The organism is Microbacterium oxydans, assembly GCF_900095745.1.
Lineage (GTDB): Bacteria > Actinomycetota > Actinomycetes > Actinomycetales > Microbacteriaceae > Microbacterium > Microbacterium oxydans_B.
The window spans coordinates 452,190-509,305 of record NZ_FMIR01000017.1; the positions used below are offsets into that span (position 1 = coordinate 452,190).

Sequence of the window (57,116 nt, forward strand, 5' to 3'; positions counted from 1 at the left end):
GCCGTGACCTTCCCGGAGTTCCGCGAGCGAATGGCCGCCACCGGCAACCGCCTCGAGGTCATGCTCGGATACTCGGACTCATCGAAGGATGTCGGCCCCGTCGCCGCGAACCTCGCCCTGTACGAGGCGCAGGAGAAGATCGCGCGCTGGGCGCAGGAGTCCGAGATCGAGCTGACGCTCTTCCACGGTCGCGGTGGCGCCCTCGGGCGTGGTGGCGGGCCCGCCAACTCCGCGATCCTCGCGCAGCCGCCGCACTCGGTCGACGGCCGCTTCAAGCTCACCGAGCAGGGCGAGGTCATCTTCGCGCGCTACGGCGAGCCGGCCATCGCGATGCGGCACATCGACCAGGTCGCCGCCGCCACACTGCTCGCGTCGTCTCCCACCGAGGAGGAACGCACCAGCCGCGCGGCCGAGCGCTACGCCGAGGTCGCCTCGGTGATGGATGCCGCCTCCCGCGAACGCTTCTTCTCGCTCGTGAAGGCCGAGGGGTTCGCGCCCTGGTTCGCCACGGTCACTCCGATGGAGGAGATCGGTCTGCTCGCGCTCGGCTCGCGGCCCGCGCGTCGCGGACTGTCCGTCGAGTCCCTCGAGGATCTGCGGGCCATCCCGTGGGTGTTCGCGTGGACGCAGGCGCGCATCAACCTCGCCGGCTGGTTCGGTCTCGGCACCGCCCTGGACGCCGTCGGCGATGAGGAGCTGCTCATCGAGGCGTACCGCGAGTGGCCGCTGCTTCGCACCATGATCGACAACGTCGCGATGAGCCTCGCCAAGACCGACGAGCGCATCGCCCGGCAGTACCTCGCCCTGGGCGACCGCGATGACCTGGCACAGCTCGTGCTCGACGAACTCGCGGTCACGCGGCGCTGGGTGATCCGCCTCACCGGCGGCGAGCGCCTGCTCGAGAACAAGCCTGTTCTCCAGCGCGCCGTGCAGCTGCGCAGCCCCTACGTCGACGCTCTCTCGCTGCTGCAGCTGCGTGCCCTGCGCGCGCTGCGCTCGGCCGAGGGGCCCACCGGGTCCGGCGCCGATGCCGAACAACAGCGCCTGCTTCTGCTCTCGGTCAGCGGCGTCGCCGCCGGCCTTCAGAACACCGGGTGACCGATATACCGTCTGGCCGGGTGCGCGATCCGCATTCGGCCGGCCGCTAGAGTGAAACCTCCGCCGACACCGGCGATGCCTCACGCGACACGATCGCCTGCACCACAATCCCCCATCAGAAAGCCTCTTCCGCGTGACCGCAACGACTCCCGCCGACTTCCATCCGCTCGCCGCCTCCGTGCAGCCCGTGTTCGACACGGTACTGTCCCGCAGCCCGTACGAGCCGGAGTTCCACCAGGCCGTCCACGAGGTGCTGCACTCGATCGCCCCCGTCCTGGAGCGACGCCCGGAGTACGTCGACGGCGGCATCCTCGAGCGGCTCGTCGAACCCGAGCGGCAGATCCTCTTCCGCGTGCCGTGGATCGACGACGCCGGCAAGCTGCAGGTCAACCGCGGCTACCGCATCCAGTTCTCGTCGGTGCTCGGCCCGTACAAGGGCGGACTGCGCTTCCACCCCTCGGTGAACCTCTCGATCATCAAGTTCCTCGGCTTCGAGCAGATCTTCAAGAACGCGCTCACCGGTCAGGGCATCGGCGGCGGCAAGGGCGGGTCCGACTTCGACCCGCACGGCAAGTCCGACGCCGAGGTCATGCGCTTCTGCCAGTCGTTCATGAACGAGCTGTACCGCCACCTCGGCGAGCACACCGACGTCCCCGCGGGCGACATCGGCGTCGGCGGCCGCGAGATCGGCTACCTCTTCGGCCAGTACCGCAAGGTCACCAACCGTCACGAGTCGGGCATGTTCACCGGCAAGGGCACGGGCTGGGGCGGTGCCGAGGTGCGCACCGAGGCGACCGGCTACGGCGCGGTGTTCTTCGCGCAGGAGATGCTCGCCGTGCACAACGACTCCCTCACCGGCAAGCGCGTCGGCATCTCGGGCTCGGGCAACGTCGCCATCTACGCGATCCAGAAGGCCACCCAGCTCGGCGCGACCGCCGTCACGGCATCCGACTCGTCCGGCTACGTCGTCGACGACGCCGGTATCGACGTCGACCTGCTCCGTCAGCTGAAGGAGGTCGAGCGCGCCCGGATCGTCGAGTACGCCAACCGTCGGCCCAGCGCCCGCTTCGTCGAGGGCGGCAGCGTCTGGGAGGTCCCGGTCGACATCGCCGTCCCCTCCGCCACGCAGAACGAGGTCAGCCTCGCCGATGCCGAGGCACTGATCGCCAACGGCGTGCGCGCCGTCTCCGAGGGCGCGAACATGCCGTGCGTGCCCGACGCCGTCGAGGCCTTCCAGAAGGCCGGCGTGCTGTTCGCTCCCGGCAAGGCTGCGAACGCCGGCGGTGTCGCGACCTCGGCCCTCGAGATGAGCCAGAACGCCTCGCGTCAGCGCTGGACCTTCTCCGACAGCGAGAACAAGCTGCGCGAGATCATGGCCGACATCCACGACGCCGCTTTCGACGCGGCAGAGCGTCACGACGTCGGCGGCGACTACGTGGCCGGAGCCAACATCGCCGGCTTCGAGCGCGTCGCCGCCGCGATGCTCGCCCAGGGCGTCATCTGATCCGAGTTCGCACCTCGCGCGCGGCGAGACTTCGCAGAACGACACGAACGTCGCAGGAATCCCGGGATTCCTGCGACGTTCGTGCTGTTCTGCGAGTTTCGGACCGCGGAGTCAGACCTCGCGGTCGTGGGCGTGGCGGGCCAGCGAACTGCCGTAGCGCTCGGTGAGCTGCACCATCAGGTCGGGGGTGTCTCGGTCGACACCGAACACATGACCGGGGAAGTCGAGCTCGGGCTGCGCCGCGGCGATCTCCTCATCCCGGTCCGGCGAGAGCAGCTGCACCGGATCACCGACGGCCACCCACCCGATCGGGACCACTGTGCCCTCGGGAAGCACGGCGCGGCGGTGCACGATCGCGTTGACCCGCACCTCGCAGCGCGCCCCCACGAGTGCGCCGTTGAAGACGCGGGCGCCGGATGCGAAGAAGACCTCCTCGCCCACCGTCGCGCCGGCGATGCTCGCCAGCGTCCCGATCAGCGTGTGCGCACCGATGTGGACCGCATTGGCCGCGGTGGCGCGGATCAGCGCGTTCTCCATCACGATCACGTTCTCGCCGAGGGTGATCGGCCCGCCCTCGGCCGTGATGACGGCGCCATGCAGCACCTGGCAGCCCGGCCCCACCTCCACGTCGCCGGAGACGACGGCGGTGGGGGCGATGACGGCGGTGTCATGGATGCGGGGGCGAGCCCCGAGGTGCTCGTACAACATGCGGCCAGACTAGTCCCGCCGCAGCCGTGAAAGCAGCCGCCGCACGTTACTCGGCTTTGGCGGGCTCCGGGAAGATGGCAGTGAACAGCTGCTCGACCCATTCGAGGAGCTGAGTGTCGGGCAACGGCTCGAGCCCCACACCTACAGCGGCGGGAACCGTGGGCATCGGGACGACCAGCGCCTCTCCCCCGGCCACGAGCTTCGCCTTCGGGTACAGCCGCTGCAGCCGCACCTTGATCGAGTCCTCGAGCCGCGCCGGCGCGATGCGCAGGTTCGAACCCATCACGACCACATCCGTCAATCCGGCGCGCGCAGCCCGACGACGCAGCCGCGAGATCGCCAGAAGCCCCTCGACCTCTTCGGGAGGCGTGCCGTAGCGGTCGACGAGTTCTTCGATCACGAGGTCGATGGCGCCGTCCTTCGCCGTGGCCGCCGAGGCCGCCGACAGCTTCTGATACGCCTCGAGGCGCAGTCGCTCGCTGTCGATGTAGTACTCGGGGATCCGGGCATCGAGCGGCAGTTCGAGCCGCAGCTCCTGCCCCGTCTCGACCTCGTCGCCGCGGAACGTCGCCACCGCCTCGCCGATCATGCGCAGATACAGGTCGAAGCCGACGCCGGCGATGTGTCCGGCCTGCTCGGCGCCGAGCATGTTGCCCGCGCCGCGGAGCTCGAGGTCCTTCAGCGCGACCTGCATGCCCGAGCCGAGCTCGTTGTTGACCGCGATGGTCTGCAGGCGGTCGGCGGCGGTCTCGGAGAGCGGCTTCATCTCGTCGTAGAGGAAGTACGCGTACGCCCGCTCGCGCCCTCGCCCGACGCGGCCGCGGAGCTGGTGCAGCTGGCTGAGGCCGTATTTGTCGGCGCGGTCGATGATGATCGTGTTCGCGTTCGAGATGTCGAGGCCGGTCTCGATGATGGTGGTCGAGACGAGCACGTCGAACTTGCGCTCCCAGAAGTCGTCGACGACCTGTTCGAGCTGGTGTTCGCCCAGCTGCCCGTGGGCGACGGCGATGCGCGCCTCGGGAACGAGTTCCGCCAGCTGCGCCGCGACGCGCTGGATGGACTGCACGCGGTTGTGCACGAAGAAGATCTGGCCCTCGCGCAGGATCTCGCGCCGGATGGCCGCGGCGATCTGCTTGTCGCTGCGGGGTCCGACGAACGAGAGGATCGGATGCCGGTCCTCCGGAGGTGTCGCGAGCGTGGACATCTCCCGGATGCCCGTGACCGCCATCTCCAGCGTGCGCGGGATCGGGGTGGCGCTCATGGCGAGGATGTCGACGTTGGTCTTCAGCTTCTTCAGCGCGTCTTTGTGCTCGACGCCGAACCGCTGCTCCTCGTCGATGATCATCAGACCGAGGTCCTTGAAGATGACCCCCTCCGTCAGGATGCGGTGGGTGCCGATGATCATGTCGACGGAGCCCTCCAGCAGCCCCTGGAGAGTGAGCCTGACCTCCTTGTCGGTCTGGAAGCGCGACAGCGCGCGCACCTTCACCGGGAAACCGGCGAAGCGCTCGGTGAACGTCTCCATGTGCTGCTTGACCAGGAGCGTCGTCGGCACGAGCATCGCGACCTGCTTGCCGTCTTGGATCGCCTTGAACGCCGCGCGCACGGCGACCTCGGTCTTGCCGAAGCCGACGTCGCCCGAGAGCAGCCGGTCCATCGGGATCGGCCGCTCCATGTCGGCTTTGATCTCGTCGATCGTCTGCAGCTGGTCCAGCGTCTCGGCGAACGGGAAGGCCTCTTCGAGTTCGCGCTGCCAGGGCGTGTCCGGGCCGAAAGCATGGCCCTTGGCGCTCATGCGTGCGGAGTACAGCTTCACGAGCTCGACCGCGATGTCGCGCACGGCCTTGCGAGCCTTGCCCTTGGCCTGCGACCAGTCGCTGCCGCCCATCTTCGAGAGGGTCGGGGCCTCACCGCCGACGTACTTCGAGAGGGAGTCGAGCTGATCCGTGGGGACGTACAGCTTGTCGCCGGGGTAGCCGCGCTTGGAGGGGGCGTATTCGAGGATGAGATAGTCGCGCACGGACTTGGTCGCGTTGCGACCACCGGTGGACACCTCGCGCTGCGTCATCTCGACGAACCGCCCGATGCCGTGGGTGGCGTGCACCACGAAGTCGCCCTGCTTCAGCTGCAGCGGGTCGACGACGTTCTTGCGACGGGAGGCGAGCTTCTTGACGACCCGCTGGTCGCCACCGATCGTGCGTCCGTAGAACTCGTTGTCGGTGAGGACGGCGAGCTTCGCCTCCGGCACCTGGAATCCGGCTTCGACCGACCCCGTGACCAGCGTCGCGACACCGGCCTCCGGCGCATCCGTGAGACTCTCGACGACGCGAGCCGCGAGGCCGCGGTCGGACAGCACATCACGTGCACGATCGACCAGACCACTGCCGGCCGCGATCACCACCACGCGCCAGCCGTCGGTGACCTTGGCCTCGACGAACGAGATGGCCCCGTCGACGTTGCCGTGGAACGACGGGATGATGGCGGCGCCGAGGGTGGCGGCATCCGCATCGGAGGCCGCATCGCCGTCGCCGACGCTGATGCCGAAGGGGCTCAGCTGCCACCAGACGCCACCCCGGTCGCGCACGCCCTCGCGCAGTTCGGCGATCGTGAGGAAGTCGCCGGCACCGAGATCGATGGGCGCCGACGCACCGGACGTGGCCGCGCTCCAGGCGGCATCGAGGAACTCGCGGTTCGTGTCGCCCAGAGTGATCGCGCGCGCGGTGGAGCGGTCGGGATCGACGACGGCGGTCGCCGCCCCCGCCGGCAGATACTCGGCCAGAGACTTCAGCGGTCCCGCGACCGCGGGCAGGAGCGATTCCATGCCCTCGACCGGGATGCCCTCGGCCATCTTCTCGAGCATCCCCCGGATCGCCGGGAAGCCCTCGATCAGGCCACGCGCGCGATCGCGGACGTCGGCGGTCAGCAGCAGCTCGCGGCTGGGCGGAAGGTCGACGCCGGGAACGTCACCCGGGAGCGAGCGCTGATCGGCGACGGAGAAGGCGCGGATCTGGTCGATCTCGTCGCCGAAGAACTCGACGCGGAACGGGTGCTCCGAGACCGGAGGGAAGACGTCGAGGATGCCCCCGCGCACGGCGAACTCGCCGCGACGCGACACCATGTCGACGCGGGAGTATGCCCGCTCCACGAGCTGCTCGACGACGCGGTCGAGATCGTTGCCCCTGCTGCCGACGGCGAGCTCGAGCGGCGCGATCTCCCCGAGGTTGCCCGCGATCGGCTGGAGCGCAGCCCGCACGGACGCGACGACCACGAGCGGATGGTCACCGGTCCACTCGGCGATGCGGCGCAGCGTCTGCAGGCGCTGGCCGACCGTGTCGACGCTGGGGCTCAGGCGCTCGTGCGGCAGCGTCTCCCAGGCCGGGAACGTCAGGATGTCGGCTGTGGGCAGGTAGGCGTGCATCGCCAGCGCCAGGCTCTCGGCACGCCGCCCGGTGGGGACGACGGCGAGGAGCGCAGGGGGGTGCCCCGTCGCAGCGCGCTTCTCCAGCAGACCGGCGAGCGCCGGCGCATCGAGCCCGTCGACCAGGCCGAGGTCGGCATCGGTGTGCGCCCACTGCAGGGCGTCACGGTACAGAGACGCCTCTTCCAAGGCGCGCAGAATCCCCGGAACAGTCACCGGATAAGACTAGTCGCGCCCACGGACACTCCGGCCCGCCCGCTCGTCCAGAGGGCGCCGACCTCAATAGGCTGTCGGGATGGAATCCGTCGCCCTGACCACCGAACGTCTCGTCCTGCATGCACCGACGGAGGCGGACATCGATGCGATCACGCAGGCGTGCCAGGATCCGGAGATCGCGCGCTGGACGACGGTTCCGAGCCCCTACAACCGCGAGGATGCGGAGCACTTCGTGCGTCTCGTCGCGGGGTCGTGGGTCGACGGCTCGGAGGCGGTCTGGGGTATGTACGCCGACGACGAGCTCGTGGGCATGATCGGTCTGCACGGTATCGCCGATCACTTTACGGGCGGGAGCGCAGAACTCGGGTACTGGGTGACCCCGGCCGCCCGGGGCAAGGGCCATCTCGCGGAAGCTGCCCGCGCCGTGATCGATTGGGGTTTCACCGAGCTCGGGCTCGTCCGCCTCCGCTGGCAGGCCGTGGCCGGGAACGTCCCTTCCGCCCGCGCCGCCCGCGCGCTCGGCTTCCGCTACGAGGGTCTGCAGCGGCAGGCGCTCACGAGTCCGCGCGGTCGTGACGACGGGTGGATCGCCGGCCTGCTGCCTGATGACGACCGCACGCCGGTGGACTGGCCGATCCTCTGAGACGCACGCCCACCGGGTGACAGTGTCGGCGGCCGATGACAGGATGAACGCATGCCGGAGATGCCGGAAGTCCAAGGCCTGACCACGTTCCTCGCCGACCGCGCCGTGGGGCGCACGATCACGCGCGCCAGCGTCGCGGCGATCGCCGCGCTGAAGACCTACGATCCGCCCATCACCGCGTTGCAGGGCGCGACGATCACGGCCGCCGTCCGGCTCGGAAAGTTCGTGGTGCTGTCGTGCGGCGACGAGCTGCATCTCGTGTTCCACCTCGCGAAGGCCGGGTGGCTGCGCTGGTATGAGACGCTGCCGACGACGCTCATCAAACCCGGCAAGTCGCCGATCGCTCTGCGCGTCGCGCTCGATGACGACAGCGGTTTCGACCTGACCGAGGCCGGAACGAAGAAGTCGCTCGCGGTGTACGTGGTCCGTGATCCGCAGGAGGTGCCGGGCATCGCGCGGCTCGGCCCCGACCCGCTCGACCCCGCCTTCGACCGCGGCACGTTCGCTGCGCTGCTGGAAGACCGGCGGATGCAGATCAAGGGACTGCTGCGCGACCAGGCGGTGATCGCGGGGATCGGCAACGCGTACTCCGACGAGATCCTGCACGCCGCCCGGATGTCGCCGTACGCGATCGCGGGAAAGCTCGACGATGCCGAGATCGACCGCCTGTACGAAGCGATGCGCGAGACGCTCACCGAGGCGGTCGCCGAGGCATCGGGCAAACCGCCCGCCGACCTCAAAGACGCCAAGCGACGGGGGATGCAGGTGCATGCGCGTCGCGGCGAGGCATGCCCCGTCTGCGGTGACACCGTCCGCAGCGTGTTCTTCGCCGACCGCTCCCTCGAGTACTGCCCCACGTGCCAGACCGGCGGCAAGGTGCTCGCCGACCGTCGTCTCTCTCGACTGTTGAAGTGACCTCGCCCTTCCGGGCCCTCCCGGTCCATGTCTCGGAATGAAATGCGCGCAGATGCGTTGAGTACACTCAGAACAACAACGTGCTCCGGGGTCGGTGGGAATCCGAACCGGCGGTGACAGTCCGCGAGCGTCTCGAGAGATCGGGATGCCGATCCGGTGAAATTCCGGGACCGACGGTGATGCGAGGGAGACCTCGCTAGTCCGGAAGGGAGGCAGCACGAGACGCATCCGTGCGTCCGTTCCGCCATCCCTGTCTGACCCCGGAGCCTCAGAGGAGGACGACGGATGGCAGTGAACGCGGCAGAGCGCAGCGCGATGGATCGCGCGCTCCAGCTCGCCACGCGCGGACCGCGCGGGGCGAACCCGCAGGTCGGCGCGGTCATCCTCTCCCCCGATGGCACGGTCCTCGCCGAGGGCTGGCATCAGGGAGCCGGGACACCGCACGCCGAGGTCGACGCGCTCTCGAAGCTCGCACCCGGCGACGCCCGCGGCGCCACTGCCGTCGTGACGCTCGAGCCCTGCAATCACACCGGACGCACCGGGCCCTGCGCCGTCGCGCTGATCGAGGCAGGGGTCGCCAGAGTCGTGTACGCCCTCGACGATCCCGGCGCCGAATCAGGAGGCGGAGCGGAGCGCCTGCGCGCCGCCGGCGTCGACGTCGACTCGGGTGAGCAGGCGGATGCCGCGCATGCCCTGATCGACGGCTGGCTGACGGCACAACGCCTGGGACGCCCGCACATCACGGTCAAGTGGGCGCAGAGCCTCGACGGTCGCGCCGCTGCCGCCGACGGCTCGAGCCAGTGGATCACGGGACCGGCCGCTCGGGCCGACGTGCACCACCGCCGCGCGGAGGCCGACGCGATCGTCGTCGGCACCGGCACCGTGCTCGCCGACGACCCGGCTCTCACCGCCCGCGACGGCGACGCTCTGCTGCCGCACCAGCCCGTCCCGGTCGTCATCGGTTCGCGCCCGACGCCGACGGACGCCGCCGTGCACCGTCATCCGCACTCCCCACTCTTCTACGACACCCACGATCTGCACGCGGTGACCGCCGATCTGCACGCGCGTGGCATCCAGCGCGTCTTCGTCGAGGGTGGGCCGACCCTGGCCAGCGCCTTCATCCAGGCGGGCCTAGCCGACCGGGTGCTCGCCTACATCGCGCCGGTGCTGCTCGGCGGCGACAAGCTCGCCCTCGGCGACATCGGCGTCGCATCGATCGACCATGCGCGCCGCCTCACGATCGACGAATGGGTCCCCCTCGGACCCGATCTGCTCGCCGTCGCACGCCCCGCAGCACCGACAGACCCTCAGAACCAGAACGAAGGAGCCGCCTGATGTTCACCGGAATCATCGAGGAGATGGGCGAGATCACCGCGATCGCGCCCGCGGGCGACGGCTGGCGCCTGACCGTGCGCGCCCCCCGCGCGGCAGCGGATGCCGTGCACGGCGAGTCCATCGCCGTCTCGGGCGTGTGCCTCACGGTCGTCGGCTCGACTGCCGACACCTTCGACACCGACGTGATGAAGCAGACGCTCGACGTCGCCGCGATCGGCTCGGCGACGGTCGGCACCCGCGTCAACATCGAGAAGGCCATGCCTGTCGGTGCACGACTGGGCGGACACATCGTGCAGGGTCATGTCGACGGAGTCGGCGACGTGCTCGAGGTGCGACCCGGTGCCCAGTGGAGCGTGCTGCGCATCAGCCTGCCGACTGACCTCGCCCCGCTCGTGGTCGACAAGGGCTCCATCTCGGTCGACGGAACGTCACTGACCGTGAGTGCCGTCAGCGAGCCCGCCGACCCCTCCCCGTGGTTCGAGGTCTCGCTGATCCCGGAGACCCTCGCCGCGACCACCCTCGGCAGCCGAGCGGTCGGCGACCGTGTGAACCTCGAGACCGACATCCTCGCCCGTCACGTCGAGCGCCTGCTCGCGTTCCGCGCCGCACCGGAAGGAGGCTCGCGATGAGCCTTTCCACCATCGCCGAGGCCCTGGAGGCGCTGCGCGCCGGGCGCCCCGTGCTCGTCGCTGACGACGAGAATCGCGAGAACGAGGGCGACGTGATCCTGTCGGCTGAGCTGGCCACGCCCGAATGGGTGGCGTGGACGGTGCGCTGGTCGTCCGGCTTCATCTGCGCGCCGATGCCGACCGACCTCGCCGACCATCTGAACCTGCCGCCGATGGTGGCCGCCAGCGAAGACGCCCGCTCCACCGCCTACACGGTGAGTGTGGACGCGGCCGAGGGCGTCACCACCGGCATCAGCGCCCACGACCGCGCGCACACGCTGAACGTGCTGGCGAACCCGGGATCGACGGCGACCAGCATCATCCGTCCGGGCCACGTCCTGCCGCTGCGCGCCGTCGACGGCGGCGTGCGCGAGCGCAGCGGTCACACCGAGGCCGCCGTCGAGCTGATGAAGCTCGCGGGCCTGCGGCCGGTCGGTGCGATCGCCGAGGTGGTCGCCGAAGACGGCAGCATGATGCGTCTCCCCGGCCTGATCGACCTCGGAGCGCGCGACGGCGTGCCGGTCATCACGATCGAGCAGCTCATCGCGCACCTCAACGAGATCGATCCCGAAGGCGCCACTCCCTCGGCGCATCGCGGGCGCCGCGTGAGCCTGCGCGCTGACGCCACGGTGCCGACGACCCACGGGGTCTTCCGGTTCCTCGCCTACAAGGACCGGGTGACGGGGACCGACCACATCGCCGTCGTCTCGGGCGAGCTCGGCGAGACGGCCCTCGTGCGCGTGCACTCGGAGTGCCTGACCGGCGAGGCGTTCGGCTCGCTGAAGTGCGAGTGCGGACCGCAACTGGACTCGGCGCTCGATGCGATCGAGAAGCAGGGCGGCGTCGTCATCTACATGCGCGGGCACGAGGGACGCGGCATCGGCCTCATCAACAAGCTGCGGGCCTACAGCCTGCAGGAAGAGGGCCTCGACACGGTCGACGCGAACCTCGCCCTCGGGCTGCCGGCTGACGCACGCGACTACGCCGCGGCAGCGGGCATCCTCGCCGATCTGGGCGTGTCGAAGGTGCGGCTGCTGACGAACAACACCGACAAGGTGGAACAGCTGCGCGAGCTGGGACTCGACGTCATCGAGCAGGTCCCCCTGATCGTGGGCGTCGGACCGAACAACCATCAGTACCTGGAGACCAAGCGTGACCGGATGGGTCACATCATCGGCGAAGCGGAACTCGCAGAGGCGCTCGCCCACGGGAAGGACGAGAAATGAGCGGCGCAGGAGCACCCGAGACCGGCGACATCGATGGACGCGGTCTGAACGTCGTGATCGTCGCCGGCACCTGGCACGAGACCATCTCGAACGGCCTGATCGCCGGCGCGGAGCGCGTGCTGAATGAGGCGCAGGCCTCGCACCGCCTCGTGCGGGTGCCCGGCTCGTTCGAGCTCGCTCTCGCCGCGCAGGCCGCCTTCGCCGGCGGCGCCGACGCGGTCGTCGCACTCGGCGTCATCATCCGCGGCGGCACCCCGCACTTCGAGTACGTGTCGGCGGCGACCACCGACGGCCTCACCCGCGTCGCGCTCGATGCCGGCAAGCCGGTCGGGTTCGGCGTGCTGACCCTCGATGACGAGCAGCAGGGCCTCGACCGCGCGGGCCTCGAAGGCTCCAAGGAGGACAAGGGTGCCGAGGCGGCGGACGCCGCACTGCGCACCGCACTTGTCGTCCGGGAGCTGCGCGGCTGAGTCGGGCCCGACTGCGCAGGTCAGCCTGACCTTGCTAGCGCAGACCGACCTCCACCTCCTACGGTGAGGGCATGGAGACCCTGCGCCACATCGTGCTGTTCGTCCACCTCATCGGCTTCGCCGTGCTCTTCGGGGCGTGGGCGGTCCAGGCGTTCGGCGGCAAGCGCGAGTTCACTCGTCTGATGAACATCGGCATGGCGATCGCCGCGGTCGCCGGCCTCGCTCTCGCCGCCCCCTGGGGAATCTCGTACGAGCTCAACTACGTCAAGATCGGCGTCAAGCTCGTGATCCTGCTCGTCATCGGTGCGCTGCTCGGAATCGGCCTGGGCCGTCAGCGCCGCGGAGCAGCCATCCCGCCGGCGGTGTTCTGGCTCGTCGGCATCCTCACCGCCGCCAACGCCGCCATCGCCGCGATCTGGCGCTGAGCGCTCAGCGCCTCCGCGGCGCCGCCGTGCTCTCGCGCACGATCAGCTCGGTGCTCACGAGCGGCGTCTGCTGACGTCCGGTGCCGTCGAGCTCGGCGAGCAGTGCGTCCACCGCGAGGGCCCCGACCCGCTCCGGATACTGCTGCACGGTCGTCAGCGGCGGCCACAGCTGCGCGGCATCCGGCAATCCGTCGAATCCGACGAGGCTCACATCTCCCGGCACCTCGCGTCCGGCCTCCCGGAACGCGCGGAGCACGCCGATCGCCATCTGGTCGTTCGCCGCGAACACCGCGGTGACGCCGTCGATCTCACGGAGCCGGAGACCCGCCACGTACCCCGAGGCGGCCGACCAGTCGCCCTGCAACGGTTCCGGCACCGGGCGTCGGTGCTTCTCGAGCGTCTCCCGCCAGGCATCGCGACGCCGTTCCGCGGAGTACGAGCGCGCGGGACCGGTGACGTGCCACACCGTGTCGTGTCCGAGTTCGAGCAGATGCTCGGTCGCCAGCCGCGCACCCTGCGCCTGGTCGGTGTCGACGAACGGAAGCGTCTCGCCGCGATTGGAGTCGACGAACACCACGGGCAGGGCATCGGGGATCTCGATGTCGGCCTCGTCGAGCTGGTGTGCCTCGATCACGATGATGATGCCGTCGACCGCGTGCTCCTCCAGGCGCCGGAACGCACCGGCCACGGTCTCGCCGGCACTCGACTCCACGGGGATGAGGGTGAGCGCGTAGCCGAGCTGGGCGGCGCGCACCGCGATCGCGTCGAGCGTGCGCTGGTTGCCGTAGGAGCTGAACGAGAACATCACGACGCCGATGGTGCGGAATCGCCCTGATCGCAGCGCGCGGGCGGCACTGTTGGGTCGGTAGCCGAGGCTCTGCATGGCGGCCTCGACGCGCTCGCGGGTGGTGGCGCCGACGTATCCCCTGGCGTTCACGACGCGAGAGACCGTCTGTCCGGAGACGCCCGCCTCACGGGCGACGTCTTCCATCGAAGGCTCACGACGACGTGCCGACGTCTCTGTCGGTTGCTCTGGGGTCACGATCACCCATCCCCTCATATGTTGACGTTGACACACTAGCAGCGCATCGCATATGTTGACGTTGACACACGGCGCACGGTGCGCCCGGAACGTAAGAAGGAATCGTCGATGACGACTGAAACCCCCGTCGCCCTGGGTGCCCCCGGCATCCGGCGCCGCGACAAGCGCGACTGGAAGGGCTGGGCCTTCGTCGGCCCGTTCATGGTCGTGTTCGCCCTGGTGTTCCTGACACCGCTCGCCTACGCGCTGTACCTGAGCTTCTTCCAGGAGAAGCTCATCGGCGGCACCGCCTTCGTCGGGCTGGACAACTACGTCCGCGCGCTCACCGACCCGCAGTTCTGGGAGGCGTTCGGTCGCGTGCTGATCTTCCTCGTCGTGCAGGTGCCGATCATGCTGGTCCTCGCCCTCGGCGCCGCCCTCGCCATCGACAGCGCACGCCTGCGCGGAGCATCGTTCTTCCGCATCCTCATCTTCCTGCCCTACGCGGTACCCGCCGTCGTGGCGGTGCTGATGTGGGGCTACATCTACGGCGACCAGTTCGGGCTCACGAGCAACATCAACGACTTCCTCGGAGTCGACGCGATCACGCCGTTCGCCAAGGAATGGATGCTGGTCTCGATCGGCAACATCGTCACGTGGGAGTTCGTCGGCTACAACATGCTGATCTTCTACTCATCGCTCAAGAGCATCCCGACCGACATGTACGAGGCCGCCTCCCTCGACGGCGCGGGGGCATGGCGCACGATCTTCTCGATCAAGATCCCCTCCGTGCGCGGCGCGCTCGTGATCGCGACGATCTTCTCGATCATCGGCAGCTTCCAGCTCTTCAACGAGCCGAACATCCTGCGGCCCCTGGCTCCGAACGTGATCACCACGTTCTTCACGCCGAACATGTACGCCTACAACCTGTCGTTCGCCGGACAGCAGTTCAACTACGCCGCCACGATCGCCATCATCATGGGCATCATCACCGCGGTCATCGCCTACGTCGTGCAGCTGCGCGGCTCGAAGTCGGAGGTGCGCTGACATGGCACTCCCCCTCGCCCGCCCCTCTCGCCGTCGCCACGATCCGCTGAACCCGCGCAAGTCCAACACGCTGCTGATCGTCATGATCGTCTACGCGCTGTACACGCTCGTGCCCCTGGTCTGGCTGCTGTTCAGCTCCACCAAGACGCAGGCGGGACTCTTCAGCTCGTTCGGCCTCTGGTTCTCCGATGACTTCGCGTTCTTCGACAACCTCGTCGCCACGTTCTCGTACCGCGACGGCATCTTCCTGCGCTGGCTCGGCAACACGCTCCTGTACGTCGTCGTCGGTGCAGGCGGGGCGACACTGCTCGCCACGTTGGCCGGCTACGGCCTCGCGAAGTTCCGTTTCCCCGGCCGGCGCGCGGTCTTCGCCGTCGTCCTCGGAGCGGTCGCCGTTCCCGGCACCGCGCTCGCCGTCCCGACGTTCCTGCTGTTCAGCGAGCTGGGCCTGACCAACACCCCCTGGGCCGTGATCATCCCGTCTCTCATCAGCCCCTTCGGGCTGTATCTGATCTGGGTGTTCGCCTCCGAGTCCGTGCCGACCGAGCTGCTGGAGGCCGCGCGCATCGACGGCGCCGGAGAGTTCCGGACCTTCTTCACGATCTCGATGCGCCTGCTCGCGCCCGGCATCGTGACGGTCGCGCTGTTCACGGTCGTGGCGACCTGGAACAACTACTTCCTGCCGCTGATCATGCTGTCGGATCCCGCCTGGTATCCGCTCACGGTCGGTCTGAACCAATGGAGCGCCCAGGCCATCGGCGCCGGCTCCCAGCCGATCTACAACCTCGTGATCATGGGCTCGCTGCTCACGATCATCCCGATCGTCATCGCCTTCCTGCTGCTGCAGCGCTTCTGGCAGTCAGGTCTCACCGCGGGCAGCGTCAAGCAGTAGCCCCGCACTCCTTCCTCACCCCCTCGCGATCCGATGCTGGACCGCACCCCCGAAAGGACACAGCAATGAAGCACCTTCCCTCACCGACACGGCGCACCCTCGCGGTGCTCGCCGCAGGAACCGTGGCAGCACTGGCGCTGGCCGGCTGCAGCACCGGCGGCGACGCGGGCAGCGGATCCGGTTCCGGATCCGGCTCCTTCGACTCCGTCGAGGCTGCACTCGAGAAGGGCGGCGAGATCACGTACTGGTCGTGGACGCCGTCTGCCGAGGCCCAGGTCGAGGCGTTCCAGAAGGAATACCCGAACGTCAAGGTCAACCTCGTCAACGCCGGCACCAACAACGAGGAGTACACGAAGCTGCAGAACGCGATCAAGGCGGGCTCCGGAGCCCCCGACGTCGTGCAGGTCGAGTACTACGCCTTGCCGCAGTTCGCCCTGACCGACGCCTTCGCCGACCTGTCGAAGTACGGGTTCGCCGACTTCGAGGACGACTACACCGCATCCACCTGGAACTCGGTCACCAGCGGCGACGCCATCTACGGCCTGCCGCAGGACTCCGGCCCCATGGCGCTGTTCTACAACAAGACCGTGTTCGACGCCGCGGGCGTCGAAGTGCCGACCACCTGGGACGAGTACTACGAGGCGGCGAAGAAGATCCACGCCGCGAACCCCGACGCCTACATCACCAACGACACCGGCGACGCCGGCTTCGCGACCTCCATGATCTGGCAGGCCGGCGGCAAGCCGTTCGAGACCTCGGGCACCGACGTCACGATCGACCTGCAGGACGAGGGATCGAAGAAGTGGACCGAGAACTGGAACCGCCTCGTCGAGGAAGACCTGGTCGCGCCGTACGGCAGCTGGAGCGACGAGTGGTTCCGCGGCCTCGGTGACGGCAGCCTCGCCACCCTCGTGATCGGCGCGTGGATGCCCGGCAACCTCATCACCGGCGCCCCCGACGGCGCCGGCGACTGGCGCGTCGCCCCGATGCCGACCTACGACGGCACCCCGGCGAGCGCCGAGAACGGCGGTGGCGGCCAGGCCGTCACGACGCAGAGCAAGAACCCGGAGTTGGCGGCCGGCTTCCTGTGGTGGCTGAACAACTCGGAGGAGAGCATCTCGATCTTCCTCGAGTCAGGCGGCTTCCCGTCGACGACCGCCGAGCTCTCCAGCGAGGAATTCCTCGCCGATGCTCCGGAGTACTTCGGCGGCCAGAAGATCAACGAGGTCCTCGCGGCCGCAGCCGACGACGTGGTCGAGGACTGGAGCTACCTGCCCTACCAGGTGTACGCGAACAGCATCTTCGGCGACACCGTGGGCCAGTCGTACCAGAACGGCACCGACCTGAACGAGGGCCTGACGGCCTGGCAGGACGCACTGGTCGAGTACGGCAACGCCCAGGGCTTCACCGTCAACAAGTAACACCCGCGGCTGAGCCGGCCCCGTGCGGGGCCGGCTCAGCTCCTCGATCGAAAGCACTCCGACACGTGACCACGTTCTCTCTCGGCGACACCGACTTCCTCCGCGACGGTCAGCCGCATCAGGTGATCTCCGGCGCCATCCACTACTTCCGCGTGCACCCGGACCTGTGGCAGGACCGCATCCGCAAGGCACGGCTGATGGGCCTGAACACGATCGAGACGTATGTCGCCTGGAACGCGCACGCACCGCGGCGCGGCGAGTGGGACACGACCGGGTGGAACGATCTCGGACGCTTCCTCGACCTCGTTCATGCCGAGGGTCTGGATGCGATCGTGCGCCCTGGTCCCTACATCTGCGCCGAGTGGCACAACGGCGGTCTGCCGGTGTGGCTGACCGGGAGCATGGAGAACCTGCGATCGTCGGCTCCTGACTTCCTCGTCGAGGTGAGCGCCTACCTGCGACGCGTGTACGACATCGTCGCGCCGCGCCAGATCGACCGGGGCGGGCCCGTCGTGCTCGTGCAGATCGAGAACGAGTACGGCGCTTACGGCGCGGACAAGGCCTACCTCGAGGCCCTGGTCGCCGTCACGCGCGATGCCGGAATCACGGTGCCGCTGACGACCGTGGATCAACCCGTGGATCAGATGCTGAGCGACGGCAGCCTTCCCGGCCTGCACAAGACCGGCTCCTTCGGATCCCGCAGCGCGGAACGCCTCGCCACCCTGCGGCGGCACCAGCCGACGGGCCCCCTGATGTGCTCGGAGTTCTGGGACGGCTGGTTCGACTGGTGGGGCGGAGTGCATCACACGACGGATGTCGCCGCTGCCGCAGCCGATCTCGATGCCCTTCTCGCCGCCGGAGCGTCGGTCAACATCTACATGTTCCACGGCGGCACGAACTTCGGGCTCACCAACGGCGCGAACGACAAGGGCCGCTACCTGCCGCTCGTGACCTCCTACGACTACGACGCGCCGCTCGACGAGGCTGGCAACCCCACGGAGAAGTTCTTCGCCTTCCGAGAGGTGATCGCGAAGTACGCTCCGGTGCCGGAAGAGATGCCGGCAGTCACGATCGCTGCCCCCGCGTTCGACGTCTCCCTCTCCCCCGTCGGAACCTGGACGGGCGGCGACGGGGCCGGCACGGTCACCGCGCAGCCGCAGAGCTTCGACGCTCTCGGACACCTGAGTGCGCTGGTGCGCTACGACGTCGACCTCCCGGACGGGAGCGGCGGTCTCCTCGTCACCGACGAGGTGCGCGACCTCGCCTGGGTCAGCGTCGACGGGGTCGCTGTCGGCACGCTCTCCCGCACGCGACACGACCGTGCGATCCGCATCCCGAAGGGCCGTACCCTCAGCATCCTGGTCGAGGACCAGGGTCGCGTGAACTACGACCACCGACTCGGCGAGGAGAAGGGCCTGATCGGCGCGGTCACGCTCGATGGCACGCCCATAACCGGGTGGCGCTCGACACCCCTCGACGTCGCCGCCGTCGCCGCGGAGATCGATGCGGGTCAGCCGACGGATGCTGCGGGAGAACGCCCGCTCGCGTGGACGGCCGAGTTCACCCTGGATGCCCCTGCCGACCTGTTCCTCGACACCGCACCATGGAGCAAGGGATACGCGTTCGTCAACGGATTCTTCCTCGGCCGCTATTGGCGCAACGGACCGCAGCGCACGCTCTACGTGCCGGCCCCGGCAACGCGCGAGGGCCGCAACCGGCTCGTCGTTCTCGAACTCGAGCAGATTCTGGCACCCGTCGCCCGGTTCGTCGAGGCACCGGCACTCGGCGTCACGGAGGAGTGACGCCGGAGCGCAGGGGAGCGCGGGAGACGGGCGGATGAATCACGACAACGGCAGCAGCGTCGCCTCGATCCGGCGTCCGTCCACCTCGACCCACATCATCGTGCACACCGGCTGCCGGCGCCGATCCGTGGGCGATCCGGGGTTGAGCAGCCGGAGGCCCGCGGGCGACACGGTGTCCCAGGGAATGTGCGAGTGCCCGAATACGAGGAGATCGATGCCCGGGTACGCCTCGTCCATCCGCTCCTCACGCTTGCGGGACTCCCCCGTCTCGTGCACGACGGCGACATCGACGCCCTCGACCGTGAACCGGGCGACCTCCGGAAGGCGTGACCGCAGCTCGGACCCGTCGTTGTTGCCGTACACGCCGTGCAGTACCCGAGACCGCGACTCGAGCAGATCGAGTGTGGCTTCGTCGACCCAGTCGCCCGCGTGCACCACGATCTCGGCATCGTCGACCGCCTGCAGCACCGCATCCGGCAGCCTTCTCGCCCGCTTCGGCACGTGGGTGTCGGCCAGGAGCAGCATCCTCGTGGTCATCGTTCCTCCCGCCCTTCGCCGCCCTCGACTCTACGCATCCGGGTCGCGCACCGGATGACACGCGAAACGCGTACACAGCCAACACTCAGGAAGGCGTAAACTCGCCGAGTCCCCGGTATACCAAGGGGCTGAACGGAGGAGCCTCATGAGTACTGCCACTGCGCCTGCGAACCCACGCTCGCGCGTCATCACCGCGAGTCTGGTCGGCACGACCATCGAGTTCTACGACTTCTACGCGTATGCGACGGCGGCCGTTCTCGTGTTCCCCGTGCTGTTCTTCCCGACCGGAGACGACACCACCTCGCTCCTGTCGTCGTTCGCCGTCTTCGGTGCAGCGATGGTCGCGCGCCCCATCGGCGCCGTGGTCTTCGGCCACTTCGGCGACAAGTTCGGCCGCAAGGCCACCCTCGTCGCATCGCTGCTGACGATGGGCATCGCGACCTTCGTGATCGGCTTGCTCCCCACGTACCAGGACATCGGCTGGTGGGCAGCGCTCCTGCTGCTGATCCTGCGTCTCGCTCAGGGCTTCGCGCTCGGTGGTGAGTGGTCGGGCGCGGCTCTGGTCGCCACCGAGAACGCCCCGAAGGGCAAGCGCGCCTGGTACGGCACCTTCCCGCAGCTGGGCGCACCGCTCGGCTTCATCATCGCCAACTTCCTCTTCCTCGCGATCAACTGGCTGCTGCCGCACTCCGAGAACCCGGTCCTCAAGTCCGAGGCGTTCCTCTCCTGGGGCTGGCGCATCCCGTTCCTGTTCTCCGCCGTCATGGTGATCATCGGCCTGTGGGTGCGACTGAAGCTCGTCGAGTCCGACACCTTCAAGAAGGCAGAGACCAAGGGCGCCATCCGCAAGCTCCCGCTCGCGACCGTCTTCCGCCACCACTGGAAGCAGCTGATCCTCGGCACGTTCATCATGCTGGCGACGTACGTGCTGTTCTACCTGATGACGAACTTCACCCTCGCCTACGGCACCAAGCCCGCGTCGCTGGAGACTGCTTCGGCCGCCGCGAAGGCTGCCGCCGAAGCGACGGGCGCCCCCTTCGACCCGACCAAGTTCGCGGCGCAGTTCTACCCCGGCCTTGGCTTCGGCTACACCGACTTCGTGCTGATGCAGATCATCGGCGTGGTGTTCTTCGGCATCTTCACGCTGCTGTCCGGGCCGATCGCCGACGCGATCGGTCGACGCAAGCTGCTGCTCTGGGTCACGGGCGCGATCATCGTGTTCGGCTTCACGTTCAACACGTTCCTGCTGCCCGCCGTCGACCCGAAGTTCACGGGTGCCCTCACGCAGGCGTTCCTCGTCTTCGGCTTCATGTTGATGGGGGCCACGTTCGGCCCGATGGGTGCGCTGCTGCCCGAACTGTTCCCGACGAACGTGCGGTACACGGGGTCGGCGATCGCCTACAACGTGTCGTCGATCCTCGGCGCCGCCGTGGCACCGTTGATCGCCCTGAAGCTGTGGGAGGCAGCGGGCGGTGCCCCGTGGCTGGTCGGCCTGTACCTGTCGGCGATGGGAGTGCTGACCTTCGTCGCGCTGATCTTCACGCCCGAGACCAAGGACCACGACTACGACGACGACCTCGGGGTCGCCGCCGCCGTCGAACTCTGACCACTGAGAGGCGGCCTCCCCACCCAGGAGGCCGCTTCTCTGCATCGGGACGTCCGTCAGAGGACGATGACCTCGCAGTAGCGCGCTGCCGTTTTCGCGAGCGTGCGGTCGAGCGTCAGAAGCGGGATACCGAGGGCCTCGGCATAACCCGCGGCGTCAACAAAAATTGACTTCCGTGACGAAGTCAACAAGTATTGACGCAGGAGGTCCATCATGACAAAGCCGACCGCGATCGCACAGGACGACGGCAGCGAGCCCCTGGCCGCACTGCACAGGCTCGCCGAGACACGCAAGGAGATCGCTCGCGCCGAAGAGGCGAATGTGCGCCGCGCCCGCAACCTCGGATACTCGTGGCAGGCGATCGCGAGCGCGCTGGGAGTGAGCAAGCAAGCCGCGCACCGGCGGTTCGGTCGCTCCTGACGCTCGACCCCGACGACGCCCACCCATACAGCCCGCCCATAGGATTCGACCGCGAACGAAGTACGGTCGAAGTACCATCTCCAGATCGAGGTCCCGCATGTCCGGTTCGGCGACAGCACGCCGCCGCGGACGTGGCGCACAGCCCGAAGGCCCGCGCGCCACCTTCCGCCAGCTCCTCCCCTTCCTCTTCGAACACAAGCGCACCCTGATCGTGGTCGCCGTGCTCAGCGTCGTCGGCGCCGCCACGTCTCTCGTGCAGCCTCTGCTCGTCGGCCAGGTCATCGAGGCGGTGCAGTCCGACACCGGCATCGGGATCCTCGTCTGGCTGCTGGTCGGCTTCGTGATCGTGTCGTCCGTCATCTCCGGCTTCCAGCACTACCTGCTCCAGCGCACCGGCACCGCGGTCGTGCACTCGAGCCGCCGCAAGCTGATCGCCCGCATCCTGCACCTGCCGACCTCGGAGTTCGATGCCCGCCGTACCGGGGACCTCGTCTCACGCGTCGGCACCGACACGACCCTCCTCTACGCCGTGCTCACGCAGGGCCTCGCGGATGCCGTCGGCAGCGCCGTGCTGTTCCTCGGCGCGCTGATCGCGATGCTCGTGATCGACCCGATCCTGCTGCTGCTCATCGTCGTCGTGATCGGCATCTCCGTCACGGTCGTCGTGCTGCTCAGCGGCCGCATCCGCACCGCCTCGACCGCCCAGCAGGAGAAGGTCGGCGAGCTCGCCTCCGGCGTGGAGCGTGCGGTCGGCTCGATCCGCACCATCCGCGCCTCGGGCGCCACCGAGCGCGAGACGGCCGCGGTGTCGGAGCTCGCCACCGACGCGTACGGCATCGGTGTGCGCATCGCCAAGATCTCGTCGATGGTCGTGCCCGTCTCCGGCATCGCGCTGCAGTTGTCGCTGCTGGTGGTCCTCGGCGTCGGCGGGTTCCGGGTGGCCGCCGGCGCGATCACCATCGCGTCGCTGATCTCGTTCATCATGTTCCTGTTCCTCCTGGTGATGCCGCTCGCCACGACCTTCGGCGCGATCACTTCGGTGAACCAGGCACTCGGCGCACTCGGTCGCATCCAGGAGGTGCTCGACCTGCCGACGGAGTCGCAGGACGACGAAGCCATCGCCGCCGCCCTCCCTCACGAGGACGCAGCCCCCGGCGCTCCGGCCATCGAGTTCCGCGATGTGCGCTTCCACTACCCCGCGAACGTGGTGGCAGCGCGTCAGGCCGCGGCGAAGGCAGCGCGGACCCTTCTCGCTGATGCGCATCTGGAATCGGTCGAAGATGCGGCACCGGCCGCGCAGGACCACGAAGTGCTCCGCGGAGTGTCGTTCGCCGTGCCTCACGGCGCCAGGGTCGCCCTCGTCGGCCCCAGCGGTGCGGGCAAGAGCACGATCCTGTCGTTGATCGAGCGGTTCTATGACCCGACCGGCGGGTCCATCCGCCTACACGGCCACGACGCGCGCACCTACCCGCGCGACGACCTGCGCGCCAACTTCGGCTACGTCGAGCAGGATGCGCCCACCCTCGCCGGCACGCTTGCCGAGAACCTGCGTCTCGCCTCGCCCGATGCGACCGATGCCGACTGCGAACGCGTGCTGCGCGCCGTGAACCTCGGCGACGTGCTCGAGCGCAACCCGCTGGGCATCGAGGCCCCCGTCGGCGAAGACGGCGTGATGCTGTCCGGCGGCGAGCGTCAGCGCCTCGCGATCGCCCGCGCCCTGCTCACCGACGCCCCGATCCTGCTGCTCGACGAGTCGACGTCATCACTCGACGGCGTGAACGAGCAGCGGATGCGCGAAGCCATCGATGCCGTCTCGACCGACCGCACGCTCATCGTGATCGCGCACCGCCTGTCGACCGTGGTCGACAGCGACCTGATCGTGGTGCTGCAGGACGGCGTCGTGGTCGGCCAGGGCACGCACGAGGAACTCGTCGAGACGACGCCGCTGTACCGCGACCTCGCCCGGCACCAGCTGCTCACCTGATTCACGTCCGTTCCCGGACAACACGAAGGCGGGACGTCGGAGACCACTCAGCCATGGGTTCGTCTCTGATGTCCCGCCTTCGCGGGTGTGAGGGTGCCGGCTCCCCCGAACCGGCACCGGTCTGGGGGCTAGGCCTTGGCGAGGCGGTAGCGCAGCGAGGCCAGCTCGGCGCGCAGCGCCGCCGGAACCTTGTCGCCGAAGGTGTCGTAGAACTCCTCGGTCAGGTCGGCCTCGGTCTGCCACGCCGCGGCGTCGACGGCGAACAGCTCGTCGAGGTCGGCGGCGGGGATGTCGAGCCCGTCGAGGTTGAGGTCTTCCACACGCGGCAGGCGTCCGATGGGGCTGTCGACCGCGGGCACGTCGCCCGCGATGCGGCGGATGATCCAGTCGACGACACGGGAGTTGTCGCCGAAGCCGGGCCACAGGAACCGGCCGTCGTCACCGCGACGGAACCAGTTCACCTGGAAGATGCGCGGTGCGCGGTCGAAGCGCAGACCACGACCGACCTTCAGCCAGTGGCCGAAGTAGTCGGCCATGTTGTATCCGCAGAAGGGCAGCATCGCGAACGGGTCGCGGCGCAGCTCTCCGACCGTGCCCTCGGCCGCAGCCGTGCGCTCCGACGAGATGTTCGAGCCGAGGAAGACACCGTGCGTCCAGTCGGTGGCCTCGACCACGAGCGGGACGTTGCTGGCGCGGCGTCCGCCGAAGAGGATGACGTCGAGCGGCACGGCCTCTTCCCAGTCGTCGGAGATCTGCGGGCACTGCGCCGCCGACACCGTGAAGCGGGAGTTGGGGTGCGCCGCCGGTCGACCGGACTCGGGCGTCCACTCGTTGCCCTCCCAGTCGATCAGGTTCGCGGGCGCCTCGTCGGTCAGGCCCTCCCACCACACGTCGCCGTCGGGACGGAGCGCGACGTTGGTGAAGATCGTGTTGCCCCACAGCGTCTCGACCGCCGTGACGTTGGTCGACTCGCCGGTGCCCGGCGCGACGCCGAAGAAGCCGGCCTCGGGGTTGATCGCCCACAGGCGACCGTCTTCGCCCGGACGGATCCAGGCGATGTCGTCGCCGAGGGTCTCGACCTTCCACCCCGGGATCGTGGGGCGGAGCATGGCGAGGTTCGTCTTGCCGCACGCCGAGGGGAAAGCGGCCGCGACGTGGTACGCCTTGCCCTGCGGGTCGATCACGCGGATCAGCAGCATGTGCTCGGCGAGCCAGCCCTCGTCGCGGGCGATCACCGAGGCGATACGCAGCGCGAAGCACTTCTTGGCGAGGATCGCGTTGCCGCCGTAGCCCGAACCGTACGAGTAGACCTCGAGCGACTCGGGGAAGTGCACGATGTACTTGTCGTCGTTGCAGGGCCACTCGACGTCGTGCTCACCCGGGGCGAGCGGTGCTCCGACCGTGTGCACGGTCTTGACCCACGGCGCTCCCTCGGCGATCTGACGCGTGACGGCATCGCCGACGCGGGTCATGATGCCGATCGACGCGACCGCGTAGGCGCTGTCGGTGATCTGCACGCCGATGTGCGAGAGCGGGCCGCCGACGCGTCCCATCGAGAACGGCACGACGTACATCGTGCGGCCGCGCATCGAGCCCTCGAAGATCTCGTCCATCTTGGTGTGCATCTCGGCGGGGTCCGCCCAGTTGTTCGTGGGGCCGGCATCCTCTTCGCGCTCGGAGGCGATGAACGTGCGCCCCTCGGTGCGGGCGACGTCGCTGGGGTGCGAACGGGCGAGGTAGGAGCCGGGACGCCACTCGGGGTTGAGCTTGATGAGCTTGCCCTCGTCGACGAGCCCGTGCAGCAGCCAGTCGTTCTCGGCGCGCGAGCCGTCGACCCAGTGCACGGAGTCGGGCTGGGTGAGAGCACGGATCTCCTCGACCCACGCGGCTAGCTCGGCCATGGCGGGGGTGTCATACGTCGGAGCCGCGCCGAACGTACGCGTCGGTGCGACGGGAGACGTGCGGGGGGTGAAGACTTCGGCGAAGGCCATGACGTGTGCTCCTTTGAACTGTGGGGCGTTGCACCTATCTTCTTCCGGTTCCGACCGGACTTTCGGACGAATCGAGCGATAAGAACGGCGATTCTTTCGCTACACTCAAGGAATGGCGTCCTCCGGCATCCACCTCACGACTCTCGGTCATCGCATCCGTCACCACAGGCTGGAGAAAGGATTCACGCTCGACGAGCTCGGCGCGCTCGTCGGCGTCGCCGGGTCGCAGCTGAGCCTGATCGAGAACGGCAAGCGCGAACCCAAGCTGTCGCTGCTGCAGGCGATCGCGCACGCCACGAGCACCGAGGTGACCGACCTCATCTCGGGCGAGCCGCCGAACCGTCGCGCCGCCCTCGAGATCGAACTCGAACGCGCCCAGGAGAGCCCCGTCTTCCGGCAGCTCGGCGTCGCGCCCGTGCGCGTGACCAAGGGCATGAGCGATGAGACGATCGAGTCGGTGCTCGGACTGCACCGCGAACTGCAGCGCCGCGAGCGCGAAGCTATCGCCACCCCGGAGGAGGCACGGCGTGCGAACACCGAGATGCGGCTGCGCATGCGCGCGCAGAACAACTACCTCCCCGAGATCGAGAAGCTCGCCGAGAAGCATCTGAAGGCCGCGGGGCACGTGCAGGGCGCTCTCACCCACCGCACGGTGAGCATCATGGCCGAGAAGCTCGGCTTCGAGCTGATCTACGTCAACGACCTGCCACATTCCACGCGATCGGTCACCGACCTCGAGAACGGGCGGATCTACCTGCCGCCGGCGTCGATCCCCGGCGGTCACGGTCTGCGCTCGATGGCCCTGCAGGCCATGGCGCACCGCTACCTGGGGCACACGCCTCCGACCGACTACGCCGACTTCCTGCAGCAGCGGCTGGAGATCAACTACTTCGCCGCGTGCTGCCTGATGCCGGAGACGGCCGCCGTCGCTTTCCTGCAGCAGGCCAAGAAGGATCGCAACCTCGCGGTCGAAGACTTCCGCGACGCGTTCGGCGTGACGCACGAGGGCGCCGGCATGCGCATGACGAACCTGCTCACCCAGCACCTCGGGATGTCGCTGCACTTCCTCCGCGTGGATGCCACGGGCGCGATCACCCGCGTCTACGAGAACGACGACCTGCCGCTGCCCATGGACGTGACCGGCGCGGTGGAGGGACAGCGGGTATGCCGCAAGTTCCAGGCGCGCGCCGCGTTCACGCAGCAGAACCGCACCACGGAGCACCACCAGTACACCGACACACCGTCGGGAACGTTCTGGTGCTCGACGCAGACCGGGGCATCGACCGATGGAGAGTTCTCCATCACGGTCGGGGTGCCCTTCGACGACGCACGCTGGTGGCGCGGACGCGAGACCAGCGACCGCGCCGTGTCGACCTGCCCCGACGAATCCTGCTGCCGGCGGCCGTCCGCCGAGCTCACCGAGCGCTGGAACGGCAGGGCCTGGCCGAGCGCGCGCGTGCACACGCACATGTTCTCCCCGCTCCCCCGCGGCGCGTTCCCCGGCGTCGACGACAACGAGGTCTACAACTTCCTCGGTCGTCACGCGAGTGAATGATTAAGATATATTCAATTCACTCATTCATTTTCCCGAGGGAGACCTGTGACCGAGCCGACCCCCGCAGACGCACCTGACACGGAGACCTTCACCTCACGCCGCCACCGCATCACCGCGGGCGGCCGCTCGCTCGACTACAGCGCCGGAGCGGGCACCGTGATCGTCCGCGACGACGAGCACCGCCCGCTCGCGAGCGTGTTCTACACCTCGTACGTCGCCGACCGCGAGGAGGGCGCCCCGGTGCGCCCCGTGACGTTCCTGTTCAACGGCGGCCCCGGTTCGGCGAGCCTCTGGCTCAACATCGGCGGCTTCGGACCGAAGCGCACGCCCACGAACACTCCCCTCGCGACGCCGCCCGCCCCCTACGCGAGCGGCGACAACCCGCACACGCTGCTCACCGCCTCCGACCTCGTGTTCATCGACGCGCCCGGCACCGGATACTCGCGTCTCCTCGGTGATGCGACACCGGCCGAGCTGTGGGGCGTCGACCAGGACGTGGCCGCGTTCGCGAAGGCGATCACGCGCTGGCTCACGATCACGAACAACTGGAACGCGCCACGCTTCCTGTTCGGCGAGTCGTACGGCACCACACGTGCCGCGTCGCTCGTACACCGGCTGCAGAACCAGGGCCTCGACTTCAACGGTGTCGTGCTCCTGTCGACCGTGCTCAACTGGGGCGAGAGCAACCTCGGCGGACCCCGCGAGTACATCAATCTGCTCCCCTCGTACGCGGCGACCGCCTGGTACCACGGCAAAGTCCGCACCGCGCACACCGCGCTCGAGCCGCTCCTCGTCGATGCACGCGAGTTCGCCCAGGGTCCGTTCGCCGAAGCGCTGCTGCGTGGCGATCTGCTGCCCACCGATCTCGAGGACGCCGTCGCCGAACGCATGAGCGCCCTCGTCGGGCTCGACGCCGACTACCTGAAGAAGCACCACTTCCGCATCGGGATGGAGCAGTACCGCTACGCCCTGCTCGCCGACGAAGGGCGCGTGATCGGCCGCTTCGACACCCGCTTCACCGCCGAGCACCAGTACGTCGTCGGCAACGGCTCGCACGACCCGGCCACCGACGACGCCGCCACCGCCGGGGTCAACAGCGCACACCTCTCGACGTACCGCGCCCACCTCGCGCACGACATCGGCTTCACCAGCGAGCTGCATTACCGCCACTTGCACAACATGCCCATCTCCCGCGCATGGGATTGGACGCACAAGGCACCGGGCGTGGATACCCCGCAGCTGGTGCCCGACGTCTCCATCGACCTGTCGGCCGCCGTGCGCCGCAACCCGAACCTGAAGGTGTTCGTGATGGGCGGCTTCTACGACCTGGCCACTCCGTTCTTCGGACCCGAGGTCGACGTGGCGCAGCTGTATCTGGCGCCGAGCCTGCGCGAGAACATCCGCTTCACGTTCTACGAGTCCGGTCACATGACCTTCGTGGACGAACGGGCGGTGGAGCGCATGAAGAGCGATCTCGACGACTTCTACCGCGTCGCGACGACGCACGGATGATCGGGCTCGAGGCCGCGGAGCGGGTCGGCGACCTGGCCTACATCGTCCGCCTCGAAGAGCTCCCGCTGCGGCGTTCGGACGGCTCATCGCAAGGGACGATCTCGGCGTTCAGCTACATCGTCGACGGCACGGATCGCCCGGTGCTGTTCCTGACCAACGGCGGTCCGGGAGTGTCGACGCTCTATCTGCACCTGAGCGGGATCGGGCCGATGCGCGCCCAGGTCCCCGTCGACCTCGCCGACGCCGGGCACCCTCCCTACGGCGTGGAGGAGAGCCCATCGACGATCCTCGACGTCGCCGACCTGGTGTTCCTCGACGCACCCGGCACCGGATTCGGCGACTTCGCTGACGATGCCGATGCGTCGGACTTCCGTTCCGTGGAGGGAGACGCCGACGCCATCGCCGCCGCCATCTCGGACTGGGTCGACCGGCACGGGCGCTGGAACTCCCGGAAGTTCTTCCTCGGAGAGAGCTACGGAACCCTGCGCGCGGCTTTCCTCGCGACGTCATCGCACAGCATGGACACCGCGCCGCTGGACGGCATCGTGCTGCTGGGGCAGGCCGTCAACATCCAGGAGACGCTGGATCGTCCGGGCAACGTGGTCGGAGCGCTCGCGAACCTGCCGTTCAAGGCGGCGACGGCCTGGCATCACGGCGTCGGCTCCCGCGAACACGAGACGGTCGAGGATGCGATCACCGCGGCATTGGACTTCGCTCGCGGCGACCTCGCCCTCGCGATGCTGCAGGGCGACCAGCTGCCGGTCGACGAGCGCGCCGCCGTCTCGGAGCGCCTCTCGCGGATGATCGGGCTCCCCGCGGGCGAGCTCGCCGACGATCGGCTCTGGGTCAGCAAGCAGGACTTCCGCTCGCGTCTGCTCCCCGGACGCGTGCTCGGGGTGACCGACAGCCGGTACTCCGCACCGGCGGCCGACCGCCGCTCCGGTGAGCTCGAGTACGACGCCTCCGATGTGGCGCTCTCCCCGCGGTACGTGGCGGGGCTGCAGCAGTTGCTGCGACACGTCTTCGGCACCGCCCCCACGCAGCCGTATCGCGTGGTCGACCCGGAGGCGGGCCGGGACTGGGACTGGGACGAGCAGGGCGGCGCGGAGTTCGTCGCCTACGGACGGCCCTCCCCGTTCCGCACGTACCCGTACCCGGCACGGTTGTCACGCTGGATGAAGCAGACTCCGCGCGGACGACTGTTCATCGGCACCGGCGTGTACGACTCGCTGACGACCGTCGGCGCGGCCGACCACCTGCTGCGGCAGTGGGGGTTGCCGCGCGAGCGCACCGAGACCCACTGGTACCGCGCCGGCCACATGATGTACAGCGACCCCGAGGTCGCGGTGCGCCTGAACGCCGACCTCCGCGCCTTCCTCACCCGCTGAGGAGCCCGACGAGGCTGCGGATCACGCGGTGAGCGTCTCCAGCGCGAACGCCGCGAGCGCCGCGGCCTGATCGGCGAGGACCGCATCGTCGAACACGACCGTCGGAGAGTGGTTCGGAGACGCCGTCTCGAGATCGACCTCCGCCGGCGTCGCCCGCAGGAACAGGAACGCCCCCGGAACCTGTTCGAGCACGAAGGAGAAGTCCTCCGATCCCATCACGGGGTGCGCGGTCTCCCACACGCGCTCGTCGCCGAACAGGCCCTGCAGCGTGGCTCGCACCCGCTCCACCGCGCGGGCATCGTTCACGGTGGGCGCGCACAGCACGCTCACATCGACCTGGGCCGTGCAGTCATGGGCGGCCGCGATCTCGCGGACGAGCACGGGGAGCTCCGCCTGCACGCGCGCACTCGACTCGTGCGACAGCACCCGCACCGAGGCGACGAGCGTGGCGGTGTCGGAGATGATGTTCCGGGCCGGTCCCCCGGCATGCAGTTGTGTGACGCTGAGGACGACCGGATCGAACACGTCGAAACGGCGGGTGACGAAGGTCTGCAGCGCGGTGACGAGTTCGGCGGCGACGGGCACGGGATCGCGGGTCAGATGCGGCGCCGAGGCGTGTCCCCCGGCTCCCGTGACGGTGATCTCGACCTCGATCGCGCCGGCCATGAGCGCGCCGGGACGGGTCGAGAACACGCCGTACTCGCCGGGCACGACATGGATGCCGAAGGCCGCGACCGGCCGGGACCCGGTGGTCTCGAGGAGCCCCTCGGCCAGCATCCGCTTCGCGCCGTCGCCGAGCTCCTCGCCCGGCTGGAACATCAGCAGGACGTCGCCGTGGAGCTCCTCACGGCGCCCCGCCAGCAGGTGGGCGGCACCGACGAGACCGGCGACGTGCAGGTCGTGCCCGCAGGCGTGCATCCGCTCCCCGGATGCCGCGTAGTCGAGCCCCGTGTCCTCGACCAGGGGAAGCGCATCCATGTCGGCACGCAGCAGCACGGTCGGTCCGGGATGCGCGCCGCGCACGACCGCGGCGATCGAGCTCAGGCCCTCGCCGAGGACCACCTCGAGTCCGAGGGGCTCCAGCGCGTCGAGCACCCGCCGCTGCGTGCGCGGCAGCTCGAGACCCAGCTCGGGGTCGGCGTGGATGGCGCGGCGCAGGGCCACGAGCTCGGGCAGCAGGACCTGAGCGTCGTCGAGCAGGGTCATTCAGGATCCGATCGAGTGGAGGAGGCTGTCGGTGCCGGCGTTCTGGATGCGCGGGATGGCCGCCACGAGCGCCTGTGTGTAGGGATGCTGCGGGTTCGTGACGATCGCGTCGGCATCGCCGTGCTCGACGATCTCGCCGTTGCGCATCACGGCCGTGGTGTCGGCGATGTAGCGCACCGCGGCGAGGTTGTGAGTGATGAACAGCACCGAGAGCTCCAGCTCGCGCTGCAGGTCGCGCATCAGGTTGAGCACCGCTCCCTGCACCGAGGCGTCGAGGGCGGACGTGATCTCGTCCGCGATGATCAGGCGCGGCTTCACCGCGAGGCAGCGGGCGATCGCGACGCGCTGCCGCATGCCGCCGGACAGGCTCGACGGATGCAACTCCGACACACCGGGCTTCAGCCGCACGAGTTCGAGCAGCTCCTTGACGCCGGCCGCACGAGCCTTGGCGTTGCCGGAGCCGTGGGTGGCCAGCGCCTCGTCCAGGGTCTCGCCCACCGACATGCGCGGGTTCAGCGACGAGTACGGGTCCTGGAAGATCATCTGCACGTCTCGGGCGTGGGCCCTGCGATCACGGCGTCCGACCGCGAGGTCTTTGCCGTCGAGCAGGATCCGGCCCGACGTCGGCTTCTGAAGCCCCGCGACCGTGCGCGCCACCGTGGACTTGCCCGATCCGGATTCGCCCACCAGCCCCACCGTCGTGCCGTGCGGCACCGTGAGCGACACGTCGTCCACCGCATTCACGGCATGGGGGGCGCGACCGAATGTGACCACGAGGTTCTCGATGACGAGATCGGCCATCATGCACCCGCCTTCGCGAATTCGTCTTCGTGCACTCCGACGTCCTGCGGGTGCCAGCACGCCACGCGGCCGGAGCCGTGCGCGACGAGCTGAGGGGTCTCGGTGCGGCAGAGCTCGGTGGCGAACGCACAGCGCGGCGCGAACGCGCAGCCGACCACCGGCTGCGCGAGGTCCGGCGGCTCGCCGGGGATCGTCGCGAGTGGTGCTGTGCGGTCGGTGTCGAGATCCGGCAGCGACTCCGCCAGCGCGCGGGTGTAGGGGTGCGCCAGCCGTTCGGGTTCCGCGAGGTGGCGGACGTCGACGTCTTCGACGATGCGGCCGCCGTACATGACCAGGATGCGCTGGCAGAGCTCGGCCAGCACCGCGATGTCGTGCGAGACGACGATCGCCGCCGCCCCGGTCTCCTCGCACTCGCGGCGGAGCAGGGCGAGCACCCGCTGCTGCACCGTGACGTCGAGCGCCGTGGTGGGCTCGTCGGCGATGATCAGCCGCGGCTTCCCGATCTGCGACATCGCGATGAGCGCACGCTGCCGCATGCCACCGGAGAACTCGTGCGGGAACTGCTTGGCCCGGCGCGCCGGATCGGTAATCGACACGGCCGCCAGCGCGTCGACGGCCGCGGCATCCGCTTCCCGCCGCGTCGCCTTCTGGTGCACGCGCGGCACCTCGGCGAGCTGCGTACCCACGCGGAGTGCCGGGTTCAGCGCGGTGAGCGAGTCCTGGAACACGACACCGACCCTCGTGCCGAGCTTCTTCGCCGCGCGCTCGCTCGACAGCCCGGACAGCTCCTCGCCCGCGAAGGTGAGGCGCTGCGCGCTGACGGCGGCGCCGGCCGGAGCCAGCTGCGCGATCGCCATCATCGTGACGCTCTTGCCGCTGCCGGACTCGCCGACCACGCCGACGATCTCGCCGGGGGCGATGCGGAACGAGACGTCCTGCACGGGGCGTACCCAGCCGTGCTCGCCGGGGAACGAGACGCTGAGGCCGACGACGTCGAGCAGCGGTTCGACATCGTCCGCCCGCTCGTCGACCGCTTCGGTCGAGGCGACGCGGGCAGGGTCGCCGAGCTCGCGGGCGCTGAGCGTACGGGTGCGCCCACGGCCGCGCATGTGCGAGGCCAGCGCCTCGCCGAACATGCCGAACATGATGCCGGCGAGAACGACCATCACACCGGGGCCGACGATCGCGGACGGCTGGCTGTAGACCTGTTCGAAGCCCTCGCTGAGCAGGCGGCCCCAGTCGTACTCGGGCGGCTGCACGCCGACGCCGAGGAAGCTGAGGCTGGACAGGGCGAGGAGTCCGCCGCCGATCGAGATCGTGACGTTCACGATCACCGGCTCGGCGATGTTGGGAAGGATATAACGGGTGAACTGACGCGTCTTCGACACCCCGAGCAGGCGGGCCGCGGCCAGGTACTCCGAACCGCCGACGCGCGAGGAGAGCGTCTGTGCGAGGCGGGCGAACGAGGGGGTCATGGTCAGCGCGAGCGCGATCACGGCCGTCGTGGAGCCGGTGCCGAGCAGGATCACGGTGAGCATCGCCACCAGCAGCACCGGGAAGGCGAGCCAGGTGTTGATGACCGAGCCGAACAGGCGCTGCACGCGCGGACCGGCGACGACCGGCAGCGCGCCGAGGATCAGCCCGGCCACCGCGCCGATCGCGGTCGCGGTCAGCGCCATCACGAGCGACAGCCGCGTGGCCACGAGCGTGCGCAGCAGCAGGTCCCGCCCGAGTGCGTCGGTGCCGAGAGGGTGCTCGGCACTCGGCGGCTGGAGGAGGTCAGCGGGCGACGGGGTCTCGGCCTGCGTACCCCACAGCATCGGGGCGAACACGGCGAGGAGGGCGAAGATCGCGATGAAGGTCAGCGAGATCAGCGCCATCGGTGACTGCAGCAGCCAGGAGCGCCGCCGGTGCGAGGAGGTCATGCGGTCTCCAGAATGGTCGTACGACGGTCGAGGATGGCGAGCACCACATCCACCAGCAGGTTCACGACGAGGATGATCGCCGCGTAGACGATCGCGAGCCCCTGCACGATGCCGTAGTCCTTGGTGATGATCGCCTGCACGAAGGCACTGCCCATGCCCGGCCAGTTGAAGACCCGCTCGACCAGGACGCTGCCGGCGATCATCGTCGCGAGCAGGGCGCCGCCGAGGGTCAGGGTGGCGGTGAGCATGTTCGGCAGGGCGTGCCGGAAGTACACCATCGCGGCCGGGAGCCGCTTGGAGCGCGCGGTGCGGATGTAGTCGTCGCTGAGCACGTTGAGCGCCTCGACACGGGCGATGCGCGACAGCGACGCCGACGCGCCGAGTGCGAGCGCGAGGACGGGCAGGATGTACGACTGCGGGCCGCTGATGCCGGCGACCGGGAGGAGCGGGATCGTGATGGCGAACAGCGTCAGCAGTGCGACACCGATCAGGTACTCCGGCACGGCGGCGAAGAAGCCCGTCACCGAGGTGAAGGCGACCTCGACGGGACGACGGCGGTTGCCAGCGGTGAGGATCGCGATGGCGAGCCCGAGGGGGATCGCAATGAGGAGGATCACGATGAACGCGATGCCGGCGAGCTGCACGGTGGCGGGGAGCCGGTACTCCACCAGCTCGTTCACCGATCGTCCGGTGATCAGGGAGACGCCGAGATCACCGCGGAACACGATGCCCGTCAGATAGTTCCAGAACTGCACGATGAGCGGATCATCGAGCCCGAGCTGCGCCCGGCGCTCCGCCACCACGGATGCCGGTGCGGTCGGTCCGAGAGCCGCACGGACCGGGTCTCCCCCGGCGGCGCGGAGGACGACGAATGCCGCCGTCACGATCACGAACATCGCGATGAGCATCCGGCCGATGCGCCGGAGGAGGAAGGGGATCCAGCGGCCGCCGCCGTGGCGACCACCCCGAGGGGTGGCCACCACGACGGTCTTCGGCCGCGTCACGATCTGCGACGTCATCCTGTCACTCTGTCACGCGGATCGTGGTCGGAGCGAGGATGCTCTTCGACATGCCGAACTCCACACCGACACCGTAGAAAGTCGACGTCGACGAGTAGACGGGCAGCACCTCGAGGTTGCGGAACAGGGAGTCCTGCGCAGCCTGCCAGGCGTCACACGAGTCGGCTCCGGCCAGCGCCTGCGCCTCGCCCACCAGGTCGAAGTACTCCTGGTTGCTGTTGTAGGTCCAGTTGCCGCCGTTGGGCGGGAACTCGCCGCCCAGGATGCCGGCCCAGTCGCTCGGGAGACTCGTGAAGATCGGGGCCCACACGATGTCCCAGTCGCCGCCGGAGAAGATCACGTCGGTGTAGGACGCGGACGGGGTGGGCACAGCATCCACACCGATCTTCTTGAACTCGGTCTGCAGCAGTTCGATCGCGGCGGTGACGCCCTGGCTCTCGGATGCCGGGTAGAGCATCAGGATGGACAACGGCTTGCCGTCCTTCGCGCGGATGCCGTCGGCGCCCTCGACCCAGCCCGCGGCGTCGAGTGCGGCAGCAGCAGCATCCACGTCGTAGTCGGGGATGGCGCCGGAGCTGTCCATCGCGGTGCACGCGGCGCCGAACTCGGACACGAGTGTCGTGATCTGCTCGCCGCGACCCGCGGAGGCGACAGGTCCGACGGCTTCGCGGTCCACAGCCTGGGCGAGAGCTTCACGGACGGCGAGATCGTGGCCGACCCGGCCTTCCGCCTGGTTGAAGAAGATCAGCCCCGGGCGCAGCGGCACCTCGAGTTCTTTCGCGAACTCGGTCTTGTCGAGCCGGTCGCGCTCGCTGCCGCCGACCTCTGCGACGTTGGCCTCGCCGGTCTGGAGCATGTTGGCGGCGGTCGAGTCGCTCTCGATGATCGAGATCTCCACCGTGCCGGGCAGCCCTGCTGTCTCGCTGGTCGTGTCGTCGGGACCCCAGGTGTAGTCGTCACGCAGCGTGAACGTGTACGACTGCCCCGGGGAGGACGCCTTCAACGCGTAGGCGCCGGTGCCGTGGAACTCGGTGTCGAGAACGGCCGGGTCGGCGAGACCGGACGCGCACACGATCGGCAGGGCGCCGATCGTCTCGGCGAGGAAGCTCTGGGCGTTCGCGCTGGTGAAGGTGACCGTGCGGGCATCGTCGTCCGCCTCGATCGTGAGGCCCTCGGCGGGGAAGTACACGCCCTTGTAGGGCGAGCCCGTCTCGTCGGCCGCGGCGTACTCGAAAGTGGACTTGACATCGGTCGCGGTCAACGGCGTGCCGTCGGCGCAGAGGATGCCGTCCTTGAGTGTGAACTCCACGCCGGTCGTGGTCGACTCCCACGAATCCGCGAGCAGCCCTCGGGGCTCCTCCCCGGTCGGGTAGAAGAGCAGCGACTCGTACCCGAACGTCGATACGGACTCACTCGCGTTCGTCGCATTCGTGATCGGGTTGAGCGTTCCGGGATCCGACTGCACGGCGATCTTGATCGTCTGTGCCTCTCCTCCCCCGGGCTCTGCCTTACCGGCGCAGCCGGACAGGGCGAGGGCCGTCACGCCGACGGCGGCCGCGGCGACAATGCTGCGTCTCATGGTGTCCTCTCTCACGGGTTCCGCACGGTGCGGGTCAACCCAATTGAATGTTATGAATTACTCTTTATTGGCTCGTGTCGCCGGTGTTTCGGGTATGTAACTTCACGAGCGATCGTCGATGAGGGCAGCGGCGCCCATCACCGACTTGAGCTCGAGGAACTCCTCGAACCCGTGGACACCGCACTCCCGGCCGACGCCCGACTGCTTGTATCCGCCGAAGGGTGCACCGACATCGAGGCCTGCGCCGTTGATGCCGACGGTCCCGGTGCGCATGCGCAGAGCGATGTCGAGGGCGCGTCGAGGGTCGCTCGACCACACGCCGCCCGACAGTCCGTAGACGCTGTCGTTGGCCAGGTCGACAGCCTCATCGACCGTGCCGTAGGGGGTGATCGTGAGCACCGGACCGAAGACCTCCTCGTGGAAGATCCGCATGTCCGGCGTCACATCGGTGAAAATCGTGGGCTGCACGTAGGCGCCGCCTGCCGTCGGTTCGACGATATCGAGACCGCCGGTCAGCACCTGCGCACCCTCGTCGATCGCCGTGGCGATGTGCGCCCGGACGCGATCGCGCTGCAGAGCGGAGGCCAGGGGTCCGGTCGCCGTCCCCTCCTTGCGCGGATCACCGGGGGCCCAGCCCGCGGCAACCTCGAGCGCGACGTTCTGCCAGGCGTCACGCATGCTCTCCGGCACCAGGACGCGGGTCTGCGCGGCGCAGGTCTGGCCGGCGTTCGCGAAGCACGAGGCGAGCACTCCGCGCACCGACTCCTCGAGCGGTGCGTCGTCGAGCACGATCGCGGCGGACTTGCCGCCCAGCTCGAGGGCGACCTTCTTGATGGTCGCCGCCGCGGCGCGAGCCACCTGCTCCCCCACCTGGCGTGAGCCGGTGAAGGTGACCATGTCGACGCCCGGGTGGGCGACGAGGGGCGAGCCGACTCCTGCGCCGTCGCCGTGCACGATGTTCACGACACCGGCCGGCAATCCGATCTCGCGGAGGATGTCCCCGATGATCGCGGCATTGAGAGGGGCGACCTCGCTGGGCTTGAGCACCACCGTGCAGCCCGCGAGAAGGGCGGCGCCGACCTTGAGCACGATCTGGTGCAGCGGGAAGTTCCACGGGGTGATCGCGGCGACGACGCCGACCGGCTCCGAGACGACGAGGGAGTTCGACACCGCCTCCCGCTCGACGTGCGCGCGGGCAGCATCGGCGAGCATGTTCAGGTCGGCGATCGCTACCCCGACCTGAGCGGAACGCGCGAACGCGATCGGCGAGCCCATCTCGGCGCTGAGGGTCGCGGCGAGAAGCTCACGGTGGCGCGCCAACCCCTCGGCGAGCGCCTCTACGTAAGCGATCCGCTGCGCCATCGGCGTCGTGGACCAGCTGCCGAACGCGTCCGCGGCCGCAGCCACCGCGCGATCGACGTCCGCGGGGCCGCCTGCGACGACGGTACCGATCACGGTGCCGTCGGCCGGGCTGACGACATCGATCGCCCTGAGGCCATCGACATCTTCCCTGATGCCTGCGATGTCGTGCCCGATGGTCATGTCAGACCCCTGCCCGCTGCACGAGGTGCGCGTCGGGCGCGAGCGGAACGGGACGCGGGACGCCCTCATGGATGAGGTGCCACGGCGAGGGGAACTCCCCCACCGGCACGTCGATGAGGATCGGCTCGTTCGCGGGGACCGCATCGGCGAGCACACCCGCCAGTTCCTGCGGCGTGTACGCCCGCGCGGAGCGGATGCCGTACGCGTCGGCGAGCTTGCCGTAGTCGGGGTTCGTCAGGTCGCTGGCGAAGTAGCGCGCGCCGTAGCGGTTCTTCTGGATGCGGCGCACGTTGCCGTAGAAGCCGTCGTGGAAGACGATCGTCACCAGCCCGAGGCCGTAGCGCTTCGCCGTCGACAGCTCCTGCAGCGTCCAGGAGAATCCGCCGTCGCCGTTGACCGAGACCACGGAGCGGCTCGGATCCGCGGCCTTCACGCCCAGAGCCGTCGCGAAGCCGTAGCCCAGCGTGCCCTGGTAGCCGGGGCCGATGTAGGTCCGCGGCTGATACGCGGGGTAGCAGGCACTGGCCGCGTAGCCGACCTGGGTGAACTCGCTCACGAAGACGCCGTCCTCGGGCAGCGCACCGCGGATCGCGGCGAGGTACTCGCGCTGCGGGGCGATGTCGTCGAACTGCTCGGCGAGCCAGGAGCGGACGCGGACGAACTCGCTCTCGCGGGAATCGCGCTGCGGGGAGCCCACCTCGGCGGCGAGCGCGGCGAGCGCCAGCCGGGCGTCGGCGTGGAGGGTCTGCACGGCGGCGCGCGGGCCGCCGAGGTCCGCCTCTTCCGCGTTCACGAGAATCACCGGCGCACCATGGGTGTCGACCTGGGTTCCGAAGGTGGAGACGAAGCGGGTTCCGACCGCCAGTACGAGATCGGCGTCTTCACGGAAGGCACGGAGCGCGAGCGCGTCGAAGGCGAGGCGGTGCCGGGCGTCGAGCGCTCCCCGGCCGTTCTCGGTCATCAGCACGGGAATCTCCAGTGCCTCGGCGAGCGCCTGCAGCGCGACGGACGCGTTCGAGGCGAGCACTCCGCCGCCGACGACGATCATCGGCCGCCGGGCGGCGAGGAGCCGGGCCGCCGCGTCGCGGATCTGCTGCTCGTCGGGAACGAGCGGGGCGTCGGCGACCATCTCGGCCGCCGCCATGCGCGAGGTGGCGGCGAGCACGTCCGGCGGCACCTCGATCGCGACGGGACGCGGGCGGCCGCTGCGCAGCTGCACGAAGGCCTCGCGCACGAGTCCGGGGATCTCGTCGGCGGAGCGGGCGATGCCGGTCCACTTGGTGAGCCGTTCGAGGATGCCCGTCTGGTCGGGGATCTCATGCAGGGCGCCGAGTCCGCGGCCGATGGCCTTCGAATCGATCTGTCCGGCGATGAGCAGCATCGGCGAGTTCGCGGAGTAGCCCGTCGCCACACCGGAGAGGGCGTTGAGCACTCCCGGGCCGGGAACGACCATGGCGACACCGACGTCTCCGGTGCTGCGCGCATACCCGTCGGCCATGTAGGTCGTCGCCTGCTCGTTGCGGGCGCAGATGAAGTCGACCTGGTCGGCGCGGGCATGGAGGGCGTCTGCGGCGGCATCGAGCTGAACGCCCGGAATACCGAAGATCCGTGAGACTCCCTGGTTGATGAGGGAGTCTGCGAGCAGATCGCCACCGGTGTGGTCGGTCATCTGTTTCCTCTCGTGAGCAGCATTGCGTGATTGACTGTATTAGATACATTCAATTACTGCAAATAGGAGAATCGCCCTGAGCCGCCGCTCCCCGGCGGCGAGGCGTCTCTAGGATGTGAGAGATCCGCTGCACAACACTGCCCCGACCGAAGGACTCCCGTGGCCAGCACCCAGGATGACGCGCGCACCTTCCAGCGTGTCGCGCCCGCACAGTCCGTCGCCGACCGCGTCGTGACCGAGGTCGAAGCGATGATCAAGTCCGAGGGCCTCACCCCCGGCCACCGCATCGGCACGCGCCAGGACCTGTGCGAGCAGTTCGGCGTCGCGCCGGCCACACTCGGCGAAGCGCTGCGCGTGCTGCGCGCCCGCGGCTCCGTCGACCTGCGCCCGGGCCCGGGCGGCGGCATCTTCGTCGCCGACCAGTCGCCGCTCATCCGACTCGCCCACAGCGTGCTCCGCCTGCGCCAGACCGGCGCTCCGGTCAACGATGTGATCAAGGTGCTCGATGCCCTCGACGAGGCGGTCATGCACGATGCCGTCCTGAACCGCACCGATGCGGACATCGCCGACCTCGACGCGGTCATGTCCGACCTCGCCGACCACTGGCACGACCCGATCGAGGGGCTGCACGGCAACTGGCGGCTGCATCGCCGCATCGCCGAGATCTCGCCGAACGCGGTGCTGCGGACGTTCTACCTGAACCTCGTCGACTACATCGAGGGCGAGACCGCCGGCGCGGCGGATGAAGACGCACTGGCCGTCCCCGGATTCCGCCAGGACACGGACGAGCGCCTGCACATCCACGAGGCGCTCATCGAGGCGATCCGCAGCAGCGACGTCGAGGCCGGGCGCAAGGCCGTGCTGGACCACCGGACGCTCGGCCGCTGACCGCGGTCTCGGCACCGCGACCGGATCGCGCCCGCGCCTAGCGGGACACGTGCCGGAGAGCGAGCGCGGCCAGCGCCGCGGCTTGATCGCCGAGCACCGCATCGTCGAAGACCGCGTGCGGCGAGTGGTTCATCGGGATGTCGTCCGGGTCGACGTGCGGCGGCGTCGCGCTCAGGAACAGGAAGGTCCCCGGCACTTCGCGGAGCACGAACGAGAAGTCCTCCGAGGCCATCCAGGGCACGGCGAGCTCTTCGACCCGATCGTCGCCGAACTCCTCCCACAGCACCGCCGTCGCCGCCGCGGTCTCGGGCGCCGTGTTGACGGTCACCGGATAGCCGATGATCACCTCGACATCGGCCGTGCACCCGTGCGCGGCCGCGATGCGCTCGACGAGGAGCGGAAGTTCCGCCTGTGCCTGTGCGATCGAGGCCTCGGACAACGTGCGCAGCGTCGCGGCGAGCCCGGCCTGCTCGGGGATCACGTTCACGACATCGCTCGCGAACAGCTTCGTCACCGAGAGCACCACGGGGTCGAACACGTCGACGCGCCGGGTGACCCAGCTCTGCAGCGCCAGCACGATCTCGGCGATCGCGGGCACCGGGTCGACCGCCTGATGCGGGCGGGAGCCGTGGCCGCCCCGGCCGTGCACGGTGACCTTCAGCACGTTCGCACCGGCCATGATCGTGCCCGGTTTGAGTTGGAACGTGCCGCGCTCCCCCGGACCGACATGGATGCCGTATGCCGCTTCGACCCTCGCGCCGGCCGCGTCGAGCACGCCGTCGCGGATCATCAGCGGCGCACCTCCGCCGGCCTCCTCGCCCGGCTGGAACATGAAGACGACGGACCCCGCGATGCTCTCCCGCCGTGCCGCGAGCAGCCGGGCGGCGCCGACGAGTCCGGCCACATGGAGGTCATGACCGCACGCGTGCATGGCGCCGTTCACGGACGCGTACTCCAGCCCGGTCTCCTCGACGATTGCCAGCGCATCCATGTCGCCACGCAGCAGCACCGACGGGCCGTCCGCCGCCCCGCGCAGCACCGCGGTGACCGAGCCCAGGTCACTGCCGGTCGTGATCTCGAGGCCGAGGCCGGCGAGTTCCGCGAGCACGACGGCCTGCGTCTGCGGCAGGTCGAAACCGACCTCGGGGATGCGGTGCAGGCGGCGCCGCAGATCCACCAGCTCGGGCAGCAGGTGGGCGGCATCTTCGCGCAGCGTCACGGGTTCTCCTTCGTCGCGGTGTAGACGGTCCGTCCGTCGATGAGCACCTCCCGCACGGTCGAGGCGACGTCGAGCGGGTCTCCGGTCCACAGAACCACATCCGCGTCACGGCCGACCTCCAGCGCACCGACGCGATCGCCGATGCCGGCGATGTCGGCCGCGGCCGAGGTCATGGCGGCGATGGCGGTCTCGCGGGGAAGGCCGGCGCGTACGGCGACGGCGGCCTGCAGGGCGAGGAGTCCGATGGGAACCACCGGATGATCGGTGGTCAGGGCGACGCGCACTCCCGCCGCGGCGAGGGTCGCGAGGTTCGCCGGGTCGGCCTCGCGCACCTCGACCTTGGATCGGCTCGACATGATGGGGCCGAAGATGACGGGCACATCGCGCTCCGCGAGCACGACGGCGAGCTTGTGGGCCTCGGTTCCGTGGTTGAGCACGAGACGCAGCCCGAACTCCTCGGCGATGCGCAGCGCCGTCGCGATGTCGTCGTGCCGATGCGCGTGCTGCTCCCACGAGAGCGTGCCGTCGAGGGCCTCGGTGAGCGCCTGCTTTCCCAGGTCGACCGCGAACGGTGCACCCTCGGCGCGGGCGCGATCGCGTCGGTCGGCGTAGTCGCGCGCATCCAGGAGCGCCTGCCGGATGACGAGCGCGATGCCGAGGCGGGTCGACGGCAGCTGCTTGCGCTCCCCGTAAGCCTGCTTCGGATTCTCGCCGAGCGCCGATTTCATGCCGAGCGCCGCACGGATCACCTGCTCGTCGACCGAGCGTCCGCCGGCGGTCTTGATCGCCACACTCTGCCCGCCGATCGGATTCCCCGACCCCGGTTTCACCACCACGGCCGTGATGCCCCCGGCCAGCGCATCGGCGAACGCGATGTCCTCGATGTTGATCGCGTCGATCGCCCGCACCCCGGCGGTCACCGGCGACGACACCTCGCTGCCGTCGAAGCCCGCGGGACCGTTCGCCTCCTCGTGCACGCCGATGTGGCTGTGCGGATCGATGAGTCCGGGCAGGACCCAGCACCCCGTGGCATCGATCACCCGCGCACCGTCCGGCACGGAGATCCCGACACCGACCGCCTCGATGCGGCCGCCCGACACGAGCACCGTGCCGCCGTCGAGCTCCTCACCGAGGCCGGTGACCACGCGTCCGCCGATGATCGCGACGTCTGCGCTCATCGTCGCTCCTCGCTGGTGTTCATCGCGTTCTGTCCCGCGCGCCGCTCGACGAGCGCGCGCGTCCGTGTCAGCAGATCCTCGAGGTCGAGGCTGAGGATGCCGGCCGCGGGGTCGACCCGCACGACGATCCCGTCCTCGCACTCCGGCGGCTCCCCGCTGAGATCCACCAGAGGATCGTCGACCCAGACCCACGGCAGACCGTCGGCATAGCGGCGGATGTGCGCGAGCTTGTCGAACTGCACGGGCAGGAAGGGCCAGGGCTCCTCCGGCAACTCGAGCGGCCCGCGGAACGCCGTGTGCGCGTTGTGTCCCCACTCCGATGCCCAGACGATGTCGAAGTGCTCGGCCAGCTCGTGCAGGCGCCGGGCCGCCGAGTCAGGGATGGCGACGTCGCGAACCCACCGGCCCCAGGCGGAGAGGTGGTGCATGCTCACCGGGACCGAGGGCTCGCCCTCGATCACGAACACGTCGCTGATCCCCAGCACGAGGACCGGGCGGTCTCCGCGCGGCGGTCGCGCCGTGTACTTCGCCATGTCAGTCGTCCACCGCGTCGGCGAGCAGCGGCGCGTCTGCCGCGCCCTCGAAGTAGTTGCCGCCCTCGATGCGCACCAGCCGCTCCGCCTCGTCGAAGCTCACGCCCACCGGGTCGCCGCCGGCGGCGACCGCGCGGTGCTGCTTGGCCATCATCCGCCGGATCATCGCGATGCCCTGATCGGTGGTCGTGAGGTGATCCTCGGAGTGCAGCGAGATGGCACCCTGCGACTTCTGCGCCTCGTAGTCACCGGGGAGGCGCTGATGCTCGAGGTCGGTGAGCTCCTTCCACGGCTTGCCCTCGTGGGTGGAGCGGAGCTTCGCGAGAAAGTCGGGGTCGGCGTCACGCGCCACGGTGAAGATGCGGAAGTTCGTGTCGTCCATCGGCACGACCCAGCCGATCATGTTCGTCTGTCCCGAGCTGAGCTTCGGGCTGGCGACGACCCGCAGGTTCGGGAAGATGACCTCGGTGACGCGGCGCAGCTGACGACCGTCGCCGAGCTCGCGCATCTGGATGCTGCGCACGCCGAGCGGCGTGTACTCGTAGCTGACCTCGGGGATGAGCGCCATCTCGGGCGTGAACTGGTTGCCACTGAAGCGCGCGTGCAGGATCGGCACGTGGAACGGGTCCATCACGTTCTCCCAGTGCTGCAGCCAGTTGAAGTCGAGCTGGGCGGGTCCGCCGCCGCCCACACCCTGGTCGTTGACGATCAGCTGCTCGTCGTCGGCGAGATCCTCCAGCGTGTCGTAGCGCGGAAGCACGGGCTTCTTCTCGGGCGGGCCCAGGTACGCCCAGATCAAGCCGTACTGCTCCTCGACCGGATACCAGGGCTGACGCACGCGGTCGCGGTGCAGGCCCAGCTCGGGCTCGCACGGCTGCTCGAGGCAGTGCCCCTCGGTGTCGAACACCCACCCGTGGTAGCAGCAGCGGATGCCCTCCTCTTCGACGCCGCCGTAGAACAACGAGGCGCCGCGGTGGATGCAGCGCGGGTGCAGCAGGCCGGCCTTGCCCTTGCGGGTGCGGAAGAGCACGAGCTCCTCGCCCAGCACCTGCAGCGAGATCGGGCGCGTCGTCGCATCCTCGACCTTCGCGACCGGGTGCCAGTAGCGGCGAAGCACCTCGCCGTAGGGGGTGCCGGGGCCGACCTGGGCGAGCTCGTTGAGTGGCTGCCCGAGGCGTAGGCCGTATGCGGTTCCGGTGTCCATGTTCGCTCCGTTCGTGCGGGGGTCAGATGTCGAGGACGAGACGCTCGCCGAGAGAGCGGGACACGCAGATCATCATCGTCTCGTTGCTCTCGCGCTCGTCGGGGGTGAGGATCGAGTCCCGGTGCTCGGGGGCGCCGTCGATCACGGCCGTCTCGCAGGTGCCGCAGACACCCTCGAGACAGGAACTCGGCACCCCGATCCCGGCGTTCTCGAGCATCTCGAGGATGCTGCAGCCGCGGTCGACAGTGACGACGAGGTCGGACCTGGTCGCCACGACCTCGAAGGTGTCGGCACCCTGCGACTCGCCGAACGTCTTCGGCTGGAAGCGCTCGAGATGCAAGGCGCCGTGCGGCCAGTCGAGGCTGAGCGCTTCGAGGGCATCCAGCATGCGTTCGGGGCCGCACGCGTACACGGCGGTCCCGGCGGAGGGGACGCCGATCCAGGCGGCGAGGTCGAGTCGCTCGTCGGCGTCGCCACGGACCAGGAGCGTCTCGCCCCCGGCCAGCTGGGGGTGGCGGAGGAACGCCATTCGCTCCTCCGTCGAGCCGAGGTACGCCAGGCGCCACGGGATCCCTCGGCGGACGGCCTCGGCCAGCATCGGCAGGATCGGCGTGATGCCGATGCCGCCCGCGACGAACACGTACTCCGATGCGGGAGCGAGCGCGAAGTGGTTGATCGGGGCCGAGACGGTCACGATCTCGCCGACCCGGAGACTCTGGTGCACGTAGCGGGACCCGCCGCGACTCGGGCTCTCGGCGAGGATCGCGACGCGCCAGGCAGTGCGATCGTCGGGGGCGGAGCACAGCGAATACTGGCGCTCCACTCCGTTCGCGAAGCGGAGGTCGATGTGCGCGCCGGGCTCCCACGCGGGCAGGGGCGCGCCCGTCGGGTCGTCGAGTTCGAGGGACAGCACGTCCCGCGCCTCCCACCGCATCGCCCGCACGCGCAGGGCGAGGGACGCTTCCGGGGAATCCACCGCAGACTGGGGCACCGTCGCTCCGCTCCTTCCGTCGTTCCGGCCTTCATCGACCGAATTGACCACATTCGATATATTCAATTGCGATAGTATGGATGATGCCCGGCACTGTCAAACGGACGGACGGGTGCCGCACGAGCGGATGATGAGAGAGGCGGAACGGATGTCGGAGCTGAGACTGCGGGAGGACCTGAACGCGATCCCCGGATACACCCCGGGGAAGGCCGCGTCGCAGGCGGAGACCACCGGACCGGTGTTCAAGGTGTCGTCGAACGAGAACCCCTATCCCCCGCTCCCGTCGGTGACCGCGGCCATCGCCGACCGGCTCGCGCACATCAACCGCTACCCCGAGACCGCGGCGACCGCCCTCACCGCGGTGCTGTGCGAGCGGTTCGGCGTCGAGGCGGTGAACGTCGTGCTCGGCAGCGGATCCGTCGAGGTCGTCTCGCAGCTGATGCGCGCGACGGCCGGTGAGGGCGATGAGATCCTGTTCGCCTGGCGGTCCTTCGAGGCGTATCCGATGCTCGCTCGCGCGGCCGGAGCCGTGCCCGTTATGGTTCCCCTCACGGACGACCACCGGCACGACCTCGATGCGATGCGGGCGGCCATCACCGACCGCACGCGCCTGATCCTGGTGTGCAACCCCAACAACCCGACCGGGACCACGATCGGCGACGCCGAGCTCGACCGGTTCCTCGCCCAGGTCCCGTCGCACATCGTCGTCGTGATCGACGAGGCGTACGTGCAGTTCAACGACCGCGACGACTCCCCCGTCGGCATCGAGTACTTCCGCCGCTACCCGAACGTCGCCGTCGCGCACACCTTCTCGAAGGCCTACGGCCTGGCCGGCATGCGCATCGGCTACGCGATCGCCCCCGAGCAGCTCGGCATCGCGCTGCGCAAGGTCGCGATCCCGTTCGGCGTGACCGATCTGGCGCAGACCGCCGCGATCGCCTCCCTCGCCGCCGAGGACGAGCTCGAGGCCAGGGTCGCCGAGCTCGTCGTCGAACGGGAGCGCGTCGTCGCCGCCTTCACCTCCGCCGGTCTGACGCTGCCCGAGAGCAAGGGCAACTTCGTCTGGCTTCCCCTCGGTGATGCCACCTCCGCTGCCGCCGAGCTGTTGGAACGTCACGGCCTGCTCGTGCGACCGTTCCCGGGCGAGGGGCTCCGGGCGACCGTCGCCGAGCCCGAGGCCAACGAGCGCCTCATCGCGCTGGCTCCCGAGATCGCCGCACTCGCCGCCCCCGCGGAGGCCGTGCTCGCCTCTCGGTGACCGCTTTCTTCGCCGGCGACGCGCTCAGTCGCCGGCGAAGTGGGCGAATCGCGCCAGCGCGGCCTCCACGGCTGCCGGCTCGGCGGGCTCCACGAACAGCTCCGGCGGCAGGTCGCGGGTCGCGCTCGCGTGCGTCCAGCATCCGATGACGCGTCCCTGCTCAACCAGCGTGGCGCGCACCATGCCGTTCTTGCCCGGACCGACGATCGCGAGGTGCTCGGGCGCGCACACGGTCGCGCGGTCGGCGTAGGAGATGTAGTACTCGTCGAAGGCACCGAGGGCGTGGACCGTCGCCGCGCCGGTCGCGCGCCGCGGACGGTGAAGCGATACGAACAGCCCCTCGTCGACCTCGTCGACCCGTCCGGCCGCACGCTCGACCGCCTCGCGTGACTGCCCGAGCGTGAGTCCCGACCACCAGGCGAAGTCGGCGACGCCCGCCGGTCCGTGTCCGTCGATGTACCGCACGAACAGCTCGGCGAGCGGGTCGGCCGGGCGCGTGTGCTCGCGGATGTGCTCGTCGACCAGCACGAACCGCTGGTCTCGGGTGATGCCCGTCCGCGCGACGACGGGTCCCTGACAGATGAGGCCGTCGATCGTGAGGGTGAAGAGCAGATGGATGCCGCGCTGCCCCGTGGGGTCGATGCCGACGCCCTCGAGGATCTCGAACATCTCGGCGCGTGTGCGGCCGCCGTCGCGCAGCTGCGGCGTGAGCGCTCGCGCCGCCGTCGCGACCATGTCGTCGTCGATTCCCAGGTCGCGATGTCGGGAGGCCGCCTGCTGTCGCTGTCGGCCGGCGGTGACCTCGAGCATCCACCCCAGGTCCCGCGCCGGCACCGTGTGCAGCGTGCCGCGCATGGTCCACGCCCGCACGAGGTCGCCGCGGTCGAAGGCACGGTCGACATCGCGCAGACGCACCGGCCCGCGGGTGCGCGCGGCGAGGGCCCAGCGACCCGCGGTGAAGTCCTGACTCTGCACCGCGAGCATGTGATGCGCCGCATCCGCCACCGTGCGCGTCGGCGCGCTCAGACGGTGTGATCGGAGGCGCTCGGCGAGCAGGGTCGCGGTCTTCATGCCCCCATCATGCCGGGCACCACCGACGCGGCGCAGAGGAGCCTCAGCCCTGCAGCGTCACCTCGCGGCGCTCGGGCAGCACGATCGGGTGCGAGCCCGCCATGACCTCGAGCACGCGGATCACCTGGCACGAGTAGCCGAACTCGTTGTCGTACCAGACGTAGAGGATCAGGGTGTCCTCGTCGGCGATCGTGGCGAGACCGTCGACGATGCCGGCGCGGTGCGAGCCGACGAAGTCGGTGGAGACGACGTCGGGGCTCTCGACGTAGTCGATCTGCTGGCGCAGCTTCGAGTGCAGCGAGACGCGGCGCAGGTAGTCGTTGACCTGGTACTTGGTGGCCGGGCGCTCGATGGTGAGGTGCAGCACCGCGAGCGACACGTCGGGCGTGGGCACGCGGATCGAGCTGCCGGTGAGCTTGCCCTCCAGCTGCGGCAGCGCCTTGGCGACGGCCTTCGCGGCTCCGGTCTCGGTGATGACCATGTTGAGCACCGCAGAGCGGCCGCGGCGGTCGCCCTTGTGGAAGTTGTCGATCAGGTTCTGGTCGTTCGTGAACGAGTGCACCGTCTCGACGTGGCCCTTGACCACGCCGTACGCCTCGTCGATCGCGGCCAGGACGGGCGTGATGGCGTTCGTGGTGCAGGAAGCCGCGGAGAGGATGCGGTCGGAGTCGGCGATCGTCTCGTCGTTGATGCCGTGCACGATGTTCTTGAGCGGGCTCTTCCCCGGCGCGGTGAGCAGCACGCGGGCGACGCCCGTCGAGCGCAGGTGCTGCGAGAGGCCTTCCTCGTCGCGCCAGCGTCCGGTGTTGTCGACGACGATCGCGTCATGGATGCCGTGGGCGGTGTAGTCGATGGATGCCGGGTCATCGGAGTAGATCACCTGGATGCGGGTGCCGTTCGCGATGATCTGCTCGGCCTCCTCGTCGACGGTGACAGAGCCGGCGAAGCGGCCGTGCACCGAATCACGCAGCAGCAGCGAGGCGCGCTTCGCGAGGTCGTTCTCCGCACCGCGGCGGACGACGATGGCACGCAGCCGCAGTCCGCTGCCGCCGCCGGTGTGGGCGATGAGGATGCGGGCGAGGAGGCGCCCGATGCGTCCGAAGCCGTAGAGCACGACGTCGGTGGGCTCGGCGGCGACGGCTCCCCTGGCGGGTGCGAGCTCCTCGGCGAGGTAGTTCTCCAGCGACTGGTCGCTCTCGGCGTGCCCGGCGACCAGACGCGCGACGTCGAGGGAGGAGGCGCCGGGGGCGAGGGCGTGGATCGCCTCCAGTACGGCGAGGGTGTCTTCGATCGGGAGCCGCTCGTGTCCGAGCTGGGCGACGCGCTCGTGCACCTCGACCAGTCCCGTCGCCGAGAGTCCGAGCAGTCGGTGCCCGTGCAGCGAGGTGACCACATCGTGTTCGCGTCGAAGCGCCCCGATGAGCGGGATCATCCGCTCCGCCAGCTCTTCGCTCTCAGCCCAGTCGTCGCGGTGTGCCGCGGAATCGTTCATCTGCATCCTTGCATGTGTGAGCGCGCGCCGAGATCGCCGGCGCGCGAGTGTGCCGGGTGGATCGGGGGATGCCACCAGAGTACAAGCCGCGAGTTGACGAGCCGAATCGGCGGCGCGCGCATCGACCGGAGTCGGTCAGAGCGCTCCTGGTCAGTACTGCGCCGAGAACGCCCCGTCCGACTTGAGCAGCTGTCCCGAGATCCAGCGGCCCTCGTCCGACACGAGGAACTCCACCACCGCGGCCACGTCGGCGGGCTGCCCGAGCCGCCCGAGCGGCGTCATCCCGGCCAGTCCCGTGCGCGTCTCGTCGTCCATCCAGCCGGTGTCGATCGGCCCGGGGTTCAGCACGTTCGCCGAGATGCCGCGCGGCCCCAACTCGCGGGCTGCCGAGATGACCAGCCGATCGAGAGCGCCCTTGGAAGCGCCGTACGGCAGATTTCCCGTCACGTGGTCGCTGGTGAGGGCGAGGATCACTCCCCCGTCATCGCCGACCTGCCGCGCGAATGCCGCGATCAGCAGCAGGCTCGCCCGTGCGTTCACAGCGACGTGCAGGTCGAAGCTCTCGGCCGTGGTGTCGAGGATGCCGGATTGCACGTCGTGCGCATGGCTGAGGATGAGCGCGGAGATCGGACCGTGCGCCGCCACGACCTCGGCGACCAGAGCTTCGGGCCCATCCGGGGTCGACAGGTCGGCGGGGTGGTCGGCGTCGCGGAGGTCGCTGGTCACGACGGTCCAGCCGGCCGCGCGCAGGCGCGGAACGATGCCGGCGGCGATGCTGTTCGCGCGGGCGGCGCCGGTGATCAGGGCGAGGGGCATCCGGCCACGCTACCGGACCGACTCCCGCGGGTCCGCGGGCACGCTCATGTGCCGAGGCACATCACGACGGCACCGGCCGCGAGCGCCCACGACTCGATCATCACGAACCGCGCGACGCGACCGTGATGCACGGGCTCGACGATCCAGGATTCGATGACGTTCCACAGCACGACGCCGATCACCCCGGCGACCACGAGCACCGCCATCAGCCCCGAGAGCCCGCCGTGTCCCCCGTGCGATCCCGGATCAGGCGCCGTACCCGTCGCCACGCTCTCGAACGAGCAGACGGCGAGGAGCAGCGCGACGAGAGCTCGGCGGAAGCACCCGGCAGCGTCCCTCGTGCCGCGGACACCCACGGTGCCGAGCATGGCCGAGAGCAGCAGCACAGCCCCGAGCACGAGTCCCACCGTCGGCGCACCGTCCGTGATCGCCGTCACCAGCATCGCCGCAGCCATCACCAGGACCACCTGGCGACCCTGCCACGGAACCGCTCGTCCCGCAGCGAGGGACGCCGCCGCCGCGATGACCGCCGCCGCCGTCAGCAGCCAGGGCGCCGCCGGCACGAGATCATCCACACCCGCATCCTATTGAGCGGTTGACCGCACGGCTCCTCCGAGTCAGGCGAGAGCGGCGATCGCGTCGCGGAGCACCCCGTCGGCCTCGTCGAGCGCAGCCGCCGCGTCTTGCGGAGTGGCATCGACCGCCAGCATCAGCAGCGCGCGCTTCACCGAGCCGTCAGCCCCCTGCAGCGCGGCGGCCGCGACGTCGATGTCGACGCCCGCGAGCTGCGACACGGTGCGGACGGAACGGGCGTGGAGCTTCTCGTTCGTGGCGAGGAGGTCCACCATCACCCCGCGGTAGGTCTTGCCGAGCTTGATCATGGACAGGGTCGTGAGCATGTTCACGACGAGCTTCTGCGCGGTGCCGGCCTTGAGCCTCGTCGACCCGGAGATGAACTCCGGCCCGGTCACGACCTCGATGGCGACCTCGGCCGCGGCCCCGATCTCGGAGTCCGCGTTCGAGGCGATCGCCGCCGTGAACGCGCCGACGCTGCGGGCGTAGTTCAGCCCGCCGACGACATAGGGCGTGCGTCCGGAGGCCGAGATGCCGACCACCGTGTCGTCGGCGGAGAGTCCGAGTTCGCGGAGGGACTCGCCTGCCGCCTCCGCGTCGTCCTCCGCGTTCTCCACGGCGGAGCGGATCGCGATCTCTCCGCCGGCGATCAGCCCGACCACCATCGACGGATCCGTGCCGAAGGTGGGCGGGCATTCGCTGGCATCGAGCACGCCGATGCGTCCCGCCGTGCCGGCCCCGATGTAGATGAGCCGACCGCCGCGCCGGAACCGCTCCGTGATCGCGTCGACGACCGTCGCGATCTCGTCCGCCCGTTCGGCGACCGCCTCGGGGACCCGACGGTCCTCGGCGTTCATCCGACGCACGAGCTCGGCCGTGCTCAACAGGTCGAGATCCCCGCGCTCGGTCGTGGACGCCTCGGTGCCGAGGCCTTCGAGCACGGAGAGGAGGGAGGCGAGACGCGAGTCGTCATTCGGCACGGTGGACGAACCTTTCGTGAGGGAGGTCGGTGCGGCGTGCGATCAGCAGCGCACCGTCGAGGGCATCGCCGACCGCGGGGATCACCCGGCGACCGGCAGCGTGCAGCGAGGAGGTGAGGGAGACGCGGAACCAGTCATGGCCGGTGAGGCCGCCATGCAGTGCGACGTCGCTTGCCAGTGAGGAAGCGGCGACAGCCGTGGCGGTGAGCAGGTGGACTGCTTCCGTCGAGATCTGGAGGGCGACGTCGTCACCGGCCTCCGCCGCGTCGAGGACGAGAGGCGCCAGCGTCGCGAGGCGCCGTGGCAACGGCTCACTCCGGGCGATCCACTCCTGGATGTCGGACACGGCGCCCACCGGACCCGCGATCGCGTCGGTGAGGCCGGTCTGCGCAGCGAGTCCGTCCGCGGCACGCAGCACCGCGCGCAGCGCCTCGCGTCCGAGCCAGGAGCCGCTGCCGAAGTCGCCGAGTTCGGGACCCCAGCCGTCGACGAGTCGTGCGCCGTCGCCGTCGATGCCGAGGGCGGCGGCGCCGGTCCCCGCGATGAGGAGCACGCCGGTTCCGCCGTCGAGCGCTCCCGCGTGGGCGGTGACCACATCGGAGGCCACCACGGTGCGCGCAGCCGTCGCGACGGCGAGTCGTTCGGCCAGCTCGCGGGCGGCTTCCGGCGCGAGCCAGGCCCCGGCGGCCCCGACGCCGATCCGTTCCAGACCGGAGACGCCTTCGAGCAGGGGCATGATCGCGTCGAACGCTGCGCTGACGCCGTCGGCCGCCGCGAGACCGGGGGCTCCGACGCCGGATCGTTCCCTCCGCCCGTCGTCACCGCTGATCGTGATGCGGCAGCGGGATTTGCCGAGGTCGACGCAGGCGATCGGATGGTCGTGCATCGGTTCTCCTCACGGACGCGGTCGCAGAGCTATGGAAAGAGACTACATACGAAGTAGAATCATCGGAAAGAATTTACCATCCCGCTGCTGCGTTCGCGGGACATCCCGGAACCCGTACGACCGGAGGGCCGCGTGAGCATCCAATCGACCATCGAGGCCGCGGCTTCCACGTTGCCACCTTCGCTCTCCCGCATCGCGGCGGCGATCCGGGAACAGCCGTCGATCGTGATCGACATGACGATCAACGAGCTGGCCCAGGAGTGCCGGACGTCGGTGGCATCCGTGGTGCGCTTCTGCCGGGCGATCGGTTTCAGCGGCTACGCCGCGCTGCGGATGGCTCTGGCGACCGAGCTCGGCAAGGAGGCCGCGCAGTTCTCCGCCCGGGGCGCCTTCGGGTCGGAGATCTCCGATGCGGACACTCTGCAGGAGGCCGTGTCGAAGCTCGCGGCCCTCGAACTACTGGCGATCGAGGAGACGGTCGCCCGGCTCGACTTCGACGTGCTCGAGGCCGCGATCACCGCGATCGACGGCGCCGACCGCATCCTCCTCTACGGAATCGGCGCCAGCCAGTTCGTCGCCGAGGACCTCGCGCACAAGCTCCTCCGCGTCGGGCGCAACGCCCACGTGCTCGCCGACCCGCATGAGGCCGTCGCCGCCACCGTGCTGCAGACGGCACCGACGGTCGCGATCGGGTTCTCGCACTCCGGCGCCACGATCGAGACGGTGCGCTTCCTCGAGACCGCGCGCCGGAACGGAGCGGCGACGATCGCGGTGACCTCGGCGAAGGACTCACCGCTCGCCCGGGCAGCCGACCACGCCCTGTTCACCGAGGTGCGGGAGTCGTCGTTCCGCGCGGGCGCGATGGTCAGTCGCATCGCACAGCTCACGCTCGTGGATTGTCTGTTCGTCGGGGTCGCCAAGCGGAGGTTCAACGAGACCGTGGACGCTCTGCGTCGCACGCGCGAGGCGATGCAAGAGCTCCGCGACTGATCACGCAGCGCAGACGACGGGAAGACCCTGTCAGCCTGCGGTGAGCGCCTCCCCGACCTCGTCGGCGTGGGCGGGCGGCACTGCTCCGATCGAGCCCGCCGTGCGCAGGAAGACGATGATCCAGCTGAAGATCAGCACCGCCGCGATGAGTTCGACGGCTGTGAGGTTGTAATAGCCGACCGCGAAGAACGCGGCCAACAGGATGATCACCAGCACGAACGCCCAGCCGAAGCCCACGAACACCTTCGGAATGCTGGGCAGGAGCCACGGCAGCCCCACCACGACGACACCGAACACGACGGTCATGCCGGTCGCGACGGTGTTGTGCAGGAGGAAGAACTCGTCGACGGGGAACAGCCCGACGCAGGCGAGGAAGATCCCCAGGAGGATCAGACCCCCGCGCACCACGAACCGTCCGCGACGGTCGGCGGGATCATCGGCGGGGAGGCCGGCCGTCGCATACCGGGAGATGGTCGTCACCATGACCCCGGCGATGATCAGCGTCGCGTTGAAGGCGACGGACGAGCTGTTGCTGCTCATCCCCAGCGCCGACAGGTTGTCGCGCCACCAGTGCACATCGCTGGAGGCGAGCATGCTGGCGAAGGCGCCGACGACGAGGAAGACCGCGAGTACGAGTGAGAGGACCATGGGCGTGAGGGCCACCGCGCTGAGAAAGCAGACGTAGCCGGTCAGGGCGAAGGCGACCGCCACCAGTACCGCGCCGGGGAAGGCGAACACCGGCGCATCCGTGAAGCTCCGTTCGAGAAGCTCCGCGATGCCGAGCCAGCCCAGGTAGGCGATCGCGGCGTGCGCGAACGCGATGGCGGCGAGGTCGTACCAGCGCAATCGGTCTCCCGGCACGGTGAAGCCGTCGCGGACGGCGCCCGGATCCACCTGTTCTGGCCGCACCGCGAAGCGCCCGAGGGCGAAGGCGATGGCCGCAGTGATCGCTCCGCCGAACGCCGCGAACACACCGATCGAACCGCTGCCGCTGATCGCCAGCTCATGCCCCCAGAACACCGGGAGCGCGACGACGAAGCCGATCACGAGGAAGCCGGCGCCGACGATCAGCGCAGTCGCCTCGAACACGGCATCCGCCGTCTCCGGACCCCGCACCTGCCGCAGCACCTGCACGACTCTCTTCGCGAGCGCATTCATCGTCCGTGCCTCCCGGTGCACATCATAGGAGTCGGCGGCATCCGATCCGGCCCGCACTAGCCTGGAGGGGTGCCTCAGACTCTCGCCGCCCGCGCCGTCCTTCTCGACATGGACGGGACCCTCGTCGATTCGACAGCCGTCGTGGAGCGGCTCTGGCTCGCCTGGGCCGAGCCGCACGGCATCGACCCCGAGACGGTGCTCCGCGTCGTGCACGGCCGCCAGGGCCACCAGAGCATGGCGATCATGCTGCCCGAGCGCGACCATGCCATCAACCTCCACGAGAACGAGATCATGCTCGCCACGGAGGCGGGTGATGTCGACGGGGTGATCGAGATCCCGGGCGCACGCGCGCTGCTCGAAGCGCTGCAGCCCTTCCCGCACGCGATCGTCACGTCCGCCAACGTCGCTCTCATGACCGCACGGATGCAGGCCGCCGGGCTCACCGTCCCCGAGCACAGCGTGACCGCCGAAGACGTGTCCGCCTCCAAGCCCGATCCCGAGGGGTTCGTCCGCGCCGCGGGTCTGCTGGGGATCGACCCAGCGGACTGCGTCGTGTTCGAGGACTCCGGCGCAGGAATCCAAGCGGGTCTCGCGGCCGGCATGCGGGTCGTCGGTGTCGGGAAGCACGCGGCAGCACACAACCCGACCGTCCTGGTCGCAAATCTCTCGCAGGTGGCCGTGACCCCCACCGCGACCGGGTTCGAGATCACGATCTCCTGACGAAGGCCGCTCCCCCGCGATCGCCGCACCCCGCCGCTACGATGAGGCGATGCGACGTTTTCCCGCCTCGGTGTACGGCATCGGAGAAGAACCCGATCCGCGTTTCTCCCTGGCGAACGAGCGCACATTCCTCGCCTGGACCCGCACCGGACTCGCGCTGATCGCGGGTGGCGTCGCCCTCGAAGTACTGGGCCTCGATCTGCATGCCGGGTTCCGTCTCGCAGCCTCACTGCTGCTGATGATCACCGGCACGGCGGTCGCGCCCCTCGCCTGGTGGGAGTGGATGCGTGCGGAGCGCGCTCTGCGCCAGTCGCGCCCACTGCCCGGAGCCTTCTCTGCGATCGTGCTCGCGGTCGTCGTGACGGTGGTGGGCCTGCTGGTGCTGGCCGGGGTGCTCTGGCGGTGACCGGTCAGGGGCGCATCCCCCCGGGGTCACTCGTCTCGGGTCCGTTCGATCCGGGACTGCAGCCGGAGCGCACGGAACTCGCGTGGCGGCGAACTGCGCTCGCCGTCGCGATCGGCTCGGTCGTCTCCCTGCGGATCTTCCCCCTCCTGCTGCCGTCCGACGCCGCGGCGTGGGGGCTCGCGCCGGGAGTGGTCGGCATCGGCGCTGCATGCGCGTTCTGGCTGGCGGCTCGGCGCCGACAGCTGCAGACGACGGCCGCGCTGCACTCCGCGAATGCCCCGGGGCCCTCGACCGCTGCTCTGCCCGGAGGCGGGATGCTGCTCGCGTTGACGATGCTCGCCACCGCTTTCGGGGCCGTATCCCTCACCATCGTCGCGGTGTCACTCCTCGCGCACTAGGTCGCCTGACGCTTCATCCCACTCGCAGCCGAGTGCCACACCCGCAGCGGAACAGAACGCGTTTCGTGTCGTGGCGTCGTTGTTCGCGGCGTCGTCGTCCGTGGCGTCGTTGTTCGCGGCGTCGCCGTCCGGGGTGTCGCGGGTCGTGGTGTCGCGGGTCGTGGTGTCGCGGGTCGTGGTGTCGCGGGTCGTGGTGTCGCGGGTCGTGGTGTCGCGGGTTGTGGTGTGCGCCATCGTCTGGCGGGGTCCCACCAGGCGGGTCCGCGGACGTGGGGTGTGCCGTGGCGCATCCGGATCTCCCATCCGCTGGTGTCGAGGGTGCGGTGGTGGTGCCAGCAGAGGGCAACACCGTTGTCGGTATGGGTGGGGCCGCCGCGGGCGTGTTCGGTGACGTGGTGGATCTCACACCAGGTCGCGGGGACATGACAGCCGGGGATGAGGCACTCGCGGTCGCGGAGGGTGATCGCGCGGCGCTGGTGGACGGTGAAGATCCGGTCGGTGGTGCTGATGCCGATGATCCGCCCGTGCGGGTCGAACAGCACCCGTTGCACCCCGCCCGCGCACGCGGTGTGCGCGGCGACGCGGGTGGGGACGGGGGTGTCGATGCCGTCGACGTGCGCCCAGCCGCGAGCGGACGTGTAGTCGTCTGCGGTGATGGACACGATCAGGGTGGGTGCACCGCCGCCCAGGCGTGGGGTGTCGTCGTGGCGGGCGGCGATGCCGAGGATCGCGGCGAGGGTGTCGTGCTGCTTCTGCGACCGTGAGCGCGGGTCGACCATCCGTCCCGGGTCACCGGACGGGAGGACATCGTC

The 57,116-nt window shown here is 69.5% G+C and carries 51 protein-coding genes and 1 riboswitch (2 of these 52 cut by a window edge); of the genes, 25 read left to right on the forward strand and 26 right to left on the reverse strand.

The annotated features are described in order from the left end of the window. Both BQ2383_RS12500 and gdhA read left to right on the forward strand, forming a co-directional pair. A protein-coding gene (locus tag BQ2383_RS12500; protein WP_432206341.1) for a phosphoenolpyruvate carboxylase crosses the window boundary here: on the forward strand, positions 1-1,098 show its final stretch. The gene continues 1,635 nt to the left of window position 1, outside the view; only the last 1,098 of its 2,733 coding nucleotides appear in the window; its start codon lies off the left edge, out of view; it ends in the stop codon at positions 1,096-1,098. A gap of 133 nt (positions 1,099-1,231) precedes the next feature. After that, positions 1,232-2,602, forward strand: a complete 1,371-nt coding sequence (gene gdhA / locus BQ2383_RS12505; protein ID WP_091034345.1) for an NADP-specific glutamate dehydrogenase — start codon at positions 1,232-1,234, stop codon at positions 2,600-2,602. A gap of 111 nt (positions 2,603-2,713) precedes the next feature. Here gdhA and BQ2383_RS12510 read toward each other — a convergent pair whose 3' ends face one another. Further along, the gene (locus BQ2383_RS12510; protein WP_091034362.1) at positions 2,714-3,310 is read right to left on the reverse strand and encodes a gamma carbonic anhydrase family protein; all 597 of its coding nucleotides are present in this window, start codon (positions 3,308-3,310) and stop codon (positions 2,714-2,716) included. Positions 3,311-3,356: 46 nt separating this feature from the next. Next, entirely contained in the window at positions 3,357-6,944 is a 3,588-nt protein-coding gene (gene mfd / locus BQ2383_RS12515; protein ID WP_091034364.1) for a transcription-repair coupling factor, read from the reverse strand. 79 nt (positions 6,945-7,023) lie between these two features. On the opposite strand from mfd, the gene BQ2383_RS12520 reads away from it, so the two are divergent. The 7 genes from BQ2383_RS12520 (at position 7,024) to BQ2383_RS12550 (ending at position 12,626) form a co-directional block, all read left to right on the forward strand. Further along, positions 7,024-7,587 (forward strand): GNAT family N-acetyltransferase, encoded by a 564-nt coding sequence (locus tag BQ2383_RS12520; RefSeq protein ID WP_091034366.1) that lies wholly within the window; start codon positions 7,024-7,026, stop codon positions 7,585-7,587. A 51-nt stretch (positions 7,588-7,638) separates the two neighbouring features. Next, a complete protein-coding gene (locus BQ2383_RS12525) occupies positions 7,639-8,502 on the forward strand; it encodes an Fpg/Nei family DNA glycosylase (protein ID WP_091034369.1) in 864 nt (287 codons plus the stop codon). A 77-nt stretch (positions 8,503-8,579) separates the two neighbouring features. Beyond that, a riboswitch (FMN riboswitch) is annotated at positions 8,580-8,724 on the forward strand. Positions 8,725-8,787: 63 nt separating this feature from the next. Beyond that, entirely contained in the window at positions 8,788-9,837 is a 1,050-nt protein-coding gene (gene ribD / locus BQ2383_RS12530; protein WP_091034370.1) for a bifunctional diaminohydroxyphosphoribosylaminopyrimidine deaminase/5-amino-6-(5-phosphoribosylamino)uracil reductase RibD, read from the forward strand. Beyond that, positions 9,837-10,466, forward strand: coding sequence for a riboflavin synthase (locus tag BQ2383_RS12535; protein ID WP_091034373.1), 630 nt, complete (start codon positions 9,837-9,839; stop codon positions 10,464-10,466). Before ribD ends, BQ2383_RS12535 begins: the two co-directional genes overlap by 1 nt. After that, positions 10,463-11,731, forward strand: a complete 1,269-nt coding sequence (gene ribA, locus BQ2383_RS12540) for a GTP cyclohydrolase II (protein ID WP_091034375.1) — start codon at positions 10,463-10,465, stop codon at positions 11,729-11,731. Before BQ2383_RS12535 ends, ribA begins: the two co-directional genes overlap by 4 nt. After that, a complete protein-coding gene (gene ribH / locus BQ2383_RS12545; RefSeq protein WP_029263007.1) occupies positions 11,728-12,201 on the forward strand; it encodes a 6,7-dimethyl-8-ribityllumazine synthase in 474 nt (157 codons plus the stop codon). The genes ribA and ribH overlap by 4 nt, the downstream gene beginning before the upstream one ends. A gap of 71 nt (positions 12,202-12,272) precedes the next feature. Next, the gene (locus BQ2383_RS12550) at positions 12,273-12,626 is read left to right on the forward strand and encodes a hypothetical protein (protein WP_029263008.1); all 354 of its coding nucleotides are present in this window, start codon (positions 12,273-12,275) and stop codon (positions 12,624-12,626) included. 4 nt (positions 12,627-12,630) lie between these two features. On the opposite strand, the gene BQ2383_RS12555 is transcribed toward BQ2383_RS12550, so the two are convergent. Beyond that, positions 12,631-13,617 carry a LacI family DNA-binding transcriptional regulator gene (locus BQ2383_RS12555; protein ID WP_091034378.1) on the reverse strand — a complete coding sequence of 329 codons (987 nt, stop codon included), beginning with the start codon at positions 13,615-13,617 and terminating at the stop codon, positions 12,631-12,633. A gap of 159 nt (positions 13,618-13,776) precedes the next feature. Between BQ2383_RS12555 and BQ2383_RS12560 the strand changes: the two genes are divergently transcribed. The 4 genes from BQ2383_RS12560 to BQ2383_RS12575 all read left to right on the forward strand — a co-directional run bounded on the left by BQ2383_RS12560 (position 13,777) and on the right by BQ2383_RS12575 (position 18,809). Further along, on the forward strand, positions 13,777-14,694 hold the full coding sequence (locus BQ2383_RS12560; RefSeq protein ID WP_091034380.1) for a carbohydrate ABC transporter permease: 918 nt from the start codon (positions 13,777-13,779) through the stop codon (positions 14,692-14,694). A 1-nt stretch (position 14,695) separates the two neighbouring features. Continuing rightward, the gene (locus BQ2383_RS12565; protein ID WP_051662277.1) at positions 14,696-15,586 is read left to right on the forward strand and encodes a carbohydrate ABC transporter permease; all 891 of its coding nucleotides are present in this window, start codon (positions 14,696-14,698) and stop codon (positions 15,584-15,586) included. A 65-nt stretch (positions 15,587-15,651) separates the two neighbouring features. Then, positions 15,652-17,007: an ABC transporter substrate-binding protein gene (locus BQ2383_RS12570; protein WP_091034384.1), complete on the forward strand. Its 1,356-nt coding sequence runs from the start codon at positions 15,652-15,654 to the stop codon at positions 17,005-17,007. A 65-nt stretch (positions 17,008-17,072) separates the two neighbouring features. Continuing rightward, positions 17,073-18,809 carry a glycoside hydrolase family 35 protein gene (locus BQ2383_RS12575; protein ID WP_091034386.1) on the forward strand — a complete coding sequence of 579 codons (1,737 nt, stop codon included), beginning with the start codon at positions 17,073-17,075 and terminating at the stop codon, positions 18,807-18,809. Between the two features lie 39 nt (positions 18,810-18,848). Here the strand turns inward: BQ2383_RS12575 and BQ2383_RS12580 are convergent, their stop codons facing one another. After that, complete coding sequence (locus BQ2383_RS12580; RefSeq protein WP_091034389.1) at positions 18,849-19,346, reverse strand: metallophosphoesterase family protein; 498 nt, start codon at positions 19,344-19,346, stop codon at positions 18,849-18,851. A 145-nt stretch (positions 19,347-19,491) separates the two neighbouring features. Here BQ2383_RS12580 and BQ2383_RS12585 point away from each other — a divergent pair, with 145 nt between their 5' ends. Then, entirely contained in the window at positions 19,492-20,952 is a 1,461-nt protein-coding gene (locus BQ2383_RS12585) for an MFS transporter (protein ID WP_091034391.1), read from the forward strand. A gap of 56 nt (positions 20,953-21,008) precedes the next feature. Here the strand turns inward: BQ2383_RS12585 and BQ2383_RS19390 are convergent, their stop codons facing one another. After that, on the reverse strand, positions 21,009-21,167 hold the full coding sequence (locus BQ2383_RS19390; protein ID WP_167381619.1) for a hypothetical protein: 159 nt from the start codon (positions 21,165-21,167) through the stop codon (positions 21,009-21,011). Here BQ2383_RS19390 and BQ2383_RS12590 point away from each other — a divergent pair. After that, positions 21,166-21,372, forward strand: coding sequence for a transcriptional regulator (locus tag BQ2383_RS12590; protein ID WP_091034395.1), 207 nt, complete (start codon positions 21,166-21,168; stop codon positions 21,370-21,372). The two genes, BQ2383_RS19390 and BQ2383_RS12590, sit on opposite strands and share 2 nt — an antisense overlap. A 97-nt stretch (positions 21,373-21,469) precedes the next feature. Continuing rightward, entirely contained in the window at positions 21,470-23,356 is a 1,887-nt protein-coding gene (locus BQ2383_RS12595; protein WP_091034396.1) for an ABC transporter ATP-binding protein, read from the forward strand. Positions 23,357-23,484: 128 nt separating this feature from the next. On the opposite strand, the gene BQ2383_RS12600 is transcribed toward BQ2383_RS12595, so the two are convergent. Continuing rightward, entirely contained in the window at positions 23,485-25,347 is a 1,863-nt protein-coding gene (locus BQ2383_RS12600) for a phosphoenolpyruvate carboxykinase (GTP) (protein ID WP_208617667.1), read from the reverse strand. 112 nt (positions 25,348-25,459) lie between these two features. On the opposite strand from BQ2383_RS12600, the gene BQ2383_RS12605 reads away from it, so the two are divergent. Genes BQ2383_RS12605 through BQ2383_RS12615 form a run of 3 tightly spaced genes read left to right on the forward strand, consistent with a single transcriptional unit; the run spans position 25,460 to position 29,802 of the window. Then, a complete protein-coding gene (locus BQ2383_RS12605) occupies positions 25,460-26,902 on the forward strand; it encodes an XRE family transcriptional regulator (protein ID WP_029263022.1) in 1,443 nt (480 codons plus the stop codon). Positions 26,903-26,947: 45 nt separating this feature from the next. Further along, entirely contained in the window at positions 26,948-28,414 is a 1,467-nt protein-coding gene (locus tag BQ2383_RS12610) for a S10 family peptidase (RefSeq protein WP_091034398.1), read from the forward strand. Continuing rightward, positions 28,411-29,802 carry a S10 family serine carboxypeptidase-like protein gene (locus BQ2383_RS12615; protein ID WP_091034402.1) on the forward strand — a complete coding sequence of 464 codons (1,392 nt, stop codon included), beginning with the start codon at positions 28,411-28,413 and terminating at the stop codon, positions 29,800-29,802. Before BQ2383_RS12610 ends, BQ2383_RS12615 begins: the two co-directional genes overlap by 4 nt. Positions 29,803-29,823: 21 nt before the next feature. On the opposite strand, the gene BQ2383_RS12620 is transcribed toward BQ2383_RS12615, so the two are convergent. From BQ2383_RS12620 to BQ2383_RS12650, 7 genes are all read right to left on the reverse strand, one after another. Continuing rightward, positions 29,824-31,008, reverse strand: coding sequence for a M20 metallopeptidase family protein (locus BQ2383_RS12620; RefSeq protein WP_091034405.1), 1,185 nt, complete (start codon positions 31,006-31,008; stop codon positions 29,824-29,826). Further along, a complete protein-coding gene (locus BQ2383_RS12625) occupies positions 31,009-31,812 on the reverse strand; it encodes an ABC transporter ATP-binding protein (RefSeq protein WP_208617668.1) in 804 nt (267 codons plus the stop codon). Continuing rightward, positions 31,809-33,734 carry a dipeptide/oligopeptide/nickel ABC transporter permease/ATP-binding protein gene (locus BQ2383_RS12630; protein ID WP_091034410.1) on the reverse strand — a complete coding sequence of 642 codons (1,926 nt, stop codon included), beginning with the start codon at positions 33,732-33,734 and terminating at the stop codon, positions 31,809-31,811. Before BQ2383_RS12630 ends, BQ2383_RS12625 begins: the two co-directional genes overlap by 4 nt. After that, a complete protein-coding gene (locus BQ2383_RS12635; RefSeq protein ID WP_091034413.1) occupies positions 33,731-34,753 on the reverse strand; it encodes an ABC transporter permease in 1,023 nt (340 codons plus the stop codon). The genes BQ2383_RS12630 and BQ2383_RS12635 overlap by 4 nt, the downstream gene beginning before the upstream one ends. A 4-nt stretch (positions 34,754-34,757) precedes the next feature. Further along, positions 34,758-36,332, reverse strand: a complete 1,575-nt coding sequence (locus BQ2383_RS12640; protein ID WP_091034415.1) for an ABC transporter substrate-binding protein — start codon at positions 36,330-36,332, stop codon at positions 34,758-34,760. Positions 36,333-36,434: 102 nt separating this feature from the next. Further along, positions 36,435-37,874 carry an aldehyde dehydrogenase family protein gene (locus BQ2383_RS12645; RefSeq protein WP_091034418.1) on the reverse strand — a complete coding sequence of 480 codons (1,440 nt, stop codon included), beginning with the start codon at positions 37,872-37,874 and terminating at the stop codon, positions 36,435-36,437. A gap of 1 nt (position 37,875) precedes the next feature. Next, positions 37,876-39,543 (reverse strand): thiamine pyrophosphate-dependent enzyme, encoded by a 1,668-nt coding sequence (locus BQ2383_RS12650; protein WP_091034420.1) that lies wholly within the window; start codon positions 39,541-39,543, stop codon positions 37,876-37,878. Between the two features lie 159 nt (positions 39,544-39,702). Here BQ2383_RS12650 and BQ2383_RS12655 point away from each other — a divergent pair, with 159 nt between their 5' ends. Further along, entirely contained in the window at positions 39,703-40,431 is a 729-nt protein-coding gene (locus BQ2383_RS12655; RefSeq protein ID WP_091034423.1) for a FadR/GntR family transcriptional regulator, read from the forward strand. 37 nt (positions 40,432-40,468) lie between these two features. Here BQ2383_RS12655 and BQ2383_RS12660 read toward each other — a convergent pair whose 3' ends face one another. The 5 genes from BQ2383_RS12660 to BQ2383_RS12680 are packed head-to-tail and all read right to left on the reverse strand — an operon-like array spanning position 40,469 to position 45,556. Beyond that, a complete protein-coding gene (locus BQ2383_RS12660; RefSeq protein WP_091034425.1) occupies positions 40,469-41,650 on the reverse strand; it encodes a M20 metallopeptidase family protein in 1,182 nt (393 codons plus the stop codon). Further along, positions 41,647-42,828, reverse strand: coding sequence for an amidohydrolase (locus tag BQ2383_RS12665; protein ID WP_091034428.1), 1,182 nt, complete (start codon positions 42,826-42,828; stop codon positions 41,647-41,649). Before BQ2383_RS12665 ends, BQ2383_RS12660 begins: the two co-directional genes overlap by 4 nt. Beyond that, a complete protein-coding gene (locus BQ2383_RS12670; RefSeq protein ID WP_091034433.1) occupies positions 42,825-43,361 on the reverse strand; it encodes a hypothetical protein in 537 nt (178 codons plus the stop codon). Before BQ2383_RS12670 ends, BQ2383_RS12665 begins: the two co-directional genes overlap by 4 nt. A 1-nt stretch (position 43,362) precedes the next feature. Beyond that, positions 43,363-44,565 (reverse strand): aromatic ring-hydroxylating dioxygenase subunit alpha, encoded by a 1,203-nt coding sequence (locus BQ2383_RS12675; RefSeq protein WP_091034436.1) that lies wholly within the window; start codon positions 44,563-44,565, stop codon positions 43,363-43,365. A gap of 22 nt (positions 44,566-44,587) precedes the next feature. Next, entirely contained in the window at positions 44,588-45,556 is a 969-nt protein-coding gene (locus BQ2383_RS12680) for a PDR/VanB family oxidoreductase (RefSeq protein WP_244176007.1), read from the reverse strand. Between the two features lie 148 nt (positions 45,557-45,704). Here BQ2383_RS12680 and hisC point away from each other — a divergent pair, with 148 nt between their 5' ends. After that, positions 45,705-46,814, forward strand: coding sequence for a histidinol-phosphate transaminase (gene hisC, locus BQ2383_RS12685; RefSeq protein WP_091034439.1), 1,110 nt, complete (start codon positions 45,705-45,707; stop codon positions 46,812-46,814). Between the two features lie 24 nt (positions 46,815-46,838). Here the strand turns inward: hisC and BQ2383_RS12690 are convergent, their stop codons facing one another. The 6 genes from BQ2383_RS12690 to BQ2383_RS12715 form a co-directional block, all read right to left on the reverse strand. Beyond that, entirely contained in the window at positions 46,839-47,885 is a 1,047-nt protein-coding gene (locus tag BQ2383_RS12690) for a winged helix DNA-binding domain-containing protein (RefSeq protein WP_091034441.1), read from the reverse strand. Positions 47,886-47,928: 43 nt separating this feature from the next. Beyond that, the gene (locus BQ2383_RS12695; RefSeq protein WP_091034444.1) at positions 47,929-49,377 is read right to left on the reverse strand and encodes a glyceraldehyde-3-phosphate dehydrogenase; all 1,449 of its coding nucleotides are present in this window, start codon (positions 49,375-49,377) and stop codon (positions 47,929-47,931) included. A 150-nt stretch (positions 49,378-49,527) separates the two neighbouring features. Continuing rightward, positions 49,528-50,193 (reverse strand): SDR family oxidoreductase, encoded by a 666-nt coding sequence (locus BQ2383_RS12700; RefSeq protein WP_091034447.1) that lies wholly within the window; start codon positions 50,191-50,193, stop codon positions 49,528-49,530. Positions 50,194-50,237: 44 nt separating this feature from the next. Next, positions 50,238-50,768 carry a hypothetical protein gene (locus BQ2383_RS12705; protein WP_091034449.1) on the reverse strand — a complete coding sequence of 177 codons (531 nt, stop codon included), beginning with the start codon at positions 50,766-50,768 and terminating at the stop codon, positions 50,238-50,240. Between the two features lie 42 nt (positions 50,769-50,810). Then, positions 50,811-51,746, reverse strand: a complete 936-nt coding sequence (gene murQ, locus BQ2383_RS12710) for an N-acetylmuramic acid 6-phosphate etherase (RefSeq protein ID WP_091034452.1) — start codon at positions 51,744-51,746, stop codon at positions 50,811-50,813. Further along, on the reverse strand, positions 51,736-52,632 hold the full coding sequence (locus tag BQ2383_RS12715; RefSeq protein ID WP_091034455.1) for an N-acetylglucosamine kinase: 897 nt from the start codon (positions 52,630-52,632) through the stop codon (positions 51,736-51,738). Before BQ2383_RS12715 ends, murQ begins: the two co-directional genes overlap by 11 nt. 132 nt (positions 52,633-52,764) lie before the next feature. Here BQ2383_RS12715 and BQ2383_RS12720 point away from each other — a divergent pair, with 132 nt between their 5' ends. Further along, on the forward strand, positions 52,765-53,622 hold the full coding sequence (locus BQ2383_RS12720) for a MurR/RpiR family transcriptional regulator (protein WP_091034458.1): 858 nt from the start codon (positions 52,765-52,767) through the stop codon (positions 53,620-53,622). 30 nt (positions 53,623-53,652) lie between these two features. On the opposite strand, the gene BQ2383_RS12725 is transcribed toward BQ2383_RS12720, so the two are convergent. Beyond that, on the reverse strand, positions 53,653-54,780 hold the full coding sequence (locus BQ2383_RS12725; RefSeq protein ID WP_091034577.1) for a DUF998 domain-containing protein: 1,128 nt from the start codon (positions 54,778-54,780) through the stop codon (positions 53,653-53,655). Positions 54,781-54,849: 69 nt separating this feature from the next. Here BQ2383_RS12725 and BQ2383_RS12730 point away from each other — a divergent pair, with 69 nt between their 5' ends. The 3 genes from BQ2383_RS12730 to BQ2383_RS12740 are packed head-to-tail and all read left to right on the forward strand — an operon-like array spanning position 54,850 to position 56,304. Next, positions 54,850-55,500: an HAD-IA family hydrolase gene (locus tag BQ2383_RS12730; protein ID WP_091034460.1), complete on the forward strand. Its 651-nt coding sequence runs from the start codon at positions 54,850-54,852 to the stop codon at positions 55,498-55,500. Positions 55,501-55,549: 49 nt separating this feature from the next. Further along, positions 55,550-55,906 carry a YidH family protein gene (locus BQ2383_RS12735; protein WP_091034463.1) on the forward strand — a complete coding sequence of 119 codons (357 nt, stop codon included), beginning with the start codon at positions 55,550-55,552 and terminating at the stop codon, positions 55,904-55,906. Then, on the forward strand, positions 55,903-56,304 hold the full coding sequence (locus BQ2383_RS12740) for a DUF202 domain-containing protein (protein ID WP_244176008.1): 402 nt from the start codon (positions 55,903-55,905) through the stop codon (positions 56,302-56,304). The genes BQ2383_RS12735 and BQ2383_RS12740 overlap by 4 nt, the downstream gene beginning before the upstream one ends. Here BQ2383_RS12740 and BQ2383_RS12750 read toward each other — a convergent pair. Beyond that, positions 56,301-57,116 carry part of the coding region annotated (locus BQ2383_RS12750; RefSeq protein WP_140403354.1) for an HNH endonuclease signature motif containing protein on the reverse strand (this coding region is incomplete at its 5' end). The annotated region continues 567 nt past the right edge of the window, so 816 of the 1,383 annotated nt are shown. The genes BQ2383_RS12740 and BQ2383_RS12750 overlap by 4 nt on opposite strands.

Coding starts and splice junctions, on each gene's coding strand:
- BQ2383_RS12520 (WP_091034366.1), top strand. CDS start 7,024: ATGGAATCCGTCGCCCTGACCACCGAACGTCTCGTCCTGCATGCACCG.
- BQ2383_RS12630 (WP_091034410.1), bottom strand. CDS start 33,734: ATGACCTCCTCGCACCGGCGGCGCTCCTGGCTGCTGCAGTCACCGATG.
- BQ2383_RS12580 (WP_091034389.1), bottom strand. CDS start 19,346: ATGACCACGAGGATGCTGCTCCTGGCCGACACCCACGTGCCGAAGCGG.
- BQ2383_RS12670 (WP_091034433.1), bottom strand. CDS start 43,361: ATGGCGAAGTACACGGCGCGACCGCCGCGCGGAGACCGCCCGGTCCTC.
- BQ2383_RS12570 (WP_091034384.1), top strand. CDS start 15,652: ATGAAGCACCTTCCCTCACCGACACGGCGCACCCTCGCGGTGCTCGCC.
- BQ2383_RS12605 (WP_029263022.1), top strand. CDS start 25,460: ATGGCGTCCTCCGGCATCCACCTCACGACTCTCGGTCATCGCATCCGT.
- BQ2383_RS12725 (WP_091034577.1), bottom strand. CDS start 54,780: ATGAATGCGCTCGCGAAGAGAGTCGTGCAGGTGCTGCGGCAGGTGCGG.
- BQ2383_RS12535 (WP_091034373.1), top strand. CDS start 9,837: ATGTTCACCGGAATCATCGAGGAGATGGGCGAGATCACCGCGATCGCG.
- BQ2383_RS12590 (WP_091034395.1), top strand. CDS start 21,166: ATGACAAAGCCGACCGCGATCGCACAGGACGACGGCAGCGAGCCCCTG.
- BQ2383_RS12675 (WP_091034436.1), bottom strand. CDS start 44,565: ATGGACACCGGAACCGCATACGGCCTACGCCTCGGGCAGCCACTCAAC.
- BQ2383_RS12510 (WP_091034362.1), bottom strand. CDS start 3,310: ATGTTGTACGAGCACCTCGGGGCTCGCCCCCGCATCCATGACACCGCC.
- BQ2383_RS12600 (WP_208617667.1), bottom strand. CDS start 25,347: ATGGCCTTCGCCGAAGTCTTCACCCCCCGCACGTCTCCCGTCGCACCG.
- BQ2383_RS12620 (WP_091034405.1), bottom strand. CDS start 31,008: ATGACCCTGCTCGACGACGCTCAGGTCCTGCTGCCCGAGCTCGTGGCC.
- hisC (WP_091034439.1), top strand. CDS start 45,705: ATGTCGGAGCTGAGACTGCGGGAGGACCTGAACGCGATCCCCGGATAC.
- ribH (WP_029263007.1), top strand. CDS start 11,728: ATGAGCGGCGCAGGAGCACCCGAGACCGGCGACATCGATGGACGCGGT.
- BQ2383_RS12565 (WP_051662277.1), top strand. CDS start 14,696: ATGGCACTCCCCCTCGCCCGCCCCTCTCGCCGTCGCCACGATCCGCTG.
- BQ2383_RS12585 (WP_091034391.1), top strand. CDS start 19,492: ATGAGTACTGCCACTGCGCCTGCGAACCCACGCTCGCGCGTCATCACC.
- BQ2383_RS12555 (WP_091034378.1), bottom strand. CDS start 13,617: ATGGAAGACGTCGCCCGTGAGGCGGGCGTCTCCGGACAGACGGTCTCT.
- BQ2383_RS12560 (WP_091034380.1), top strand. CDS start 13,777: ATGACGACTGAAACCCCCGTCGCCCTGGGTGCCCCCGGCATCCGGCGC.
- BQ2383_RS12640 (WP_091034415.1), bottom strand. CDS start 36,332: ATGAGACGCAGCATTGTCGCCGCGGCCGCCGTCGGCGTGACGGCCCTC.
- BQ2383_RS12735 (WP_091034463.1), top strand. CDS start 55,550: ATGCGACGTTTTCCCGCCTCGGTGTACGGCATCGGAGAAGAACCCGAT.
- BQ2383_RS19390 (WP_167381619.1), bottom strand. CDS start 21,167: ATGATGGACCTCCTGCGTCAATACTTGTTGACTTCGTCACGGAAGTCA.
- ribA (WP_091034375.1), top strand. CDS start 10,463: ATGAGCCTTTCCACCATCGCCGAGGCCCTGGAGGCGCTGCGCGCCGGG.
- BQ2383_RS12665 (WP_091034428.1), bottom strand. CDS start 42,828: ATGAGCGCAGACGTCGCGATCATCGGCGGACGCGTGGTCACCGGCCTC.
- BQ2383_RS12525 (WP_091034369.1), top strand. CDS start 7,639: ATGCCGGAGATGCCGGAAGTCCAAGGCCTGACCACGTTCCTCGCCGAC.
- BQ2383_RS12625 (WP_208617668.1), bottom strand. CDS start 31,812: ATGATGGCCGATCTCGTCATCGAGAACCTCGTGGTCACATTCGGTCGC.
- BQ2383_RS12695 (WP_091034444.1), bottom strand. CDS start 49,377: ATGAACGATTCCGCGGCACACCGCGACGACTGGGCTGAGAGCGAAGAG.
- ribD (WP_091034370.1), top strand. CDS start 8,788: ATGGCAGTGAACGCGGCAGAGCGCAGCGCGATGGATCGCGCGCTCCAG.
- BQ2383_RS12595 (WP_091034396.1), top strand. CDS start 21,470: ATGTCCGGTTCGGCGACAGCACGCCGCCGCGGACGTGGCGCACAGCCC.
- BQ2383_RS12645 (WP_091034418.1), bottom strand. CDS start 37,874: ATGACCATCGGGCACGACATCGCAGGCATCAGGGAAGATGTCGATGGC.
- BQ2383_RS12700 (WP_091034447.1), bottom strand. CDS start 50,193: ATGCCCCTCGCCCTGATCACCGGCGCCGCCCGCGCGAACAGCATCGCC.
- BQ2383_RS12550 (WP_029263008.1), top strand. CDS start 12,273: ATGGAGACCCTGCGCCACATCGTGCTGTTCGTCCACCTCATCGGCTTC.
- BQ2383_RS12690 (WP_091034441.1), bottom strand. CDS start 47,885: ATGAAGACCGCGACCCTGCTCGCCGAGCGCCTCCGATCACACCGTCTG.
- BQ2383_RS12715 (WP_091034455.1), bottom strand. CDS start 52,632: ATGCACGACCATCCGATCGCCTGCGTCGACCTCGGCAAATCCCGCTGC.
- BQ2383_RS12615 (WP_091034402.1), top strand. CDS start 28,411: ATGATCGGGCTCGAGGCCGCGGAGCGGGTCGGCGACCTGGCCTACATC.
- BQ2383_RS12635 (WP_091034413.1), bottom strand. CDS start 34,753: ATGACGTCGCAGATCGTGACGCGGCCGAAGACCGTCGTGGTGGCCACC.
- BQ2383_RS12650 (WP_091034420.1), bottom strand. CDS start 39,543: ATGACCGACCACACCGGTGGCGATCTGCTCGCAGACTCCCTCATCAAC.